Here is a 43056-nt window from a genome sequence, read left to right on the forward strand (position 1 = left end):
CCCCGCCGCGAGGGCAGCGCCACGAAGTGGTCGTCGGGCTGGATGACATGACCGTTGGCCGTGGTGTGCCCCACCAGACCCTCACGGGTCGCGAACACCGTCGCGGAGAACGCCGCAGCCGCCCGCGGCCGCTCCTTCGCCCGCTCCGAGGCCGGCACCGCCTCCGCCGACAGCCGCAACCCCTCCACCACCGGACCGGCCGAGCCGTCCGCCATCCCGAACAGGGTCACCCGCGCCTGCACCGAGGACGCCGCACGCGGCAGCAGCGCCGGCGCACCGGCCGCCGCCTCCCGCCACTCCGTCCACACGCCACCCGCGCCGCGCCCGCGCACATCGACCGCGACCCGCGTGCCCTGCGGCGTCCGCGCCTCCAGGTCCACCGACACCCGGTGCACCGCACGGCCCAGGTCGCGCACGGGCAGCACCGCCGCACCCTGCGCGCCCTCACCCCCGGCCGACGCCGGACGCACCCCCTCCGCACGCAGCCGCAACGCACCGTCGGCGAAACGCACGCCCACGTCGTCACCGCCCCGCACACCCAACTCCGCACGCCAGGAGACCCCCTGGCCCGGAGCCTTCCCCGAAGAGCTCGCGTCGGACGCGGTGGCCGCTCCGGAACCGGTGGTCACGCCGAGGGCGACCAGGAGTGCCAGGGCGCCTGTCAGGACCGGACGTCTGCGTCGTCTCCCACGCATACGTGTTCTCCTTCCGTGAGGTCTCGTCCACTCCCGCCGGGTGGCCCGGGGGAGTCGACCGGGATGAGCCCCGCAAGGAAAGCATGTAGGCATGTACGCGACAACCAGGGAAATCCGCTGAACCCCCGGCTGCGAACAAGGGAGAGGCGCTCTCGGCAACACGCCGTTGCGGCGGTCACACTGGGAGCCCGCACCGTCCCCGGTCGCCCGCGCCCGGAAAGGCCGACGCATGCAGCCACGGCCCCGCCGGCTGCCGGTCGCCCCCGCCGTGCTGGAGCGCCGGCACCGGACGACGAGCCTGACCTGCATGGCGCTGACGTTCCCCCTCGCCTTCCCGCGCGGGTGCGCGCAGTGGCGTGCCGGAAGGGGTCCACTCCCCGGTCACAACCGCCGCGCCACAGGGGACCCTGGAACAGCTCGCCGAGCGTGCCGTGGCACACGCCGGTGGACGTCCGCGGAGGTGGGCCGGCGGCAGGCGCCGGCTGCGCTCACCGTGAAGAGCACGTGCGCCGTTGCACGCGCGCCGTGGCAGGTCTTGGGACTCGCGGGCTCCCCGGAGCGCTCTCCCGGGCACCTACTGGCCGTCGCTTCCGGACTCTCGTCCAGTGCGGGTGACGGCGGTCGTTCCCACTCACCGCTGCGGGACAGTCCCGGAATCGCACCGGGTTCCCTCTTGCGACGCACCGCCCGGCGGGCGGCGCGCACCACTGCGCCGCCGAACGTAGAGGCGATGCCCGCGTCGCGACAGAGCGCCTCGCCTCGCCGGGCGCCGCTGGAGGAGGCGCGCTTCTGCCTGTCGTGCTTCCGTGCAAGGCTGGTCGGGTGTTGACCGATGACCTGCTGGCACGGACCTCCGCGATCGGCCCCTACTTCGCCGTCGGCACCGGACCGCGGGAGGACGCCGCCGGTTTCGTGCCGCTCGCCCGGCTGTACGCCGATCCGGCGCTCCTGGCCGGGGCCGCGGCCGACGTGGGGCGGCGCATGGGCACCGGCGACGTCCGGGTCGCGGCCTCCACCCTGCAGCTCGGGCTGGCGTCCCGGCTGTGGTCGGTCGCGCTGGGCACGGCCGCGCTCGCCGGCCGGGTGCCCGACCTGTCCCCCGAACGCCTCTGGTGGCGGGCCGTGACCTCCGGGCCGCTCGCGCTGTGGCTTGTGGACCCGGTCGCCGCCGTCCCGGGCGACCCCGCCGACACGCTCCACGAGGTCGTGGTGGAGGGCCACCTCACGCCGCTCGCCGCCGAGATGCGGCGCGTCTTCCGGCTCTCCCCCCAGGTCCTGCGGGGCAACGCCGCCTCGGCCCTCGTCGGCACGCTGCGCGTGCTCCACGCGCAGCTGCCGCACCCGGACTTCCCTCCGCTGCCCTGGGCGCGGGCGCTGCTGGACCGCGAGCCGCTCGCCGGGACGGGCCGGCTCTCCACCCGCGGCGGCGAGGTGGTGGCGTTCCGCCGCCGCAGCTGCTGCCTGTACTACCGCGTCGGGGGAGGCGTGTGCGGCGACTGCGTGCTCGACCGCTCGACCGCGTAGGCCCCGTGACGCCCGTGACCCCCGGAGCCCTTGGGGCTCCGGGGGTCACGGGGGAGGACGGAGGACCGCTTACATCTCGGTCCAGGTGAAGGCGACGTCGTCACCCGGCTCGATGCGGAACTGGCAGCCGCCGACCGGGGTGGAGGTGCCGTGGACGGAGATGTTCCAGTAGGCGGCCGAGCCGCCGTTGTGCCCGTCGATGGTGTTGACGAAGTAGTCGTCGAACGACGGGTACCAGGTGCCGTCCCAGGTGAAGTTCTCCTGGTCGGCGGCGTCGTCCAGCGCGGCCGTCGGAGTGGCCCCCGGCTCGGGGTTCATGTCGTTGTTGGTGCCGTCGCAGGGGTGGGTGCCGCCGGAGGCGGTCGTCACGTCGTGACCGGTGGTGGTGATCGGGCCGTCGAAGATCGCGCCGTTCGGCCCCTGCACCGTCAGGTCGACGGTGATCGGGTCGTTGGCGGCGGCCGCGACCGTGCCCGGGGCCGCGGCGGCGGCCGGAGCGCCGCCCAGCGCGAGGCCGAGGGCGGCGGTCAGCAGGGCGGTACGGCGCAGGACGGTGTGACGCTTCACGGAGAGTGACCTTTCGTCGGTGGGTGGCACGGGGTTGGGGAGAGGTCAGAGGCTCCGGCGCCGCATGCGCGCCAGGAGGAGGACGGCACCGCCGGTCAGCAGCAGCGCGGCCGCGCCGGCGCCCAGCAGCAGGGAGGAGGAGCCGGTGGTGGCCAGGCTGCCGCCGGGAGAGCCGGCGTCCGGCGTCAGGCCGCCGCTGCCCGAGGAGCCCGAGCCCGAGCCGGAGGTGCCGGTTCCGGAGTCGCCGCCCGCAGCCGTCTGGCCGGAGGTGTCGCCGGGGGAGGGGGACGGCGTGGGGTCCGTGCCGCCGGAGGCGTCGCCACCCGAGGTGTCGCCGCCGGAGTCCCCGCCCTGCGAGCCCTGCGAGCCGCCGCTGTCGCCGCCCTGCGAGCCCTGGGAGCCGCCGCTGTCGCCGGTCCCGCCGGAGGAGTCGTCGTCGGGCGTGCAGTCGACCGGCTCGAGGCCGGGAGCGGAGCCGGTGCCGTCGATCTTGCCGAGCGACTTTCCGGCGAGCGCCGGCACGACCTGCGCGGTGGCGCGCAGCGCCATGCCGTTCACGACCGGCTTGTCGTAGCCCACGGCGCCGCGATCGTCCGCGGGGGCGTCGCAGCCGACCTGCACGGTGCGCAGCCACGCCACGCCCTCGGCCGCCGCCGTGACCCGGCCGCCGGCCGTGAGGCCCTGGACGGCGAGCGCGGTGGAGTTGGAGTTGGCCGGCGGAGTGCCGAAGCCGTTGTCGCGGAAGCCGCCGTCGTCCAGCTGCTCGTCCTCCAGCCAGTCCAGCGCCTCCTCCGCCTCGGCGTCGCGGTCGGCGGCGACCAGCGCCTGCACGGCGAGCCCCGTGCTGTCGGTGTGGGACTTGCAGTCCGCCGGGTCCTCCTTGAAGAACAGCGGGAAGCCGCCGTCGGCGCACTGGGTGGAGACCAGGAAGTCCGCGGCCTTGCCGGGCAGATCGCCGGAGCGGTCCAGGGCGAGGACGGCGAGGGACTGGGTGAACTGGTTGGAGATGTCCTCGTCCAGCGGCGCGTCCCGGAAACGGCCGTCGTCCTGCATGCGGCCCAGCAGGATGCCGGTCAGGTCGTGGCCGCCGAAGTCGCCCGGGTCCCGGCCCTCGACGGACGCGACCAGCGCCATCTTGGCGACGCCTCCGGCGAACACCTTGCCGGACTGGCCGCGGTTGACGTAGTCCTCGGCGTTCTCCGCCAGCCAGTCGGTGGCCCGGCCTGCGGTGTCGCCGCCGGAACCGGTCGACGCCAGCGCGAGGACGATGTCGGAGGTGAGGCCGTGGTCGCCCTTGGCGTGCGTGCCGTCCGTGAGCTGCGAGGCCATCCAGGTCGCGGCGGCATCGGCCGGGGACTGCAGCGCGGGCGCGGGCGGCGGGTCGGCCGGGTCAGCCGTCGCCGTGGACGGCAGCAGCGCCGCGGCGACGGCCGTCGTCGCCAGCGCCGCGGCCAGTGCGCTCGCCCTCCTGCGCGGTATGCGCCCGGTCGTCGGGTTCTTCGGTCTCGGCATGGAGACGCTCCTCGTTGCGGTGATGGGCGGGAAGGGGGGTGGGGTGTACGGGTCGTGTGGGGTCTTCCGGGCGGCCCGGGTGGCCCGCGCGGCCGGCGGGCTGCGGGGTGGCCGGGCCGGGGTCCGACGTCGCCGCCGCGGGCGAGAGGGTGACGGACGCGCCGAACGCCGCCCGTCGCGCCGCCCTGCGCAGCACGACGAGGACGGCGGGTCCGAGGGCGACGAGGGCGAGGACGTTGGTGAGCGCCCGGCCGGTGTCCCAGCCCACCGTCGAGGTGAAGAAGGTGAAGAGGGCGAACCGGTGCAGGTTCTCCAGCACCGGCGCGCCCGGCACGAACGACAGGTCCGTGCCCGGTCCCAGGGAGAAGGGCCAGAACCACATGTTCATCAGGAAGCCGAACACGTAGGCCACCACGGCCCCGTAGGCGGCCAGCATGGCGATCTCGGCCCGCCCGGTGACGCGGCGCGGCAGCAGCCCGGCGCCCAGCCCGATCCAGCCGGACGCGAACATCTGGAACGGCAACCACGGACCCACGCCCGCGGTCAGCAGCGCGGAGGCGAACAGCGAGGTGGAGCCCAGCACGAAGCCGAAGCCCGGTCCGAAGACGCGGCCCGCCAGCACCAGCAGGAAGAACACCGTCTCGATGCCGGCCGTCCCCGCGCCCAGCGGGCGGAGCCCGGCGTTGAGCGCGGACAGCACGCCGAGCATCGCGAGCGCCTTGGGATCGATGCCGCCCGAGGACATCTCCGCCAGCACCACGGCCAGCAGCACCGGCAGGATCAGCACGAAGAACAGCGGCGCGTCCGTGCTGTGCGCCACCATCTCCGGCTGCGGGGGCACGAACAACGGCCAGCAGAACATGGCCAGTCCGGCGACGCTCGCCAGCGTCAGCACCAGGCCGCTGCGCAGCCCGAACGGCACCACCCGGTGGGCGCCGCCCCGCTTGCCCGCACCGCTGCGCAGGCCCGCACCGCCGGGTGTGCCCGCGGCCGTCCGCCGGGCGGCGGGCGCCCCGCTCACGCGGGCTCCCCGGCGGCGGCATTGGCCAGCGCGCGGCCGACCTGCTCGACCGTCAGCCAGCGTCCCGGCGCCAGCACCTTGGCGACCTGCGGCGCGAAGGCGGGGGAGGAGACGACGATGTCGGCGGTGGCGCCGTCGGCGACGACCTCGCCCTCCGCCATCACCGTCACCCGGTCCGCCGCCCGGGCCACGAACTCCACGTCGTGGGTGGCGACCACCACCGCGCGTCCCTCGGCGGCCAGCCGCCGTACCAGCAGCGCGAACGCCTCCTTCGCGTGGTAGTCCAGACCGCGCGTCGGCTCGTCGAGCAGGACGACGCCCGGCGCCGAGGTGAGCTGCACGGCCAGCACGAGCGCGAGCTGCTGGCCCTCGGAGAGGTCACGCGGGTGGCGGTCGGCGGGCACGCCCGGCGCGAGCGCGTCCAGCAGCCCCCGGCAGGTGCCCGGCGCCGCGCCGGACTCGGCGTCCGCCTGGGCGCACTCCTGGTCCACCCGCTCCAGGTACAGCAGGTCGCTCGCCGTCTGCGGCACCAGACCGACCAGCCCCCGCGCCACGCGCGCGGGCACGTCGCCCGGATCGCGCCCCTGCACGGACACCGTGCCGGAGCGGCGCGAGCCGGAGCCCTGCAACGCCCACAGCAGCGACGACTTGCCCGACCCGTTGCGGCCCATGAGCGCCGTCACGTGCCCGGACTCCAGCACCACGTCGACGTCGCGCACGGCGACGGTGTCGCCGTAGGTGACGCGGACCCGGCGGGCGGTGAGCGCCGCCTCCCCGCCGGTGGCGGGCGGTTCGTCCGGGGCGGCGTCGCCGAGCCGGTCGCGCAGCGTGCGGGCCGCCCGCCGGGCGTCGCGCACGGACAGCGGCAGCGGGTCCCAGCCCGCCAGCCGCCCGAGGCGGACCACCGGAGGGGCCACGTCGCAGTCCCGCATCAGCGCGGCCGGAGAGCCCTCCCGGACCCGCCCGTCGTCGCCGACGTGCACCAGCCGGTCGGCGTACTGCAGCACGCGCTCCATCCGGTGTTCGGCCACCAGCACCGTGGTCCCGAGGTCGTGCACCAGCCGGGTGACGGCGGCCAGCACCTCCTCCGCGGCGGTCGGGTCGAGTGCGGACGTCGGCTCGTCCAGCACCAGGACCCGCGGGTGTGCGGTGAGCACCGAGCCGATCGCGACGCGCTGCTGCTGCCCGCCCGACAGGGTGCGCAGCGCACGGTGCCGCAGGTCCGCGATGCCCAGCAGGTCGAGAGTCTCCTCCACCCGCTTCCGCATCACCTTCGGCTCGATGGCCAACTGCTCCATCGTGTACGCCAGTTCCTCCTCCACGGTGTCGGTGACGAAACCGCTGAGGGGGTCCTGCCCCACCCGGCCGACCACGTGGGCGAGTTCCTGCGGGGGCAGCATGTGGGTGGCCAGCCCGTCGACGGACACCTCGCCCTGCAGGTGGCCGCCGGTGAAGTGCGGCACCAGCCCGTTGACCGCGCCGAGCAGCGTCGACTTGCCCACGCCGGTACGTCCGGCCACGAGGCACAACTCGCCCTCGTCCACGGTCAGCTCCACGTCCCGCAGCGCGGGACGCGCGCAGCCGTCGTAGGTGAAGGTGACCCGGTCGAAGCGGATCATGCGGCGGCTCCCTTCGTGAGGCCGGCGGGCGGACGCGGAGTCAGGAAGGCGGGCAGCACGCCGATCAGGACGGCCGCTGCGGGCAACAGCGCCACCTGCGGCCAGGCGATCGGGTCCAGCGACGGTTGCAGCGTCGCCGCGTCCGTGCGGGAGGCGACGTACATCACCGCCGCCGAGGCGAGCCCCGACGCGGCGACGAGCAGTTCCGCGGCGCGCCACCGGTCCGGCCGGTACCGGCTCCGGCGCACCCGGCGCCCGCCGAGGAAGAAGCCCGTCACGGCGACACCGAGAGCGGCGACGAGCAGCGGAGCGCCCAGGTACGACGGGGAGCCGCCGCCCAACGCCCCGTACAGGCCGACGCAGACGCCCAGCAGGCCGGCCAGCACCAGGCCGCCGGTGAGCAGCCGGGCCCGCCCGTCCAGCCGTCCGGTGCGGCCGTAGCCGTGCGACGCCATCGCCGCCGCGAGCGTCAGTGACCGGTTCATCGCGTCCTCCAGGACGGGGATGATCAGGCCGCGCAGGGCACGCCGGCCGCGCCCCGCCCCACCGCGGAGGCGGCGCGCCCGGTGCACCCGCTGGACGCTCTCCACCAGCTGCGGGGCCACGGTCAGGGTCACCACGACGGACGTCCCGACCTCGTACAGGGCGCCCGGCAGGGCCTTGAGCATGCGCTTGGGGTTGGCGAGGGCGTTGGCGGCGCCCACACACACCACCATCGCCGCCAGCCGCATCCCGTCGTAGAAGCCGCCGAGCAGCTCCTCCGCGGCGACCGGGCCGAGCAGGCGGATGCCGCGCGCCAGTTCGGGCAGCGGGATCTCGGGCAGCACGAACAGCACCACGTCGCCCTGGCCCCCGCCGAAGACGATCCGGAACACCACCCGCATCAGGACGATGAACGCGCCCAGCGCGAGGTAGAGGCGGAACGCGAGCGCCCAGGGGGCGTCGCTGCGCCGCTGCACGACGACCAGGCCCGCCACCGACAGCAGCAGCCCGAGCAGCACGGGGTTGCCGGTCCGGCTCGCGGCGGCCGCGAGGCCCAGCGCCCACAGCCACCAGCAGCCCGGGTGCAGCGTCCGGGGCAGCGCGCCCGCCGCCCGGCGTACGGCGGGGGAGCCGGACGGCGGTGCGAGGGCGGTGGTTCTGCCTCCTGCGGAGTCCTTCACGTCCGGCTAGTCCCCGTGCCCGGTGCGACGGCGGCGCCAGGCGAGGACCGCGGCGCCGACGGCGAGGGCGGCGGCCGCCGCGGCGGTCAGCGCGGTCCCGGCGGACAGGGAGGAGCCGGACGCCGTCTGGTCGGGCCGGTCCTCGCCGCCGCTCCAGTCCGCGGCCTCGGTCGGGCTCGGAGCGGCCCCGGGAGCGGCCGGCCCGTCGTCGGCGGAGGCGGTGGGGTCGGGGCTCTTCTTCCCGTCCCGCTTCTTGTCGCCGTCGCGGTCCTTCTCGTCCGGCTTTCCGTCCTCGTCCCGGTCGCCCGGGCGGTCCGACGCCGGGCCGTCTCCGTTCCCCGGACGGTCGGCACCGGTGTCACCGGACGACGCGCCGCCGCCCGGGCCGGTGCCGCCGGTCCCGCCGGAGGAGCCGCCCGAGGACGATCCACCGCTCGACGACGACCCGCCGGACGAGGACCCACCGGACGACGATCCGCCGGAGGAGGAACCGCCGGAGCTCTGCCCGCCGTTGGACGCGGACGGCCGGCGCGGGGCGACGCGCGGCGCGGGCGCGGAGTCCATGTCGCGCCCCTTGGAGAAGGACCAGCCCTCGAAGCTGCCCTCCGGAGGATTGCGGTAGGTCGCCCCGTACTGGCTGTACGTCCACGCGCCGCCGTTCGGCGCGTGCCAGTAGGACCAGTACGCCGAGGCCGGCGGGGTGTCGATGCAGGGTTCGGTCTCCGCCGTGGGCTTGCCCTCCAGCCGGCAGATGAACGACTCGCCCCAGCGGTTGGTGCCGGTCACCTGGATGCCCGCCGCCTTCAGCGCCGCGAGTCCGGTCTCCTGACTGTCCACGGCGCACCGGACGAGGGTCTGTCCGCCGAGTTCGCGGAAGTCGACGATCACGGTGACCCCGTTGCCGTCGGGGCAGAAGCCGGGACGGCCGCGGGAGGTGTCGACCGCGGCGGCCTTCTCCGGTGTGCCGAGACCGGTCAGCACGCCGCAGGCCGTCACCAGGACGGCGGTGATCCACGCGCGTAGTACTCGGCTCATCGTCGGTGCCCCTCCCCTGAGGTGGGCACCGGCCCCCGGCACGTACGCGCCCCCGACGCGCCGATCGTGCTTCAGGCGGCGTTCAGGGGCGGGGAAACCGAGGGGTCGGGCTCCACGCTGCAGACCATGACAGTGCAAAGCGGTGCACGTGCGCGCGGGCGGTCCGGCTCACGGCGGGCGGTGCCGCCGTTCACGGTTGCAGGTCAGCGCCGGATTCCCACCGGCTTCCCCATCGCGTACGCATTCAGTTGTCGTCCTCGCGGACAGTGGACAAGTGTACGGACGCTCCGGGACGTTGACCAGAACGCCCGCTGTGAGCCCGCACTCACTCGCCCCCGGGGGCATCCGCCCCGGGCAGCGGCGGCACCGGGCGCGGCCGTCCGTCCGCGTCGACCGCGACGAACGTGAGCTGCGCGGTGGCCACTTCGGTGACCGGTCCGGGAGAGTTCCACCGCTCCGCGGTGACCCGGACCGCGATGTTCATCGAGGTCCTGCCGACGCCCTCCAGCCCGGCGTGCACGGTGAGCAGGTCGCCCGCGCGCACGGGGGCCAGGAACCGCATCCGGTCGACGGAGACCGTCACCGCCGGCGGGCCGCCGTGCCTGCCGGCGGCGGCCGCCGCCGCGTCGTCGATGAGTTTCATCACCACGCCGCCGTGGATGGTGCCGTAGAGGTTGGTGTCGTGCTCGCTCATGATGTGCGCGAGCGTGACGGCGGACCGGGACGCGCGGGATGCCGCGTGGTCCGCCGGGTCGGTGCGGAAGACGGTGGGCTGGTGTGCCACAGAACTCTCCTTCGCGAGTCGCTGTCCGGCCGGGACGAGGAGGGTGTCGGAGAGTGGCGCGGTCAACGGTCCGCGCGCGACGGCACGGCCGGAGTCCGGCACCGGCCTTCCCTCGAGGCCCCGGGCACCGTGGGCGGTTGTCGCACACGGGCGACCGGCAGGTCTTCGGACTCGCGGGCGCGTCCCGTCAGGACACCTACAGGCCGTCGCTTCCCAGGTCCGTTGCCGGGCCCAGTGCGTGTGACGGCGGTCGTTCCCGCTCACCGCTGCGGGGCAGTCCCGGATTCCCACCGGGTTCCCTCTTGCGACGCCGCTCCTGGACAGGAGGGGCGAACCGGTTGCATGCTCAACATAACCGCGTCGATCCGGAAAGCGGAAACCCGCGGCCCCGGGAGCCACCATCCGTTTAGGTGAGGCTAGCCTTATCTGCGTGAAAGCTGGTGAAGAGACCCCCGAGGCCCCGCCCGTCCGCGGTCACGCGCTGTCGGCCGCGGACCTGACCGTCGCCTACGACGCCGTCGACGTCGTGCACGACGCGTCGGTCGCTCTGCCCCTCGGTGAGGTGACCGTCCTGGTCGGCCCGAACGGCAGCGGGAAGTCGACGCTGCTGCGGACCCTCGCCCGCCTGCAGCGGCCCCGGCACGGCACACTCGCCATCGACGCCGACACCGACGGCTTCGCGCTGAGCCCCCGCGAGTTCTCCCGGCAGGTGGCCCTGCTCACCCAGGGCCGCGCCGCGCCCAGCGGCCTGTCGGTACGGGACGTCGTGGAGTTCGGCCGCTACCCGTACCGGGGGCGCTGGGGCAGGGCCGACCCGCGAGGCCGGGCGGCCGTGGACCGGGCCCTCCGGCTGACCGGCGTCGAGGAACTCGCCGAACGCGGCGCCGAACACCTCTCCGGAGGACAGCTCCAGCGCGTCTGGCTCGCCGGCTGCCTCGCCCAGGAGACCGGCGTCCTCCTGCTCGACGAACCGACCACCTACCTCGACCTGCGCTACCAGGTCGAACTCCTCGACCTCATCCGCGACCTCGCGGACGTCCACGACATCGCCGTCGGCGTCGTCCTGCACGACCTCGACCAGGCCGCCGCGGTCGCCGACCGGATCGTGCTGCTCCACGAGGGACGGATCATCGCGGACGGACCCCCCGAGGACGTCCTGACCCCCGAACGCCTCACACAGACCTACGGCATCCGCGTCGAGGTCACCGCGGACCCCCTGACCGGCCACCTGCGCACCCGTGCCGTCGGCCGCCACCACACCCGGAACGAAAGGCTCACCACACCCTCATGAGACGCCTCCTCCTCGCCGCGGCGGCGGCCACCGCCGCCCTCACCCTGACCGCCTGCGGCACCACCGAGCCCGCCGCCGACGACGCGAAGAAGTCCGGCGACTCCCTCGTCCTCACCGACGCCCAGGGCAAGAAGGTCACCCTCGACGGACCCGCCGAACGCGTCGTCGGCACCGAGTGGAACGTCGTCGAACACCTCGTCTCCCTGGGCGTCGACCCGGTCGGCGTCGCCGACGTCAAGGGCTACAACACCTGGGACACCGTCGTCCCGCTGGAGAACGACCCCAAGGACATCGGCGTCCGCGGCGAGCCCAGCATGGACGGCATCGCCTCGCTCAAGCCGGACCTCATCGTCGCCACCACCGACCTCCAGCCGTCCGCGGTCAAGCAGCTGCGCGAGGTCGCGCCCGTCCTGACGGTGCGCTCCGCCGACGCCTCCGGCCAGATCGACCGGATGACCCGGAACCTCGACCTCATCGCCGAGGCCACCGGCACCACCGACAAGGCCGACACGCTCAAGGCCGACTTCGAGGCGAAGATCGCCGAAGGGAAGAAGGCGCTGGACGAGGCCGGACTCGGCGGTGCGTCCTTCGCCTTCGCCGACGGCTACGTGACCTCCAACCAGGTCTCCGTCCGGCCGTTCACCTCCCGCTCCCTCATCGGCGAGGTCAACGAGAAGGTCGGCCTGGAGAACGCCTGGAAGATGAAGGGCGACGAAGCCTACGGACTCGGGGCCACCGACGTCGAAGGGCTCACCACGCTCGGCGACGACGTGCACTTCGCCCACATCGGCAGCGACGGCGACGAGGCCAGCACGCCCTTCACCGACGAACTCGCCGACAACGCCGTCTGGACGTCCCTGCCGTTCGTGAAGGCCGGCAACGTGCACCGGCTGCCCGACGGCATCTGGATGTTCGGCGGCACCGAGTCGATGGAGGCGTACATCGACGCCCTCGTCGAGGCGCTGACGAAGTAGCAGCATGGCCGTCACCGCACCCCCTCCCGCCACCCGCACGCCCCCCGGCGCCTCGAAGACCCGGCGTACGGGCACGGCCGCGGTGACGGCCGCGCTGGTCCTGACCCTCGCCACCCTCGCGCTCGCCGACATCACGCAGGGCACCGCCGCGGTCGGCCCGGCCGAAGTCTGGAAGGCGCTCACCGGCCGCGCCGAACCCGGCGACGCCTCCGTCGTCATCGCCTCCCGGCTGCCCCGGATGACCGCCGGCCTGCTCGTCGGCGCCGCCCTCGGCGCGGCGGGCGCCGCCCTCCAGGCGATCAGCCGCAACGTGCTCGCCTCACCCGACACCCTCGCCGTCAACGCGGGCTCCTACCTCGCGCTCGGCGTGGCCGCCGTCACCGGCCTCTCGCTGCCGCTGCTCGCCTCCTCCGGGGTCGCCTTCGCCGGCGGGCTCCTGGCCGCCACCGTCGTCCTCGGCCTGTCCGGCCTCGGCGCCGGCACCGTGCGGCTCGTCCTCGCGGGCAGCGCCCTCACCCTCGGCCTCATCGCCCTCACCGAGGCGCTTCTCCTGCTCTTCCCCGAGCAGACCGCCGGCCTGTACGCGTGGAACCAGGGCAGCATCGCCCAGAACGGCTTCGACGGCGTGGTGCAGATGGCGCCGCTCGTCCTCGTCGGCCTCGCCGGGCTGCTGCTGCTCAGCCGCCGCATCGACGCCCTCTCCCTCGGCGACGACGCCGCGCGCGGGCTCGGCGTCCCCGTCCGTGCCACCCGCGTCACGACGGTGATCCTCGCGGTGCTGCTGGCCGCCGCCGCCGTCACGCTGGCCGGCGCCATCGGCTTCGTCGGCCTGTGCGCCCCCGCGCTGGTCCGTCTCCTCGGGCGCCGGTTCCGCTCGTTCAACCGGCCGTGGACGAGCATGCCGGTCGCCGGACTGGTCGGCGGCGTGCTGGTGCTCGGCTCGGACGTGGCGCTGCGCGCGGCCGTGCCGGGCGACCTCGCCGTCGCCGTCCCCACCGGCATCGTCACCAGCCTCCTCGGCGCCGCGTTCCTCGTCGTGATGGCGACGCGCGGCCGCGACACCGGCGGCGCCACCGAGGTCGACCGGCTCCGCATCCGCAGCCGCACCGTCTTCCTGGCCACCACGACCGCCGCGGTGGTGGTGCTCGTCGGCGTGACGCTCGCCGCCGTCCTGCTCGGCGACAGCAAGCTGCTGCTGGGCGACGTCGCCAACTGGCTGCAGTCCAACGCCGGCCGGACCCTCAGCTTCGTCCTCGACACCCGGGTGCCGCGCGTCCTGGCGGCCCTCCTCGCGGGCGGCGCCCTCGCCCTGTCGGGCACCCTCGTCCAGGCCGTGACCCGCAACCCCCTCGCCGAGCCGGGCGTGCTGGGCGTCTCCGGCGGTGCCGCGCTGGGCGCGGTGACCCTGGTGACCACGCTGCCCATGGCCGGTTCGTGGAGCGTCGCCGGTGCGGCGTTCGCCGGGGCCGCGCTCACCGCAGCCGTCGTGTTCGGGCTCTCCGCCCGGGGCGGGTTCCAGCAGAACCGGCTCGTCCTCGTCGGCATGGGCTGCGCGATCGGCACCGCCGCCCTCGTCGCCCTGCTCATCGTCCTCACCGACCCCTTCAACGCCGTCAAGGCGCTGACCTGGCTGTCGGGCTCCACCTACGGCCGCACCTTCCCCGACGTGCTGCCGCTGGCCGTCGTGCTCGCCGTGGGGGCGGCCGTCGCCGTGTCCCGGCGCACCGAACTCGACCTCGTCTCCCTCGACGAGGACACCCCGCGGCTGCTCGGACTCGGCCTGGCCCGGGGGAGGTTCGGCTTCCTGGCGCTCGGCGTCCTGCTCGCCGCCACGGCGGTGGCGGCGGCGGGCACGATCGGCTTCGTCGGCCTCGTCGCCCCGCACGCCGCCCGCGCCCTCGTCGGACGGCAGCACGTGCGGGTCGTGCCGGTCGCGGTCGTCCTCGGAGCCACCCTGGTCTGCACCGCCGACCTGCTGGGCCGCACCGTCATCGCCCCCGCCCAGCTCGGCGCCGGCCTCATGACGGCCGCCGTCGGCACCCCGTACTTCCTCTACCTCCTCGCCCGCAGCCGCCGGTAGGGCACCGGAACGGAAGGGCGCGCGCCTCACCGCGGCCGGATGGCGAAGCCTCCGCCCGGCCCCGGCCCGAGGACACCGGCGCCGTCGGCGAGCGCGTCGACGACCGCGTCCGCCGCCGCCCCGGCCGGCACCCCCGCAGGAAGCGCAGGCGGCGTTCCGGCGACCGCACGGCCCGCGAAACCGGTGTCCAGGTGGGGCAGCCGCGCGTCGAGGACCTGGACGCCGCGGCGCCGCTCCTCCGTCCGCACGGCCGTCAGCCAGTGGCTCAGCGCCGCCTTCGCCGCCCCGTAGTCCGCCATCGACGGCTGCGCACGCTCGACCAGGACGCCGCTCACCGCGCCGATCACGCCACCCCGGCCGAGCAGGGGCAGCGCGGCACGCAGGACTGCGAGCGGACACAGCGCGTTGACGGTGAACAGGTGCTCGGCCACCGCGTCCTCCGTCTCCGCCGCGGCGCCGAAGCCCGCCACGCCCGGCAGCGCCAGCACGGCGTCCAGTCCGCCGAGTTCCGCCGCGGCCCACGACGGCAGGGCGCCGCAGCCGGAGAGGTCGTAGGCGTCGAAGGTGCGGGACGGGGGCGGCCCGCCGCCGTCAGGCGTGAGGGCACCCGTGACCCCGGCGAGCCGGTGCGGGTTCCGGCCCGCGACGGCGAGCCGCGCGCCGCGCCCGTGCAGCGCGGTACACACGGCAGTGCTCAGCACACCGGTCGCACCGGCCACCAGCACGCGTGCCCCGTCCAGTCGCACGGTCGTCCTCCCTCCCGCTCACAGGGCCAGGACCAGCCTGGCGATGAAGAACCCCGCCACGAGCAGGCAGAAGACGGCGATCACGACGAGCGGCGCCGCCGCCCAGCCGCGTGTCGGGTTGTACGTCTCGCGCGGCCCGGTGTCGAGCGTGCCGCCCTCGGCGGGCGGCGTGTCGCCCTGCCGCATCTCACCCCGGGGCGTCAGGCCGGGCGTGTTCTCCGGGTCCGGGTCCGCGCTCTCCGACCCGTCGCTGTGGCTCACCGCTTCGCCTGCCCTGCCACCGCACACCTCTCCCGGCTCGTCCACGCACCCGGCGGAACGCCGCTCCGCCGCCTCGTCCCAGTCGACCACCCCTCGCGGGCGTCCGCACGGCGGTCCGGCGCGGGCCGGCGGCGGCCCGGTCCGCCGGTCGGGTGCAACGCGCCGCCCCGACGGGCAGGTCACGCCCGGACCGGCGGGCCGTCCGGCCAGCCTGGGGCGCATGGTCCCGCCGCACCGCGCCCGCCCCGCCGCCGTGGCACCTCCCGGTCGTGCACCCCGGCGTGCGCCCGGCCGCTCACCCGGTCGGGTGGGGGCCGCGGTGCCCTGACCCGTCCTCGGGGGAACAGGCGTCCAGGCCGTGGGCGGAGCGCGACGACGACGAGAAGGGCGAGGTGCCGTGGCTGCCGGACGCAGGGCGAGAACCAGGGCGGCGCAGCGGGCGGATCGCCTCGAGGGGGCCGTGACCGCGCTCGACAGCAGGCTGCCGGTCACCGAGGGCGGCGGACTGCTGCGGAAGGCCTTCCCCGAGCACTGGTCGTTCCTGCTGGGCGAACTCGCCCTCTACAGCTTCGGCGTCCTCCTGCTCACCGGCGTGTACCTGACGCTGTTCTTCGAGCCCAGCCTGGAGGAGGTGGTCTACGACGGGTCCTACGCACCGCTGCAAGGCGTGCGGATGACGGTCGCCTACTCCTCCACCCTCGACATCAGCTTCGACGTGCGCGGCGGGCTGCTGATCCGTCAGACCCACCACTGGGCGGCGCTCGTCTTCGTCGCCGCGATCGGCGCCCACATGCTGCGCGTCTTCTTCACCGGCGCCTTCCGGCGGCCGCGCGAGGTGAACTGGATCATCGGGCTCACGCTGTTCGTTCTGGCGATCTTCGAGGGGTTCGCCGGCTACTCCCTGCCCGACGACCTGCTTTCCGGCACCGGCCTGCGGGTCGCTCAGGGAATCGCGCTGTCCCTCCCCGTCGTCGGCACCTACGTCGCGCTGTTCCTGTTCGGCGGCCAGTATCCCGGCGAGGAGATCACCCAGCGCCTCTACAGCGTCCACATCCTGCTGGTGCCCGGCCTGCTGCTGGCGCTGATCACCGTCCACCTGATCCTGGTCTTCCACCTCAAGCACACGCAGTGGGCGACCCGCGGCCACACCAACCGCAACGCCGTGGGCATCCCGATGTTCCCCCAGTTCGCGGTGCGTTCGGCCTCGCTGTTCCTGCTGGTCTCCGGCGTGCTGGTGGCGATGGGGGCGCTCGCCCAGGTCAACCCGATCTGGGTGTACGGCCCCAACGTGCCCTCCCAGGTGAGCAACGGCTCCCAGCCCGACTGGTACATCGGCTTCCTCATCGGCGGCCTGCGCCTGATGCCGCCCTGGGAGACGAACCTGGCCGGGCACACCGTGTCCTGGAACGTCTTCATTCCCGGCCTCGTCCTGCCCGGACTGCTGTTCACCCTGCTGTACGCCTGGCCGTTCCTCGAACGCTGGCTGACCGGTGACCGCGGCGAGCACCACCTGTGCGACCGGCCGCGCCACCAGCCCACCCGCACCGGGCTCGGCGTCGCCGGTTTCACCTTCTACGCCGTCCTCCTCGTCGCAGGCGGGGACGACATCCTCGCCTACGTCTTCGGCACCTCCGTGAACACGATGCGCCAGGTCGAACGCGTCGCCCTGATCGTGGCGCCGGTGCTCGCCTTCCTGGTCACCAAACGGCTCTGCACCGCGCTGCAGGACCGGGAACGCGACCTGCTGGCCGACGGGATCGAGGGCGGCGGCGTCAGCCAGACCGTCGAGGGCGGCTTCACGTCCCGCCACCTGCCCGTGCCGGCCGACCGCGCGTACCGCATCCTCGTCCGGTCCGGCACGGCCCCGCTGACCCCCGGCACCCTGCACACCGCCCCCGGCCGTCCGCCGCGCCGGGTCCGGGCCCGCGCGGCGCTGAGCCGCTGGTTCCACGGCGGGCAGGCCGAGCCCCCCGTCACCGAGGGCCGCCGCAAGGAGATCGAACGCGCTGCCGCGGGCCCGTCCGACCGCCCCACGGACCAGGACACCTGACCCGTCGCCGCCCGGCCCCGGAGTCGTGCGGACGGGTCAGGACGAGGACAGCTCCCCGCGGACCGTGCGAGCGGCGGACACGAGGCTTTCCAGGGAGGCCCGGGTCTCCGGCCAGCCGCGGGTCTTCAGGCCGCAGTCCGGGTTGACCCACAGCCGTTCGGCCGGGATCGCCTCGAGGCCCTTGCGCAGCAGCGCGGCGGCCTCCTCGGCGGAGGGGACGCGGGGCGAGTGGATGTCGTAGACCCCCGGCCCCGCCTCGCGCGGGTAGCCGTGCGAGGCCAGTTCACGGGCGACCTGCATGTGGGAGCGGGCGGCCTCCAGGCTGATGACGTCGGCGTCGAGGTCGTCGATGGCCCGGACGATGTCGCCGAACTCCGCGTAGCACATGTGCGTGTGGATCTGGGTGTCCGGCCGCACGCCGCTCGTGGTGAGCCGGAACGCCTCCGTGGCCCACGCCAGGTACGCCTCCCGGTCGCCGGTGCGCAGCGGCAGGGTCTCCCGCAGCGCGGGCTCGTCGACCTGGATGACGGCGCTGCCGGAGGCCTCCAGGTCGCGCACCTCGTCGCGCAGCGCGAGGGCCACCTGCCGGGCGGTGTCGGCGCGCGGCTGGTCGTCGCGGACGAACGACCAGGCGAGCATGGTGACGGGGCCGGTGAGCATGCCCTTGACGGGACGGCCGGTGAGCGACTGGGCGTACTCCGTCCAGCGCACCGTCATCGGCGCGGGGCGGGAGATGTCCCCGGCGAGGATCGGCGGCCGGACGTAGCGGGTGCCGTAGGACTGCACCCAGCCGTGCTGCGTGGCGAGGTAGCCGGTCAGCTGTTCGGCGAAGTACTGCACCATGTCGTTGCGTTCGGCCTCGCCGTGCACCAGGACGTCCAGGCCCGCCTTCTCCTGGAAGGTGACGACCTCCTGGATCTCGGCCCGGACGCGGTCCTCGTAGCCGGCGGTGTCGAGGCGCCCGGCGCGCAGGTCGGCGCGGGCGGCGCGCAGCGCGCCGGTCTGCGGGAAGGACCCGATGGTGGTGACGGGCAGCAGCGGCAGGCCGAGCCGGGTGCGCTGGGCCGCCGCCCGGTCGGGATACGCGTGCGAGCGGAGGGAGTCGGCCTCGGTGACGGCCGCGGTGCGGTCCCGGACGGCCGGATCACGGGTGAGCGCCGAGCCGGCGCGGGAGGCCAGGTCGGCGCGGTTCGCCGCGAGTTCCGTGGCGATCGTGTCGGTGCCGTCGGCCAGGCCCCTGGCGAGCGTGACGACCTCCGCGGTCTTCTGCCGCGCGAAGGCCAGCCAGCGCAGGATCTGCGGGTCGATGTCCCGTTCCGGAGCCGTGTCCAGGGGCACGTGCAGCAGGGAGCAGGAGGGGGCGACGTCGACCCGGTCCGCGAAGCCGAGCAGGGTCCCGAGGGTGGTCAGCGACTTCCCCAGGTCGTTCACCCAGATGTTGCGGCCGTCCACGACACCGGCGACCAGCCGCTTGCCGGGGAGCCCGCCCACTTCGGCGAGCGCGTCGAGGTTGCCGGCGCCGGCGCCGGTGAAGTCCAGGGCCAGGCCCTCCACGGGCGCCTTCGCGAGCACCGGCAGGGCCTCGCCGAGACGGTCGAAGTAGCTCGCGACGAGCAGCCGGGGACGGTCCGCGAGGCCGCCGAGCTCACGGTAGGCGCGTGCGGCCGCGTTCAGCTCGGCCGGGGTGCGGTCCTGGACGAGCGCGGGCTCGTCGAGCTGCACCCACGCCGCACCGGCCGCCCGCAGGTCGGCCAGGACCTCCGCGTACACGGGCAGCAGCCGGTCGAGGAGGGTCAGCGGGTCGAAGTCCGCGGCGACGCCGGGGGCCGGCTTGGCCAGCAGCAGGTAGGTCACGGGGCCGACGAGGACCGGACGCGCGCTCAGGCCCAGGGCCAGCGCTTCCTTCAGCTCGGCGACCTGCTTGCGGGAGTCCGCGGCGAAGGCGGTGTCCGGGCCCAGCTCGGGGACCAGGTAGTGGTAGTTGGTGTCGAACCACTTGGTCATCTCCAGCGGCGCGACGTCCTGCGTGCCGCGCGCCATGGCGAAGTAGCCGTCGAGGGCGTCGGCGGCGACGGCCTCACGGTGCCGCTCGGGGACGGCGCCGACCATGACGCTGGTGTCCAGCACGTGGTCGTAGAGGGAGAAGTCTCCCGTCGGCACCTCCTGGATGCCGGCTGCGGCCAGCTGCCGCCAGTTTGCGGCGCGCAGTTCGGCGGCCGTGCCACGGAGGGCGTCCGCGGTGACGCGGCCCTTCCAGTAGCCTTCGACGGCCTTCTTGAGTTCGCGGTTCGGGCCTTGGCGCGGGTAGCCGTACACGGTGGCCCGTGCTGCCGCGGCTGCGGACTTCGATGTCACGGAGTTCTCCTTCGCGAGACGTCCCTGTGAGTCCCGGAGGGGACGAGGGTGCGAAGGTGACGGACCGGACGGAGACGACCCCGCGCGGCAAGGCGCGGTCGTCCGCCTGGTGTGTACGCCGACCCGCCCTCGAGGTCACCGGGATGTCCGTGCGCGGTTCGGCCGCGTACGGGCAGTGGCAGGTCTTCGGACTCGCGGGCGCGTCCCGTCAGGACACCTACAGGCCGTCGCTTCCCAGGTCCGTTGCCGGGCCCAGTGCGTGTGACGGCGGTCGTTCCCGCTCACCGCTGCGGGGCAGTCCCGGATTCCCACCGGGTTCCCTCTTGCGACGCGTCCCGCCTGGCGGACGGGGGCGAACCAGCTGCTCCTGCCGAGCCTACGCGCCCGCCGCGGGGACCGCCGATCACGTCCACGATGTGGAGGGTGACGTGGGACACGCGCCGGCGGGCAGGACCCGTGACTGCCGAGCGCACGACGGCACGCCCCCGCCGCCGTCCGCGCCGGGCCCGGGACCCCTCGTGACCCCTCGACTACGCGACGACCTGCGGATTCCCAAAGGGTGGGAAGACGGTTGTCGGGTCGTGACACCTGTTGCAGGGTCTGGCGCATGTTCGACCCGGAAGACCTCGACGCGGACCTCTCCGTGACCGGCCACGTGGTGACCTCCCAGCGGGAGTACCCCCGCGGCGAGGTCCGGGTGCGCGACGGACGCGTCCTGGCCGTGCGCGAGACGCCGAGCGACGCGCCCGCCGCCGAGCGCGTCGACGCGGGCGGGGCGTACGTTCTGCCGGGCGTAGTCGACCCGCACGTGCACTGCCTCAGCCATGCGGGGGAGGGCATCGAGGCCGCGACCCGCTCCGCGGCCGCGGGCGGCGTCACGACGCTGCTGGAGATGCCGTTCGACGAGGCCGGGCCGGTCTGGTCGGTGGACGCCTTCCGCGCCAAGCGGGCGGCGGTGCTGCGCGAGGCGCACCTCGACGTCGGGATGTACGCGACCGTCGAGCCCGGCGGGCAGGGCATCGCCGAGATCCCGAAGCTCGCGGCCGAGGGCGCGGCCTGCTTCAAGCTGTCCACCTTCCAGACCGACCCCCGGCGCTTCCCCCGGACTCCGGACGGGGAGATGCTCGACGCGTTCGCCGAGATCGCCCGGACCGGACTCCGGGTCTGCGTCCACGCCGAGAACGACGAGATCGTGCAGCGGAACCTGGCGCGGCTGCGGGCGTCCGGCGCCTCGGGGCCGCTGCTGCACGGGGTCTCCCGGCCGCCGGTCGCCGAGACGGCCGCCGTGGCGGCCGTGCTCGAGTTCGCCCGGGCCTCCGGCGTGCACCTGCACTTCTGCCACGTCAGCACGCCGCACGCCGTCGACCTGGTGCAGTGGCACCGACGCACGGGCACCTCGGTCACCACCGAGGTCTGCCCGCACTATCTGACCCTGACCGAGCAGGACATGGTCCGCGGCGGCGCCCGGCTGAAGTACAACCCGCCGCTGCGCACCCCGGCGGAGGCCGACGGGCTCTGGCACCGGCTCCGCAGCGGCGCCCTCGACATGGTGGCCTCGGACCACGCCCCGTGGCCGCTCGCCCTCAAGCAGCGCGACCACGTCCTCGACAACGCCTCCGGCGGGCCGGGAGTGGAGACTCTGCTGCCGCTGGTGGCCGGCGCGGCCCTGCACGAGCGCCGGATGACGCCCCGTGAGCTGGTGCGCAGCCTCTCCACGCGGGCGGCACACGCCTTCGGCCTCGCGGACCGCAAGGGCGACCTGCGGCCCGGGCTGGACGGCGACCTGGTGATCCTCGACCCGGACGCGGAGTGGACGGTGGACGGCTCCCGGCTGCGGTCGAACGCCGGCTGGAGTCCCTTCGACGGCATGCGGATCCGCGGCAGGGTGCGGTGCACCGTCTCCCGCGGCGAGGTGATCTGGGACGGCGAGTCCGTGCGCTCCGCGGCGGGACGTGGACGCTTCCTCGCCCCGGCGCCCTTCCCCGCACCACCGGAAGAGGACGGCTGATGCCCGGCGAACCGCGTTCCTCCTCGTTCGCGAGAGGGCTGAACGTCCTCGCCGCCGTCGTCGACGGCGGGCCGCAACGCGCCGACGAGGTGGCAGCGCGCACCGGGCTCTCCACCAGCTCCGTCTACCGGTTCGTCCGCAGGCTCGTCGACGACGGATTCCTGGAGGCCGACGGGCACGGAACGTACCGTGTCGGCCCGCGGCTGTCCCGTCTCCAGGACGGTCCGGGCACCGGCCAGACCCTCCGCTCCCTGGCCCTTCCCTTCCTGCGCGACCTGGTGACCGAGACCTCCGAGACCGTGCTGCTCACGGTGCCCGCCGGCCTCTCGGCACTGGTCGTGGAGAGCCTCGACTCCCCGCACTCCATGCGCCTGTCCTTCGCGCCCGGGACGCTGCGGCCACTCCACGCCGGAGCCTCCGCGAAGGCCCTGCTCGCCTTCGCGCCGCAGGACGTGATCGACCGGGTCCTCGGCGGGCGCCTGGAACGGTTCACCCCCGGTACGCCGGCCAAGGCCACGCTGCGCACGCAGCTGGCCCGGATCCGCGAGCAGGGCTACGTCGTCAGCCGTGGCGAGGTCGACCCGCACGCCGTGGCCATCGGCGTACCCGTCCTTCCGCAGGGGCGGCTGGCCTGCGCCCTCAGCATCGCCGGGCCGGAGCACCGCTTCGACGGGAACCGCGCGCACACCGAGGTCCGGGCCCTCACCGCCGCCGCCCGCGCCCTCGCGTCCCGGATCGAGGAATCGGCCCGGACGCTCCCCGCACCTCCGTACAGCACCACCTGAAAGGCCCCTTCATGTCCCACGGACCGGTCCCCGCAGTCCCCGCCTGCTCGGTGGAGCGGCTGCGCGCCGACTTCGATCGCCTCGCGGAGTTCCACGACCCCGAACGGCCGGGATGGACGCGCGGCGCGTTCTCCCCGTACTACGCGGCCTCCCGCGACTGGATGGCCTCCCGCATGAGTGCGGCGGGCCTGACGGTACGCCGGGACGCGGTCGACAACCTCATCGGCACCCTCCCCGGAGCGCGCACCGACGCTCCCGCACTCGTCACCGGCTCGCACACCGACACCGTCGAGGGCGGCGGACGTTTCGACGGCATCATCGGTGTGCTCGGGGCCCTCGAAGCCGTACGGACCCTCGCCGACGCGGGCATCGCGCTGGAACACGAGCTGCGGGTCGTCGACTTCTTCAACGAGGAGCCGAACCAGTTCGGTCTCAGCTGCGTGGGAAGCCGTGCCCTGGTCGGCGAGGTGACGCGGGAGCACCTGGACCTGGACGACGGTGCGGGGGAGACGCTGCGCGACGCCCTCGCCCGGGTGGGCGGTTCGCCCGACGACCTGCCGGAAGCCCGGTGGTCCGGTGACGACGTCGCCGCCTTCCTCGAACTGCACATCGAACAGGGGCCGGTGCTGGAACACGAAGGGCTGCCGGTGGCCGTGGTGAGCGCCATCGCGGGCATCGACCGCTACCGGGTCGAGTTCACCGGACGGCCCGACCACGCGGGCGCCACCCCGATGGACTACCGCTACGACGCCTCCTGCGCGGCGGCGGAGACCGTTCTGGCCGTGGAGCGGCTCGCTGCCGACGAGGGCACCGGCGTCGCCACCACCGGGCGGATCGAGATCGAGCCAGGCGCGCCGAACGTCGTCCCGGGGCGCGCCCGCCTGTGGGTCGAGTTCCGGTCCGGGGAACGGGAGTGGCTGGACGACTGCGGCCGGGGGCTTCACGAGGCGGCACGGGCCGCCGCGGAGCGACGCGGCGTGCAGGCGGACGTCCACAGCCTCTCCACCTCCGACCCGGTCGCCGCCGACACCCGGATACAGGAACTCCTCGAGCAGGGAAACACGCGCCTGGGCCTGCCGCATCGCACGATGTTCTCCGGCGCCGGGCACGACGCCGCGCACATGGCCCGGCTGGCGCCCATGGGCATGCTGTTCGTCCCCTCCCACGGCGGCCGCAGCCACTGCCCCGAAGAGTGGACCGACCTCGAACAGGTGGCGACGGGAGCCCGCGCCCTGGCACAGGGCCTCGTCGAAGTCGACCGCGCACGACGCCGCGACGCGGCACCCGGAGAGGACGGCACCGTCCTCTGACCCCCGCTCAGCGGACCCGGTGTCTCCCGGAAACACCGTCCCCCGAGGGTCCGCTCATCCGAAAGTGAAGGTTCCCATGCCGCTCACCTTGAGAAGTCGCGCCAACGATGTCTCCAGCAAGATGCTCGGCGGCATCGAACGGGTCGGCAACAAACTCCCCCACCCGTTCATCCTGTTCGTCTATCTCGCTCTCCTCGTCATCGTCGCCTCCGGTGTGACGAGCCTGTTCGACGTCACCGTGGAGAACCCGGAGAGCGGCGAGACCGAGCCCGTCCGCAGCCTGCTCACGGGCGACGGCCTCGTCTACATGCTGACGTCGGCGCTCGACAACTTCGTGCAGTTCCCGCCGCTGGGCCTGGTGGTGGTCATGATGCTCGGCATCGGCCTCGCCCAGCAGGTCGGACTGATCGAGTCGGCCGTCAAACGGGTGATCCTGGCCGCGCCGCCCCGCCTGGTGACGGCCGCCGTCGTCCTCACCGGCATCTGCGGAAACCTCGCGTCCGACGCGGCCTTCATCGTCATCCCGCCGCTGGCGGCGCTCGTCTTCCGCGCCGTGGGCCGGCATCCGCTGGCGGGGCTCGCCGCCGGGTTCACCGCGGCCGGCGCCGGATTCTCGGCGAACTTCTTCGTCGCCGGCACCGACGTGCTGCTGTCCGGGATCTCCACCGAGGCCGCCGGCATCGTGGACTCCGGGGCCGAGGTGTCCCCGGTCGCGAACTGGTACTTCATGGTCGCCTCGGTCGTGGTCCTCACCCTCATCGGCGTGTTCGTCACCGAGAAGATCGTGGAACCCCGTCTGGGCACCTACCGGGCCGAGGACGAGGAGGACGACGACGCCGCAGCCCTGGAACGGTCCCAGGTGACTCCCGAGCAGCGCCGCGGCCTGCGCAACGCCCTGCTGGCGATCGGCGCCTACCTGCTCCTCGTCGTCGCGTGCGTGGTTCCGTCCTCTTCGCCCCTGCGGGGCGAGGGCGGTTCGCTGGTCGAGTCGCCGCTCCTGGACGGCATCGTCCCGCTGCTCTTCCTGCTGTTCGTGGTGGGGGCGGTGGCCTACGGTGTCACCGTCAACGCGCTGCGCAGCAGCGGCGACGTGCCCCGTTACATGGCGGAGGCCGCGAAGAACCTCGGCGGCTTCCTCGTCCTGATCTTCGCCGCGGCGCAGGCCATCGCCTACTTCGAGTGGAGCCGGCTCGGCCTGTGGGTCGCCGTCAACGGCGCCGAGCTGATGGAGAGTCTGGACGTCTCGGGTGTGGGCGGGCTCGTCGGCTTCAGCCTGATCACCCTCGTGCTGAGCCTTCTCATCGCGAGCGGTTCGGGGCTGTGGGCCATCGAAGCGCCCATCTTCGTACCGATGTTCATGCTGCAGGACGTCAACCCCGCCTATGTGCAGCTCGCCTACCGCATCGCCGACTCGTCGACGAACTGCATCGTCCCGCTGAGCCCGTACGTCGCGATCATGCTCGGCTTCATCCAGCAGTACGACAGGCGGGCGGGCCTGGGAACCCTCTTCGCGCTGGTCCTGCCGTACACCGTGGCGTTCTACGTCGGCTGGATGCTGCTGTTCGTGGCCTGGCTGCTCCTCGGCATACCCATCGGTCCGGGCGAGGCGCTCCACCTGTCCTGACCCGCCGGCCCGGGCGCCCCGGGACTCCGGGGCGGACCGGCCGCGCCGGAGCCCCGGCCGGGGTCAGCCGTGCGGGTCGTCGGCGGCGCCCTGCGCCGGGCCTGCGCGGAACGCGTCGAGGATGCGCTCGGCCGCCCGGGTCGCCGTCAGCGCGCCGTCCCTGACCTGCTGTTCCAGGGCGGGGGAGAGGCGCCGGACCTCGGGGTCGGCATGGAGGCGGCCGAGGAGTTCGTCGCGGACCATCGACCAGGCCCAGTCGACCTGCTGGTCGCGGCGCTTCCCCGCCAGGCGGCCGGACGCCTCCAGCCGGGACCGGTGCTCCTCCAGGCGTTCCCAGACGGTGTCCAGGCCGGTCGACTCCCGGGCGCTGCAACTGAGCACGGGCGGCGTCCAGAACGCGTCCTTGCCGTGCATCAGCCGCAGCGCGCCCGCCAGTTCGCGCCCGGCGGCGCGGGCGTCGCGCTCGTGCGGGCCGTCCGCCTTGTTGACGGCGATGACGTCGGCGAGTTCCAGGACGCCCTTCTTGATGCCCTGCAGCTGGTCGCCGGTACGTGCCAGGGTGAGCAGCAGGAACGAGTCGACCATGTTCGCGACCGCGGTCTCCGACTGGCCGACCCCGACCGTCTCCACCAGCACCACGTCGTAGCCGGCCGCCTCCATCACCACGATCGACTCGCGGCTCGCCTTGGCCACCCCGCCGAGCGTGCCGGCGGTGGGGGAGGGGCGGACGAAGGCCGCCGGGTCGACGGCGAGCCGTTCCATCCGGGTCTTGTCCCCGAGGATGGAGCCGCCCGTGCGGCTGGACGAGGGGTCGACCGCCAGCACCGCCACCCGGTGTCCGAACGAGGTGAGCATCGTGCCGAACGCGTCGATGAACGTCGACTTGCCCACGCCCGGTACACCGCTGACGCCGATCCGCCGCGCCCGGCCGCTGTGCGGCAGGAGTTCGGTCAGCAGCTCCTGCGCGAGCGCGCGGTGCTGCGGGCGCGTGGACTCCACGAGCGTGATGGCGCGCGCGACGACGGCCCGCTTCCCCGCGAGGACGCCCTTGACGTACGTGTCGAGGTCGATGGCCATGGGCTTCAGCGGTCGTGTCCGAGGCCGGCCGCCAACTGCTCCACCAGGTCGTACGCCGCGTCCGGGATCACCGTGCCCGGCGGGAACACCGCGGCCGCGCCCATCTCCAGCAGCGTCGGAACGTCCTGCGGCGGGATCACGCCGCCGACCACGATCATGATGTCCTCGCGCCCCTCCTCGGCCAGCTGCTCCTTGAGCGCCGGGACGAGGGTGAGGTGTCCCGCCGCCAGGGACGAGACGCCGACGACGTGCACGTCCGCCTCGACGGCCTGCCGGGCGACTTCGGCGGGGGTCTGGAACAGCGGGCCGACGTCCACGTCGAAGCCGAGGTCGGCGAAGGCGGTGGCGATCACCTTCTGGCCGCGGTCGTGGCCGTCCTGGCCCATCTTGGCGACCAGGATGCGCGGACGGCGGCCCTCCGCCTCCTCGAACGTGGCCACCAGACCACGGGTGCGCTCCACGGAAGGGGACGCGCCGGCTTCGTTGCGGTACACCCCCGAGATGGTACGGATCTGGCTCGCGTGCCGCCCGTACACCTTCTCCAGGGCGTCCGAGATCTCGCCGACGGTGGCCTTCGCACGGGCCGCGTTCACGGCCAGCTCCAGCAGGTTGCCCTCACCGCCCGCGGCCCGGGTCAGCGCGTCGAGCGCGTCCCGGCAGGCGGTCTCGTCGCGCTCCGCGCGCAGCCGCCGCAGCTTCTCGACCTGCTGGGCGCGGACCGAGGAGTTGTCGACCTTGAGGACGTCGATCTGCTCGTCGCTGTCGACGCGGTACTTGTTGACCCCGATCACCGGCTGGCGCCCGGAGTCGATCCGGGCCTGGGTGCGGGCCGCCGCCTCCTCGATGCGCAGCTTGGGGATGCCGGCGTCGATCGCCTGCGCCATCCCGCCGGCCTCCTCGACCTCCTGGATGTGCTGCCAGGCCCGACGCGCCAGGTCGTGGGTCAGCTTCTCCACGTAGGCGCTGCCGCCCCACGGGTCGATGACCCGGGTCGTGCCGGACTCCTGCTGGATGAGCAGCTGCGTGTTGCGGGCGATCCGCGCGGAGAAGTCGGTGGGCAGGGCCAGCGCCTCGTCGAGGGCGTTGGTGTGCAGCGACTGCGTGTGCCCCTGGGTGGCGGCCATCGCCTCGACGCAGGTACGGGTGACGTTGTTGTACACGTCCTGCGCGGTCAGCGACCACCCGGAGGTCTGCGAATGGGTGCGCAGCGACAGCGACTTGGCGTTCTTCGGGTCGAACTGCCGGACCAGCTTCGCCCACAGCAGGCGGGCGGCGCGCAGCTTCGCGACCTCCATGAAGAAGTTCATGCCGATCGCCCAGAAGAAGGAGAGCCGCGGGGCGAACGCGTCCACGTCCAGCCCCGCCGCCATCCCGGTGCGGATGTACTCCACGCCGTCCGCGAGGGTGTAGGCCAGCTCCAGGTCGGCCGTCGCCCCGGCCTCCTGGATGTGGTAGCCGGAGATGGAGATGGAGTTGTACCGCGGCATCCGCTGGGAGGTGAAGGCGAAGATGTCGGAGATGATCCGCATCGACGGCTTCGGCGGGTAGATGTAGGTGTTGCGGACCATGAACTCCTTGAGGATGTCGTTCTGGATGGTCCCCGCCAGCTTCTCGGCCGGCACGCCCTGCTCCTCGGCCGCCACGATGTACAGCGCCAGCACCGGCAGCACGGCGCCGTTCATCGTCATGGAGACGGTCATCCTGTCCAGCGGGATGCCGTCGAAGAGCTGACGCATGTCGTAGATCGAGTCGATCGCCACGCCCGCCATGCCGACGTCCCCGGTGACGCGCGGGTGGTCGCTGTCGTAGCCGCGGTGCGTGGGCAGGTCGAAGGCGACCGACAGGCCCTTCTGCCCGGCCGCCAGGTTGCGGCGGTAGAAGGCGTTGGACTCCTCCGCCGTGGAGAAGCCCGCGTACTGGCGGATGGTCCACGGCTGGTTGACGTACATCGTCGGGTACGGGCCGCGCAGGTACGGGGCGGCGCCGGGGTAGGTGCCGAGGAAGTCCAGCCCCGCCAGGTCATCGGCCGTGTACAGGGACTTGACCGGGATGCCCTCGGGCGTCTCCCACAGCGGATCGTCCGCGCCGGTGGCCTGCTTGACGGCCGTACGCCACGCGTCCGGGCCGCCGTGCGCGGTCGGCGAGCCCAGCTCGATCTCGGAGAAGTCGGGGATGCTCATCGGGACTCTTCCCTGCGGTCGAGGACGGCGGAGAGCACGGCGACGGCGTCGCATCCGGCGTGCACGTAGGTGTCGACGCCCGGGTACGGCCCGGGGCGTCCGGCGAGGAACACGTGCGAGGCCCCGGCGGCCCGCAGCTCCTCGGCCACGGCCTGCGCACGCTCCTCGTACAGCTCGTCGCTGGAGCAGAGGCAGACCTCGGTGGCGCCGCTCTCCTCGAACGGCCCCTCCGTGACGGGCTCGATGCCACCGGCCTGGAAGAGGTTGGAGGCGAAGGTGGCCCGCGCCGTGTGGGCCGCGGCCGGGCCGATCGTCGCCAGGAAGACGCGCGGCCGGCGGCCGGTGGCTGCCAGGTGGGCGTCGGAACGGGCCCGCAGGGCCTCGTACGCGTCGTCGCGGCGGACGCGCGGCAGACCACCGGTGGGCCGTTCGGGCCCGGGGGCGCGTACGACGGGCTTCTCGTCGAGGTGCGGGAACTCGCTGACACCGGTGACGGGCTCGCGCCGCCGGGCGAGCCGGCCGCTCCGGGCCTCCCAGGCTCCGGACAGCTCCTCCGCCAGCCGGCCCGACCGCAGGGCGGCGGCCTGCCCGCCCGCCCGCTCGATCGTCCGGAAGAACTCCCAGCCCCTGTTGGCGAGTTCGTCGGTGAGGTGTTCCACGTACCAGGAGCCGCCGGCCGGGTCGGTCACCCGGGCGAGGTGCGACTCCTCGATGAGGATCGTCGAGGTGTTGCGGGCGATGCGGCGCGCGAACGCGTCCGGCAGACCCAGCGCGTGGTCGAAGGGCAGCACGGTCACGGAGTCGGCGCCGCCCGCTCCGGCGGCCAGCGCCGCGACCGTCGTCCGCAGCATGTTCACCCACGGGTCCCGGCGCGTCATCATCACCGGCGAGGTCACCGCGTGCTGCACCTGCGCGCCCGCCTCCGGCACCCCGCAGACCTCCGCCACCCTCGCCCACAGGCGGCGTGCGGCCCGCAGCTTGGCGATGGTCAGGAACTGGTCGGCGGTCGCCGCGAAGCGGAACTCCAGCTGCGCGCAGGACTCGGCCGCGCCGAGTCCGGCAGCGGTCAGCTCCCGCAGGGAGGCCACCCCGGTGGCGAGCGCGCACCCCAGTTCCTGCGCGGCCGACCCGCCGGCCTCGTGGTACGGCGTCGCGTCGACCGTCAGGGCCCGCAGGTGCGGGTACTGCTCGGCGCACCGCCGGGCGAGGGCGGTCACCGCCGCGAAGCCGGTCTCCTGCCCGGTGCGGGCCTGGTGGCCCAGCGGGTCGCCCCCGAGGTTGCCCCGGACGTCGTCCGCGGCCACGCCCCGCTCGGTGCAGAGGCGCAGCAGCTCCCGCGCGGCGGGCTCGAACGCGGCTCCCGCGTCCAGGACGACGGGTGCAAGGTCGAGGTAGACGCCGTCGAGGACCCGGGGGAGTGCGTCGACCGGGATGCCGTCCTCGCCCACCGAGAGCCAGAGCGAGGTGACGCCGTTCTCCAGGTCCGCGAGCACCGCGGCGTTGTCGGCTCCCGCGTGCCGCTGCCGTACGCCCCAGCCGCCGACGGTGTTTCCCTCGGCCCGGCCGCCGCGGACGAACGGAGCGAACCCCGGCAGTCCCGGCTCGGGAGCGGGGTCGGCGGCGGTGTACAGCGGCAGGGTGGCGATGCCGTCCTCCACCGCGGTGGACAGCGCTTTCTCGGCCTCGGCCCCCTCGACGTCCCTGCCCGTCTTCCGCAGTACGCCCGCCACTAGGCGCTGCCACTGCTCATGGGTCACGTCGGGGAACTCGGAAGCCAGCTCGAGCCGGTCGTCAGGCGGGGCCGTCATGGTCGGATGCTAAGACAGATCGACTAGGGAACTGCAGAGGACCAAGCTGTGACCTTCTTCTCTCAGCCCGGTCCGTGTGACCCGGGGAGGTCCGGGATGTGAGAGGTGCGCCGGTTCCACCGGGTCTCCCCCGGGTGCCGGTGACGGGTGACGTGCCCCGCACCGGGCACCCGGGCACCCGGGCTCCCGGTGGCGTCAGGAGATGCGGTGGAGCCAGCCGTCGGGGTCCGCCAGGGTGCCGTGGTGGAGGTCGACCAGCTGCTGCCGCAGCTGCAGGGTGACCGGCCCCGGCCTGCCGTCGCCGATGACCCAGTCGCCGCCCTCGTCGCGCACCTCGCCGACCGGCGTCACCACGGCCGCCGTACCCGAGGCGAAGACCTCCGTGATGACGCCGCGGGCGCACTCGTCACGCCACTGATCCAGGCTGATGCGCTCCTCCCTGGCCGTGTAGCCGGCCCGCTCGGCGAGCGCCAGCAGCGTGTCGCGGGTGACGCCGGGCAGCAGCGAACCGCTCAGCTGCGGCGTGACGATCTCCGCGCCGGGTCCGCTGCCCCGGACGAAGAACATGTTCATGCCGCCCATCTCCTCCACCCAGCGGCGCTCCACCGGGTCCAGCCACACCACCTGCTGGCAGCCGGCCTCCTGGGCGGCGCGCTGGGCCACGAACGAGCCGGCGTAGTTGCCGGCGCACTTGACGTTCCCGGTGCCGCCGGGGATGGCGCGGCTGTGCTCGTGACTGACCCAGACCGAGACGGTCTCGACGTCCTGGCCGAAGAAGCCGCCGGCGACGAACGCCATGAGCAGGTACCGGTACTGCTCCGAGGGCCGCAGCATCAGGTTGGCGTCGGCGCCGAACATCAGCGGCCGCAGGTAGATGCTGTGCGACGGGTCGTCGGACAGCATCCCCTCGTCCGTCGAGACCAGCTGCTCGATCGACGAGACGAACAGCTCCTCCGGCAGTTCCGGCATCGCCAGCCGGCGTGCCGAACGCCGGAACCGGCGGGCGTGGTCCCAGGGGCGGAAGACGGACATGCCGCCGTCCACCCGGCGGTGCGCCTTGAGCCCTTCGAAGACCACCTGCGCGTAGTGCAGGCCGAGCGTTCCGGGGTGCAGGCTGAGGTTCTCCAGAGGCTGCAGCTCGGGGGTGGCCCAGCCCCGGGACGCGGTCCAGTCGGTGGCGACCATGTGCGCGGTGAACGCGTCGCCGTGGCCCGGGCGGCGGGCGGGCTGCTGTGCGACGGGCGGAGCGACGGATCCTTCAGGGGCGGTGAGGGTCATGCGGAGGTCCTTTCCGTTCGTGACGGTTCGTGTCGGCATGTGACGGTGCGGATGGGTGTGAGGGTGCGGGTGGTGCGGGTGGTGCGGGACGCGTGGCGCCGTGCGGGGAGGCCCGCAGGGGCGGGAGGCCCCCGCTCAGACCAGGGGGGCGAAGAAGAAGGTGTCGCGGCGGCTGAACCGGCCGTCCCCCGCGACCTGGAAGAAGTCGGCGAAGCGCAGGCTCACCGTGCTCTCGTCCCGGAGCACGCCGTTGAACTCGCCGTGCACGGCGATCCGGTCACCGTGCTCCACGACCGTGTCCAGGGTGTGGCGGCCCTCCTTGATGACGCGCTCCCCGGAGTAGAAGCTGGTCATCGCCTCGTGGCCCACCATCGGCCGGTAGCCGGGCCGGTGGTAGGTGGCGTCCGGTGTGAACAGCGAGACGAGGCCGGCGACGTCGCCGCTGTCGACCAGGTCGTAGTAGCGGCGCACGGTGCTCTCGGAGGTCCCGGCGCTCTCGGCGCCGGCGGCGCGGGCCTCGGCGGGCTGTGCGGGGTGAACGACGGTCATGTCGGGCTCCTTCTCGGTGTGGTGTTCCGGTGGGTCGTGGGTGGGGAAGAGCGGGGGGGCGGGCCGTACGGGCTCGGGCCCGGTCAGCCGGGGCGGCCGACGGCACCTGCCGGTACCTGCCGCAGCCGGGAGGCGAGAACCTCCCCGATGCGGGCCGCCGGGCCGGGGAGAGCCAGTTCGCCGTGCCGGCACGGCACCCGGTGGACGCCGAGGCGCCCGCCGACGTGCGGCAGCCAGAGCTGCGGCGCGGGGCTGTCCGCGGTCTTGTCGGCCGTGGCGACGAACACGTCCATCGGGCCGTCGAACCGTTCCGGGGCGAACTCGCCGAGCAGCCGCCGGTTGTTGGCGAACACCTCGCTCAGCCGTTCCACGCCGGACGGGCCCAGCCCGGCCAGCGGGCCCACGCCGGCGAGCCGCTCGGCCACGTCCCGCAGCGTGGTCCGGCCGTGGTCGGGCGGCCGGTGCCCGAGCGAGGCGAGCAGAGCGGTCAGGGACTCCGCGGAGCCGGCCGCGGGCGCTGCGGAGAGCGGCGTCCCCGTTCCGGGATAGCCGTCCAGCACCGCCAGCAGGTCGACGGGTTCGCCCTCGCCCTGCAGCCGGGTGGCCAGCGCGTGGGCCACCAGTCCTCCGAAGGACCAGCCGAGCAGGTGGTACGGCCCGTGCGGCTGCACCTCGCGGATGCGGGCGGCGTAGTCCTCCACCATCTCCGCCAGCCGGGCCGCCGGGCCCGTCTCGCCCGTCAGCCCCCTGGCCTGCAGGGCGTACACCGGCCGGCTGCCGTCGAGGTGGCGGAGCAGGGTCGAGTAGACCCAGCCGATGCCCGCAGCGGGGTGCACGCAGAACAGCGGTGCCTGCTCCGGCGCCGTCCCGCCGCGCAGCGGAAGCAGCACGTCCAGCCCTTCCGCCGCGCGCGTCCCGTTCGCGGGTTTTCCGCCGTCGTCCAGCAACCTGCCGATCCGGGCGGCCAGTTGCGCGACAGTCGGGGCCTCGAAGAGCGTCCCCAGGCCCGGGTCGACGCCGAACTCCTCCCGCACCGCGTGCAGCAGCCGGGCCGCGAGCAGCGAGTGGCCGCCCAGGGCGAAGAAGTCGTCGTCGACGCCGCTCACCTCGGTGCCCAGCAGGCCGGAGTACAGCGCGCACAACCGCCGTTCCCGGGCGTCCCGCGGCGGCGTCTTCGCCCCGTCGGTGACCCAGCGCGGTGCGGGGAGCGCCGCACGGTCCAGCTTCCCGCTCGGCGAGACGGGGATCTCGGGGACCGGGACCACCGCCGCGGGCACCATGTGGGCCGGCAGCGTGGCGGCGGCGTACCGGCGCACCTCCGCCGCGTCCTCGCCGCCCACGACGTAGGCGACGAGCCGCAGGTCGCCGGGCCGGTCCTCCCGCAGCACGACGGCGGCGCGGTGGACGCCGGGGTGGCCGGTGAGCGCCTGGGCCACCTCGCCGGGCTCGATGCGGAAGCCGCGGAGCTTCACCTGGTCGTCGGTGCGCCCGAGGAACTCCAGCACCCCGTCCCGGTGGCGGCGCACCAGGTCGCCGGTGCGGTACATCCGTTCCCCGGCCGGACCGTGCGGGTCGGCCACGAACCGTCCGGCGGTGAGCGCCGGCTGCCCGAGGTAGCCGCGGGCGAGCTGCGTCCCGGCCAGGTACAGCTCACCGGGGACCCCGGGCGGCACCGGCCGCAGCCACCGGTCGAGCACGTGCACGCGGGTGTTCCACACCGGAGTGCCGAGGGGGACGGTGGGAGTGCCGCGCTCGGTGTCGGCGCCCGTGAAGCGGTGCGCGGTGACGTCGACCGCCGCCTCGGTGGGCCCGTACAGGTTGTGGATCTCCACCGAAGGCCCCAGCACGCGGGCACAGCGCTCCGCGAGCGCGGTCGGCAGCGCCTCCCCGCTGCACACGACCCGCCGCAGCGACGGGCAGTGCGCCGCCTCCGGCTCGGCGAGGAACGCCTCCAGCATCGACGGCACGAAGTGCAGCGTGGTGATCCCACGGCTCCGCACCAGCCGGGCGAGGTACTCCGGCTCCCGGTGGCCGCCCGGCCGGGCCACCACCAGGGTCGCCCCGACGGTCAGCGGCCAGAAGAACTCCCACACCGACACGTCGAAGCTGGACGGCGTCTTCTGCAGCACCGCCTCACCGGTCGTCAGCCCGTAGGCGTGCTGCATCCAGCACAACCGGTTGACGATGGCCTCGTGCGGGACGGTCACCCCCTTGGGCCGCCCGGTGGACCCCGAGGTGTAGATGACGTACGCCGGGTGACGCGGCGTCACGACCGGCAGGGCGGACGACGACGGCGCCTCGTCCCGCAGCTCCCGCAGCGTCCCCGGCGTCAGGTGCACGACGGGGTCCGCGTCCGCCAGCATGGCCGCCACCCGGTCGCGGGGGTAGTCCGGGTCGACGGGCAGGTAGGCGGCGCCGGCCTTGTGCACGGCGTACAGCGCCACGACGAGGTCCGGGGACCGCGGCAGGGCGACCGCGACGCACCCCTCCGGCCCGGCGCCGCGGCGGCGCAGCCGGCGGGCGAGATCGTCCGCGCGGGCGTCCAGCTCCCGGTAGGTCAGCGTCTCGTCCTCGAAGACGACCGCGACGGCGTCCGGAGTGCGCCGCACCTGCGCGGCGAACAGGGCCGGGAGCGTGGTCCCGGCGACCTCGTGCGCCGTGGCGTTCCCGTCCTGCAGGGCGCGGACCTCGTCCTCGCCCAGCAGGTCCACGTCGTGCAGCCGCAGGTCCGGGTCGGCGGTGAAGGCGGCCAGCAGTCGCCGCAGCCGCTCCGCGATGCCCGCCGCGGTGGCGTGGTCGAAGAGATCGGTCCGGTAGCCGACGCCCGCCTCGATGCCGGCCGGCGCGCCGTCGGCGCCGTGGCGTTCGCGCAGGCCGACCGTGAGGTCGAAGGACGTGCCGTTGCCGGAGACCGGCACGTCCTCCACCCGCACGCCCGGCAGGTCCAGCGGCGCGGATCCCGTGTTCTGCAGCACCAGCAGCACCTGCACCAGCGGATGCCGGGCGAGCGACCGCGCGGGGTTGAGCTCCTCCACCAGCCGCTCGAAGGGCAGGTCCTGGTGGCTGAAGGCGGTGAGGTCGGTCTCCCGCACCCGCTCCAGCAGCTCCCGGAAGCGTGGGTTCCCGTCCGTGTCGGCGCGCAGCACCAGGGTGTTGACGAAGAACCCGACCAGGTCGTCCAGCGCCGGGTCGGTGCGGCCCGCCACCGGCGTGCCCACGGGCACGTCGGTGCCCGCCCCGAGCCGCGTCAGCAGCGCGGCGAGCGCCGCGTGGGCGACCATGAACAGGGTCACCCCGTGGGCGCGGGCGAGCTCTGCCACGGAGCGGTGCAGCGCGGCGTCCCAGTCGGCCGACACCAGTCCCGCGCCGTGGTCCGCCACGGCCGGACGCGGCCGGTCCGTGGGCAGCGCCAGCTCGTCCGGCAGACCCGCGAGCGCGCTCCGCCAGTGGTCGAGCTGCCCGGCGCACACGCTCCCGGGGTCGTCCTCGGAGCCCAGCACCTCCCGCTGCCACAGGGCGTAGTCCGCGTACTGCACCGGCAGCGGACGCCCCTGCGGCTCCCGTCCGGCCGCCCGCGCGGCGTACGCACCGGACAGGTCGCGGAGCAGCGGCCCGAACGACCAGCCGTCGCTGACGATGTGGTGCATCACCATCACCAGCACGTGGTCCTCGGGGGCCCGTTCCACCAGCGCGGCCCGGAACGGCAGGTCACACGTGACGTCGAAGGGGCGTGCGACGAGTGCGTCGACCACCTCCCTCCAGCCGCTCCCCGCCACCCCGGACGTGCCCAGGGACGGGCGGGCGGCATCCGCCGCCACCACGACCTGATGCGGTTCCCCCGCCTCCTCGGGGAAGACGGTGCGCAGCGCCTCGTGCCGGGACACCACGTCGCCCAGCGCCTGTTCGAGCGCATGCCGGTCCAGGGCGCCCCGCAGCCGGAAGGCCGCCGGCACCGCGTAGGCCCCCGTCCCGCCGTCCAGCCGGTTGAGGAACCACAGGCGGCGCTGCGCCGGGGACAGCGGCAGCCGGGCCGGGCGTGTGCCGGTCCGCAACGGCGGCCGCGCCGGGGCGGCGCCCAGGGCCAGGCCCGCCAGGGACGCCGGAGTCGGCGCACGGAACAGGTCACGGACCGTCAGGCCGGCACCCAGCGTGGCCCCGGCCCGGGCGATCAGCCGGCCGGCCAGCAGCGAGTGGCCGCCCAGCGCGAAGAAGTCGTCGTCCGGGTCCACCCCGTCGGGAACGTCGAGCAGTTCGGCGAACAGGTCGCACAGGATCTGCTCGCGCGGCGTCCGCGGTGCCCGCCGCGTTCCGGTGCTGCGGAGCGGGCGGGGGAGGGCCGCACGGTCCAGCTTGCCGTTGGCCGTCAGCGGGAACGCGTCGAGCGGCACCAGGTCCGCCGGGACCATCGCGGCGGGCAGCGTGTCCCGCAGGTGGTCGCGCAGCGTCCGGGTGGAGGCTTCCGGCGCGACCACGTAGCCGACCAGCCTCCGGTCCCCGGGCCGGTCCTCGCGCACGACGACCGCCGCCTGTGAGACCTCGGGGCGGGAGGCGAGCGCGGCCTCGATCTCCCCGAGTTCGATCCGGACACCGCGGATCTTGACCTGGTGGTCGGCGCGGCCCGCGAAGTGCAGCGTGCCGTCACGGTCCCACCGCACCAGATCGCCGGTGCGGTACATGCGTGCACCCGGGGCGCCGAACGGGCAGGCGACGAAACGCCCGGCGGTCAGGCCCGGCCGGCCGAGGTAGCCGCGTGCCAGGCCGGTGCCGGCCAGGTACAGCTCGCCGACCACCCCGGGCGGGACGGCGCCGAGCCGCTCGTCCAGGACGTAGGCGCGGGTGTTGTCCACGGGACGTCCGATGTCGGGGGAGTCCGCCGTTTCCCGCGCGGCGACGTCGCCTGCGGTGGCGACGACCGTGCACTCCGTCGGCCCGTAGTGGTTCACGACCCGGAACGGGAGTCCCGGCGCGGGCCGCCGTCGCAGGGCGTCCCCGCCGGTGAGCACGGCCCGCAGCCGGCCGGACGCCAGCGACGGATCGTCCAGCACGGTCTCCAGGCGGGGAGTCGAGAGGAAACACAGCGTCAGCGCGGTGTCGGCGGTCCAGGCCGCGAGAGCCGCGGGATCGTCCAGCACGTCCTCGGCGGGAAGGTGCACGGAGGCGCCGGCGCACAGGTAGGGCCACACCTCCCAGACAGCCGCGTCGAACCCCGGCGCCGCCGTCTGCCCCGTCCGGTCCTCCGGGCTGACGGCGTAGCGGTCGTTGTGCCATGCGACGAGGTCGGCGAGAGCCCGGTGCTCCACCACCACGCCCTTCGGGCGGCCGGTCGAACCGGAGGTGTAGATCACGTAGGCCGCGTCGTGGCCGCCGACCTCGGTCGCCACGGGGGTGTGGGGCTGCGCCCGCAGACGCGCCTCCTCCTCGTCGAGGAGCAGGAGGCGGGACCCGGAGGAACCGCTCGCCGTCTCCGGAAGGGTCCCCGCGAACGTCTGCGCGAGGTCGCGGCACGACACCACCAGCGAGGCGGCCGTGTCGGTCAGGACGAACGCCAGCCGGTCGGCGGGGTGTCGCGGGTCCAGCGGCACGTAGGCGGCCCCCGCCTTCAGGATGGCCAGCTGGGTCACGACCATGTCAGCGGAACGCTCCAGGCACACCCCGACGACGCCGCCCCTTCCGACGCCGAGACCGAGGAGCAGATGCGCCAGGCGGTCGGCGCGGCTGTTCAGCTCCGCGTAGCCGACGGTCGTCGTGCCGTCGGACACGGCGACGGCCGTGGGCGTGTGCGCGGCGCGTTCCGCGATCCGCTGCGGAACCGTGCGGTTCTCCTCCCGCGGGGCGTCGGTGGCGTTCCACGCGTGCAGAGTCCGGTGGCGTTCCTCCGTGTCCATGACGTCGATCCCGCCGAGGGGCTGGTCCGGGTCCGCGGTCGCGGCCGCCAGCAGCCGGGCCGTCCGGGCGGCCAGGGCGGCGGCGTCCGCGCGGTCGAACAGGCCGCCGGCGTACTCCAGCCCGAGGGCGAGGCCGGCGGGCGCGCCGTCCGCGGCACGGCGGTCGGTGAAGGCGAAGGTGAGGTCGAACTTGACCTCGCCGGTGCCCACCGGCTCCCAGGAGGCCGTCAGCTCTCCCAACTGCGCCCCCGGAGCGTCGGTCGCCTGCTCGTTCTGCAGGACGAGCATGGTCTGGAAGAGCGGGTTGCGTCCGGCGGCGCGGGCCGGGTTGAGGTCCTCGACGACACGGTCGAAGGGGAGGTCCTGGTGGGCGTAGGCGGTGAGGTCGGTGTTGCGTACGCGGTGCAGGAGGGTGCGGAAGGTGGGGTTGCCGCTGGTGTCGGTGCGGAGGACGAGGGTGTTGACGAAGAAGCCGATGAGGTGGTCGAGGGCTTGGTCGGTGCGTCCGGCGACGGGGGTGCCGAGGGGGATGTCGGTGCCGGCGCCGAGGCGGGTGAGGGTGGCGGCGAGTGCGGCGTGGAGGACCATGAAGACGGTGGTGCCGGTCTCCCGCGCGAGTTCCACCACACGGGAGTGGGTGGCGGGGGACATCTCGGCGTTCACCACGGCGCCCCGCCGGTCCCGCGGCTCCGCCCCGCCTCCGGCGGCCGGCAGGTCGATCTGCTCGGGGAGGCCGGCGAGGGTGTGGCGCCAGTGGTCGAGCTGGGTGGCGAGGAGGCTGCCGGGGTCGTGGGGGTCGCCGAGGAGTTCGCGCTGCCAGAGGGTGTAGTCGGCGTACTGGACGGGGAGTGCGTCCCAGTCCGGTGACCGGCCGTTGCTGCGGGCGGTGTAGGCGGTGCCCAGGTCGCGGAGCAGCACCTCGCGCGACCAGCCGTCGCTGGCGATGTGGTGCAGCACCAGCAGCAGGACGTGGTCGTCCGGTGCCGTGCGGAACAGCCGGGCCGTGAAGGGGGGCTCGGACGCCAGGTCGAACACCCGGCCGGCGGCTTCGTGAAGCCTGGCCGCCAGGCCCTCGCGGGAGCACTCCTCCACGGGGAGCGGGCACGCGCCGGGCGGCAGGACCTCCTGGCGCGGCACCCCGTCCGTCTGCGGGAAGACGGTGCGCAGCACCTCGTGACGGGCGGTCAGGTCGGCGAGAGCCGCGGCCAGACCGTCGGCGTCCAGGCGTCCCCGCAGCCGCAGGGCGTACGGCGAGTTGTACGTGGTGCCGCCGTCCTCGGAGTCGGTGAGGAACCACAGCCGCTGCTGCGCGTACGACAGCGGCAGTGCGCCGCCCCGCTCCCTCGCGTGCAGCGGCGGCCGGGCGGGCCCGGCGGTCCGGGCACCCGCGGCAAGCGCTGCGGGAGTCGGCATCCGGAACAGGTCGCCGACGGTCAGCTCGACGCCCAGCGCGGCCCGGGCCCGGCTCAGCAGCCGCATCGCGAGCAGCGAGTGCCCGCCGAGGGCGAAGAAGTCGTCCTCCGCCCCGACCGCATCCAGACCCAGGGCCTCCGCGAAGAGGCCGCAGAAGATCTCCTCGCTCGCCGTCCGCGGCGCCCGCCCGGTGCGGGCCGCCGCACAGTCGGGAGCCGGGAGCGCACGGTGGTCCAGCTTGCCGTTAGCGGTGAGCGGCAGCTTCCCGAGTGCGACGTACGCGGCCGGGACGAGGTGGGCGGGCAGCCGTTCGGCCGCGTGCCCGGCGAGGTCCGGCGGAAGGTCCCCGCCGTGCGGCACGACGTAGGCGACCAGGCGCGGGTCGCCCGGACGGTCCTCGCGCACGCGCACCACGGCCTGCCGGACACCGGGATGCGTGGTCAGCGCCGCCTGGACCTCCGCGGGCTCGACGCGGAAGCCGCGGATCTTGACCTGGTCGTCGGTCCGGCCGAGGTATTCGAGCACGCCGTCCCGGCGCCAGCGCACCAGGTCCCCGGTCCGGTACATCCGGCTGCCGGGAGGGCCGTACGGGTCGGCGACGAACCGCTCCGCGGTGGCCGCCGGACTGCCGAGGTAGCCGAGCGCGAGTCCGGTCCCGGAGAGGTGGAGTTCGCCGGGGACGCCTGGGGGCACACGGCGGAGCGAACCGTCCAGCACCTGTGCCCGCTTGCCCCGCACGGGACGGCCGACCGGAACGCTGCCGGAGGCGACGTCCCGTTCGGTCGCGGTGTGGACGGTGGAGAACCCCATGCTCTCGGCGGGGCCGTAGCCGTTGCCCACCCGTATATGGCCGAAGTCCTCGAGCAGCCGCGCCACATGGGCCACCGAGGCGGCCTCGCCGCCGGTGAAGGCGGCGCGCAGCCGGGGAAGGATCTCCGGGTGCTCGTCGACCAGCAGGTTGAACAGGCCGGCGGAGGCCTTGAGCACGGTCGCGCCGTGCTCCTCGGCGAGCTGCGCGATCAGCAGCGGGTCCGGGCGCTGGCCCGGCTGCAGGACACACGTGGCGCCGCCCATCAGCGGGCCGAGGAGTTCGGTGGCGAAGGCGTCCCAGGAGACCGGGGCGCACTGCAGCCACACCTCGCCGGGCCCGAACGGGGCGTAGTCCTGGTCGCACAGAGTGCCGGTGAGCGCCCGGTGCGGGGCCACCACGCCCTTGGGCGTGCCGGTCGACCCCGAGGTGAACATGACGCACGCCGGAGCGTCGGGGGAGAGGCCGGCGCGCGGCGGCGCCGCCGGAAGCGTCGCGCCCTCCGCCCACAGGTCGGGGAGGCACAGCACGTCCGCGGTGGAACCGCCCAGCCAGGACGGCTCCTCGTCCGCCGTCACGACCAGGGCGGGCCGGGTCGCCGCCACCACTTCGGCCAGCCGTGCGTCGGGGAAGTCCGGGTCGAGCAGGGTGTAGGCGGCGCCGGACGCCAGGGTGCCCAGCAGACACGTCACCAGGTCCGCGGAGCGCGGGAGGTGCAGCGCGACGATGTCGCCGTCGCCGACGTCCCGCGCACGCAGCACATGGCCGAACCGGTGGGCCTCGTCCTGGAGTTCCGCGAACCGCAGCCGCCTGCCGCCATCGACCAGGGCCACCGCGTCCGGAGTCCGGGCCACCTGTTCGGCGAACCGCCCGCACACCGTCCCCGGCCGCACCACCGGAGCGTTCGCACCGCCCCATTCCTCCAGGGACGCCGACTCCTCCGTGGTGGTCGGGTCCACCTCCGACAGCCGGCGGTCCGGATCGGCCGACATGCTCTCCAGCACGTGACGGAGCCGCTGGGCGAGCACGGTCACGGTGGCCGCGTCGAAGAGGTCGGTGGCGTAGCCGATCCCCCAGTCCAGGCCCGCCGGGGAACCGTCCGCCGCGTGCCGCTCCGCCACGCCGAAGGTCAGGTCGAACTTCGCCGTGCCGGTGCCGATCGGCTCCACCGCCGCGTCGAGCCCGGGGAAGGCGGAGATCCTCTCGCCGTCGCCGTCGCCGTCGCCGGACGTGAGCACCAGCATCACCTGGAAGAGCGGGTTGCGTCCGGCGGCGCGGGCCGGGTTGAGGTCCTCGACGAGACGGTCGAAGGGGACGTCCTGGTGGGCGTAGGCGGCCAGGTCGGTGTCGCGTACGCGGTCGAGGAGGGTGCGGAAGGTGGGGTCGCCGGAGGTGTCGGTGCGCAGGACCACGGTGTTGACGAAGAAGCCCACCAGGTCTTCCAGCGCCTCGTCGTCGCGCCCCGAGACGGGGGTGCCGAGGGGGATGTCGGCGCCGGCGCCGAGGCGGGTGAGAAGTGCGGCGAGGGCGGCGTGGAGGACCATGAAGACGGTGGTGCCGGTCTCCCGGGCGAGCTCCACCACACGGGCGTGCACGTCTGCACCGAGGCGCAGCGGCACGGTGTCGCCACGGTGGCTGGGCACCCCCCGCCGACGGCGGTCGCCCGGGAGCGTCACCTCCTCCGGGAGGCCGGCGAGAGTCCTGCTCCAGTGGTCGAGCTGGGCCGCGAGCACGCTCTGCGGGTCCTCCGCGTCCCCCAGCATCTCCTGCTGCCACAGCGCGTAGTCGGCGTACTGGACGGGGAGTTCGTCCCAGTCGGGTGCGTGGCCGCGGGTGCGCGCGGTGTAGGCGGCGCCCAGGTCCCGGAGCAGCGGCTGCAGGGACCCGCCGTCGCTGACGATGTGGTGCATCACCAGCAGCAGCACGTGCTCCTCCCCGGGCCGTACCTCGAACAGCCGGGCGCGGAAGGGCACCTCCGTCGCGAGGTCGAACACCTCCTGCGCCGCCTCGGAGAGGGCCTGCCGCAGCTCACCGGCCTCACCGGCCTCCGTGCGGACCGTCGGGAGCCCGGAGGGGAGGTCGCCCGGGTCGAGGATGTGCTGGCGGGGTACGCCGTCGGGGGCGGGGAAGACGGTCCGCAGCGCCTCGTGGCGGGTGAGCACATCGTGCAGCGCCGCAGCCAGAGCCGCGCGGTCCAGCGGCCCCGTGAGCCGCAGGGCGAACGGCACGTTGTAGGCGGGACTGTCGTCGGAGCGGCTGAAGAACCACAGCCGCTGCTGCGCGTACGACAACGGGATCATGGACGCTCCTCAGGACCGGGCCCGCCGGCGCAGCGCCGGCCGGGCCTTCGCCGCGTTCTCCGTGCGCAGCGCGAGCGCGGCCGGAGTGGGGGCTTCGAACAGGGACGTGATGGACAGCTCGGCCCGGCAGGCCGAACGGATGCGGCTGATGAGCCGGACTCCCAGCAGGCTGTGTCCGCCGAGGTGGAAGAAGTTGTCGTCGGCGCCGACGGTGTCGAGGCCGAGGACGTCGGCGAAGAGGGTGCAGAGGATCTCTTCGCGGGGGGTGCGGGGTGGCCGGCCGGTGGTGGTGGCGGGCTGCTGGGGTGTGGGGAGGGCGGCGCGGTCGAGTTTGCCGTTGGGCGTCAGCGGCAG

General features: G+C 74.3%; 25 protein-coding genes, 1 pseudogene and 4 riboswitches. Of the genes and pseudogenes, 9 read left to right on the forward strand and 17 right to left on the reverse strand.

Annotated features, from left to right (window positions below; all coding sequences use genetic code 11):
• Positions 1-695: pseudogene (locus tag K304_RS0118900) on the reverse strand (hypothetical protein); the annotation flags it as partial.
• Positions 696-1206: 511 nt separating this feature from the next.
• Positions 1207-1419, reverse strand: a riboswitch (cobalamin riboswitch).
• Between the two features lie 98 nt (positions 1420-1517).
• Here K304_RS0118900 and K304_RS0118905 point away from each other — a divergent pair.
• Positions 1518-2219 carry a (2Fe-2S)-binding protein gene (locus K304_RS0118905; RefSeq protein WP_037791089.1) on the forward strand — a complete coding sequence of 234 codons (702 nt, stop codon included), beginning with the start codon at positions 1518-1520 and terminating at the stop codon, positions 2217-2219.
• Positions 2220-2288: 69 nt separating this feature from the next.
• Here the strand turns inward: K304_RS0118905 and K304_RS0118910 are convergent, their stop codons facing one another.
• The 6 genes from K304_RS0118910 to K304_RS0118940 all read right to left on the reverse strand — a co-directional run bounded on the left by K304_RS0118910 (position 2289) and on the right by K304_RS0118940 (position 9920).
• On the reverse strand, positions 2289-2786 hold the full coding sequence (locus K304_RS0118910) for a DUF4430 domain-containing protein (RefSeq protein ID WP_037791092.1): 498 nt from the start codon (positions 2784-2786) through the stop codon (positions 2289-2291).
• A 1390-nt stretch (positions 2787-4176) separates the two neighbouring features.
• Positions 4177-5319, reverse strand: coding sequence for an ECF transporter S component (locus K304_RS29920; protein WP_486591730.1), 1143 nt, complete (start codon positions 5317-5319; stop codon positions 4177-4179).
• Entirely contained in the window at positions 5316-6938 is a 1623-nt protein-coding gene (locus tag K304_RS0118925) for an ATP-binding cassette domain-containing protein (RefSeq protein WP_027765029.1), read from the reverse strand. Before K304_RS0118925 ends, K304_RS29920 begins: the two co-directional genes overlap by 4 nt.
• Positions 6935-8101, reverse strand: coding sequence for a CbiQ family ECF transporter T component (locus K304_RS0118930; RefSeq protein WP_027765030.1), 1167 nt, complete (start codon positions 8099-8101; stop codon positions 6935-6937). The genes K304_RS0118925 and K304_RS0118930 overlap by 4 nt, the downstream gene beginning before the upstream one ends.
• A 6-nt stretch (positions 8102-8107) precedes the next feature.
• Positions 8108-9136: a hypothetical protein gene (locus K304_RS33685; RefSeq protein WP_051308627.1), complete on the reverse strand. Its 1029-nt coding sequence runs from the start codon at positions 9134-9136 to the stop codon at positions 8108-8110.
• Between the two features lie 139 nt (positions 9137-9275).
• Positions 9276-9411: riboswitch (cobalamin riboswitch) on the reverse strand.
• Between the two features lie 50 nt (positions 9412-9461).
• A complete protein-coding gene (locus K304_RS0118940; protein ID WP_027765031.1) occupies positions 9462-9920 on the reverse strand; it encodes an acyl-CoA thioesterase in 459 nt (152 codons plus the stop codon).
• Between the two features lie 139 nt (positions 9921-10059).
• A riboswitch (cobalamin riboswitch) is annotated at positions 10060-10274 on the reverse strand.
• A gap of 76 nt (positions 10275-10350) precedes the next feature.
• Here K304_RS0118940 and K304_RS0118945 point away from each other — a divergent pair.
• The 3 genes from K304_RS0118945 to K304_RS0118955 are packed head-to-tail and all read left to right on the forward strand — an operon-like array spanning position 10351 to position 14265.
• Entirely contained in the window at positions 10351-11211 is an 861-nt protein-coding gene (locus tag K304_RS0118945) for an ABC transporter ATP-binding protein (protein ID WP_027765032.1), read from the forward strand.
• Positions 11208-12185, forward strand: a complete 978-nt coding sequence (locus K304_RS0118950; protein WP_027765033.1) for an iron-siderophore ABC transporter substrate-binding protein — start codon at positions 11208-11210, stop codon at positions 12183-12185. The genes K304_RS0118945 and K304_RS0118950 overlap by 4 nt, the downstream gene beginning before the upstream one ends.
• Positions 12186-12189: 4 nt before the next feature.
• Positions 12190-14265: an iron ABC transporter permease gene (locus tag K304_RS0118955; protein WP_027765034.1), complete on the forward strand. Its 2076-nt coding sequence runs from the start codon at positions 12190-12192 to the stop codon at positions 14263-14265.
• A gap of 26 nt (positions 14266-14291) precedes the next feature.
• Here the strand turns inward: K304_RS0118955 and K304_RS0118960 are convergent, their stop codons facing one another.
• Complete coding sequence (locus tag K304_RS0118960; RefSeq protein ID WP_027765035.1) at positions 14292-15011, reverse strand: SDR family oxidoreductase; 720 nt, start codon at positions 15009-15011, stop codon at positions 14292-14294.
• A gap of 18 nt (positions 15012-15029) precedes the next feature.
• Positions 15030-15272, reverse strand: coding sequence for a DUF6480 family protein (locus tag K304_RS0118965; protein WP_027765036.1), 243 nt, complete (start codon positions 15270-15272; stop codon positions 15030-15032).
• A gap of 460 nt (positions 15273-15732) precedes the next feature.
• Between K304_RS0118965 and qcrB the strand changes: the two genes are divergently transcribed.
• Positions 15733-17322, forward strand: a complete 1590-nt coding sequence (gene qcrB / locus K304_RS0118970) for a cytochrome bc1 complex cytochrome b subunit (protein ID WP_078529371.1) — start codon at positions 15733-15735, stop codon at positions 17320-17322.
• Positions 17323-17358: 36 nt separating this feature from the next.
• Here qcrB and metE read toward each other — a convergent pair whose 3' ends face one another.
• Entirely contained in the window at positions 17359-19677 is a 2319-nt protein-coding gene (gene metE, locus K304_RS0118975; RefSeq protein WP_027765038.1) for a 5-methyltetrahydropteroyltriglutamate--homocysteine S-methyltransferase, read from the reverse strand.
• A gap of 176 nt (positions 19678-19853) precedes the next feature.
• Positions 19854-20037: riboswitch (cobalamin riboswitch) on the reverse strand.
• Positions 20038-20284: 247 nt separating this feature from the next.
• Here metE and K304_RS0118980 point away from each other — a divergent pair.
• The 4 genes from K304_RS0118980 (at position 20285) to K304_RS0118995 (ending at position 25404) form a co-directional block, all read left to right on the forward strand.
• Entirely contained in the window at positions 20285-21685 is a 1401-nt protein-coding gene (locus K304_RS0118980) for a dihydroorotase (protein ID WP_037791095.1), read from the forward strand.
• The gene (locus K304_RS29930; RefSeq protein ID WP_051308628.1) at positions 21685-22470 is read left to right on the forward strand and encodes an IclR family transcriptional regulator; all 786 of its coding nucleotides are present in this window, start codon (positions 21685-21687) and stop codon (positions 22468-22470) included. Before K304_RS0118980 ends, K304_RS29930 begins: the two co-directional genes overlap by 1 nt.
• An 11-nt stretch (positions 22471-22481) precedes the next feature.
• Positions 22482-23780 (forward strand): N-carbamyl-l-glutamate amidohydrolase ErtE, encoded by a 1299-nt coding sequence (locus tag K304_RS29935; RefSeq protein WP_051308629.1) that lies wholly within the window; start codon positions 22482-22484, stop codon positions 23778-23780.
• Positions 23781-23856: 76 nt separating this feature from the next.
• Complete coding sequence (locus tag K304_RS0118995; RefSeq protein ID WP_051308630.1) at positions 23857-25404, forward strand: AbgT family transporter; 1548 nt, start codon at positions 23857-23859, stop codon at positions 25402-25404.
• A gap of 63 nt (positions 25405-25467) precedes the next feature.
• On the opposite strand, the gene meaB is transcribed toward K304_RS0118995, so the two are convergent.
• The 7 genes from meaB to K304_RS0119030 all read right to left on the reverse strand — a co-directional run.
• On the reverse strand, positions 25468-26481 hold the full coding sequence (meaB, locus tag K304_RS0119000) for a methylmalonyl Co-A mutase-associated GTPase MeaB (RefSeq protein ID WP_027765041.1): 1014 nt from the start codon (positions 26479-26481) through the stop codon (positions 25468-25470).
• Between the two features lie 5 nt (positions 26482-26486).
• Positions 26487-28661: a methylmalonyl-CoA mutase gene (gene scpA, locus K304_RS0119005; RefSeq protein WP_027765042.1), complete on the reverse strand. Its 2175-nt coding sequence runs from the start codon at positions 28659-28661 to the stop codon at positions 26487-26489.
• Entirely contained in the window at positions 28658-30469 is a 1812-nt protein-coding gene (locus K304_RS0119010) for a methylmalonyl-CoA mutase subunit beta (RefSeq protein WP_027765043.1), read from the reverse strand. The genes scpA and K304_RS0119010 overlap by 4 nt, the downstream gene beginning before the upstream one ends.
• Before the next feature lie 195 nt (positions 30470-30664).
• Complete coding sequence (locus K304_RS29940) at positions 30665-31747, reverse strand: branched-chain amino acid aminotransferase (RefSeq protein WP_037791099.1); 1083 nt, start codon at positions 31745-31747, stop codon at positions 30665-30667.
• 135 nt (positions 31748-31882) lie between these two features.
• Positions 31883-32296 carry a nuclear transport factor 2 family protein gene (locus K304_RS0119020; protein WP_078529372.1) on the reverse strand — a complete coding sequence of 138 codons (414 nt, stop codon included), beginning with the start codon at positions 32294-32296 and terminating at the stop codon, positions 31883-31885.
• A gap of 83 nt (positions 32297-32379) precedes the next feature.
• Positions 32380-42702: a non-ribosomal peptide synthetase gene (locus K304_RS29945; RefSeq protein WP_078529373.1), complete on the reverse strand. Its 10323-nt coding sequence runs from the start codon at positions 42700-42702 to the stop codon at positions 32380-32382.
• 9 nt (positions 42703-42711) lie between these two features.
• Positions 42712-43056, reverse strand: a 345-nt coding sequence (locus K304_RS0119030) for a phosphopantetheine-binding protein (RefSeq protein ID WP_027765045.1), incomplete at its 5' end; no start/stop codon positions are given.

This window comes from Streptomyces sp. CNS606 (assembly GCF_000426325.1).

Excerpts from the sequence above, each read along its gene's own strand:
- K304_RS0119010 (WP_027765043.1), bottom strand. The coding sequence starts at position 30,469 with ATGACGGCCCCGCCTGACGACCGGCTCGAGCTGGCTTCCGAGTTCCCC.
- K304_RS0118995 (WP_051308630.1), top strand. The coding sequence starts at position 23,857 with ATGCCGCTCACCTTGAGAAGTCGCGCCAACGATGTCTCCAGCAAGATG.
- scpA (WP_027765042.1), bottom strand. The coding sequence starts at position 28,661 with ATGAGCATCCCCGACTTCTCCGAGATCGAGCTGGGCTCGCCGACCGCG.
- K304_RS0118950 (WP_027765033.1), top strand. The coding sequence starts at position 11,208 with ATGAGACGCCTCCTCCTCGCCGCGGCGGCGGCCACCGCCGCCCTCACC.
- meaB (WP_027765041.1), bottom strand. The coding sequence starts at position 26,481 with ATGGCCATCGACCTCGACACGTACGTCAAGGGCGTCCTCGCGGGGAAG.
- K304_RS33685 (WP_051308627.1), bottom strand. The coding sequence starts at position 9,136 with ATGAGCCGAGTACTACGCGCGTGGATCACCGCCGTCCTGGTGACGGCC.
- K304_RS0119020 (WP_078529372.1), bottom strand. The coding sequence starts at position 32,296 with ATGACCGTCGTTCACCCCGCACAGCCCGCCGAGGCCCGCGCCGCCGGC.
- K304_RS29940 (WP_037791099.1), bottom strand. The coding sequence starts at position 31,747 with ATGACCCTCACCGCCCCTGAAGGATCCGTCGCTCCGCCCGTCGCACAG.
- K304_RS0118925 (WP_027765029.1), bottom strand. The coding sequence starts at position 6,938 with ATGATCCGCTTCGACCGGGTCACCTTCACCTACGACGGCTGCGCGCGT.
- K304_RS29935 (WP_051308629.1), top strand. The coding sequence starts at position 22,482 with ATGTCCCACGGACCGGTCCCCGCAGTCCCCGCCTGCTCGGTGGAGCGG.
- K304_RS29945 (WP_078529373.1), bottom strand. The coding sequence starts at position 42,702 with ATGATCCCGTTGTCGTACGCGCAGCAGCGGCTGTGGTTCTTCAGCCGC.
- K304_RS0118980 (WP_037791095.1), top strand. The coding sequence starts at position 20,285 with ATGTTCGACCCGGAAGACCTCGACGCGGACCTCTCCGTGACCGGCCAC.
- K304_RS29930 (WP_051308628.1), top strand. The coding sequence starts at position 21,685 with ATGCCCGGCGAACCGCGTTCCTCCTCGTTCGCGAGAGGGCTGAACGTC.
- K304_RS0118955 (WP_027765034.1), top strand. The coding sequence starts at position 12,190 with ATGGCCGTCACCGCACCCCCTCCCGCCACCCGCACGCCCCCCGGCGCC.